Below are 55,834 nucleotides of genomic sequence, written 5' to 3'. Positions count from 1 at the left end.
GGCCTTCGCCGAGCACCCGTGGCTGACCTGGGTGCACACGCACACCGGGTCCCAGGGCTGCCCCCTCGACCTCATGGCCCGCGGGGTGGCCCAGGCGGTGGACTTCGCGGACGAGGTGGAGGCGGCCTTCGGGCCGGGCCGGGTGGAGGGCGTCGACATCGGCGGCGGACTCCCCGTCAACTTCGCCGACGACGAGGTCACGCCCGGCTTCGCCACCTACGTCGAGCAGCTGCGGACGCACGCGCCGGACCTGTTCCGGCGCGGGTACCGGATCGTCACCGAGTTCGGCCGCTCGCTCCTGGCGAAGAACGGCTTCCTGGCCGCGTACGTCGAGTACACCAAGACCGCGGGGGGCCGGCCGATCGCCGTCACCCACGCGGGCGTACAGGTCGCCACCCGGACGGTGTTCGGCCCCGACGCCTGGCCGCTGCGGATCGAGGCGTACGACGGGTACGGCACGGCCAGGCGGGGCCGGCCCGTGCGCCAGGACGTCGCGGGGCCGGCCTGCTTCGCCGGCGACCTGCTGGCCCGCGACCGTGCGCTGCCGCCGCTGCGGACCGGTGACCTGGTCGTCGTCCCGGACACCGGCGCCTACTACTTCTCGACGCCGTTCCACTACAACAGCCTTCCGGAACCGGCGGTGCACGGTGTCCGGGTGGGCGCGGACGGCGAGGTCGAGTTCGCGCTGATCCGGCCCGCGCAGGACCCGTGGCGGCTGTCGGAGCGGGACGGCGTCGGCGTGCCGCCCCTGGAGCCGGTGGGCGCCCCCGTCCCCGGTGTCGGCTGAGGGGTGCGGGGGTGTCCGAGTCCGAGCGTTCGCGGCCCGACCGGGACGGGCCGCTGCTCACCCAGCGCGCCGCCCTGGTCTTTCTGCTGGCCGCCCTGGCCGGGGCCGGCGCCACGGTGCTGGCGGCGCTGGCCGGCAACCCGTGGCCGGTCGCGCTGAGCGTGGGCGGCGGCACGGCCGGCTCCGCCGTCCTGTTCTTCAAGGAGATCATCGGCTAGTCCGAGGGGACGGACGACCATCGGCCGGCCGGGCCACGTGCCACGTGCTACGGACGCAGGGCCCGCAGCAGCAGGTCGGCGAGGTGGTCGGCCACCTCCTGGGGGCTCAGCGGGCCGTCGGGGCGGTACCAGGTCGACAGGTGGTGGACGGAGCCGAAGTGGTAGTCCACGATCAGGTCGGCCGGGGTCGCCGTGGAGAAGACGCCGGCCTTCTGGCCCTCCTCGATCAGCGCGCGGAAGCGCTCGTGGTAGCGCCGGCGCTCGGCGCGGACCTGCTTGTTCTTCTCCGGGCTCAGGTGGTGCATGGACCGGAAGAAGATCATCGCGTCGTCGAGGTTCTCGATCGTCGTGACGACGACGTCCGCCGCCGCGCCTCTGAGCCGCTTCTCCACGGGCTCGTCGGCATTGGCGAAGGTGTCCAGCCGCTCCTGCTGGAGGCGCAGCACGCGCGCGTACACCTCGTGCAGGAGGTCGTCCTTGGAGCCGAAGTAGTGGTACAGCGCCCCCTTGGTGACGCCGGCCGCCTCCACGATCTCCTGCACGGAGGTGCGGTCGTAGCCCTGCTCGGCGAAGAGCCGGGTGGCGGCGGCCAGCAGCCGCTGCGGGACGGGCGTCCCGTCTCCGTCCGTCGTCCTGGGCACTGCCGCCACCTGCCTTTCCGTTGCGCTGACCGGGTCTGCCGCTACTCGCGTCCGGTGCGGGAACGCAGTTCCCGCCGGAGGATCTTCCCACTCGCCGTCTTCGGCAGGTCGGGCAGGATCTCCACCTGCCGCGGGTACTTGTAGGCGGCCAGTCTCTCCTTGCAGTACACCGCGAGTTCGTCCGGGTCCGCCTCGGCCCCGGGACGGAGGCTGATATAGGCCTTGACGGTCTCGCCACGGTACCCGTCCGGCACGCCGACCACGGCCGCTTCGCGCACCGCGGGGTGCGTGTACAGGACGTCCTCGACCTCGCGCGGCCACACCTTGAAGCCGGACGCGTTGATCATGTCCTTCTTGCGGTCGACGACGTACAGCCAGCCCTGCTCGTCCATGAAGCCGATGTCGCCGGTGCGCAGCTCGCCGTCCGGGAAGGTCTCGGCGGTGGCGTCGGGGCGCCGCCAGTAGCCGGGCACCACCTGCGGTCCGCGGACGACGATCTCGCCGTGCTCCCCGAGGGGCACCTCCGCACCCTGCTCGTCCAGGATCCGCACGACCGTGTCGGCGCCGGGCAGGCCCACGGACAGCGTCCCGGAGACCGGGTCCACGGGCGCCTCCAGGTGGGGCGGGACGGAGGCGCAGGGGGCGGTGCACTCGGTGAGGCCGTAGCCGACGCGGATGTACGGTCCCAGGCGCTCCCGGAACTTCTCCACCAGGGCCGGCGGCACGGGTGCGCCGCCGGAGGACAGGTTCACGAAGGAGGCGAAGTGCTCGCGGCCGGCGTCCGGGTGGGCGGCGAGCGCCATGTAGGCGGTGGAGGGGCCGACGGTGTAGTGCGGGCGGTGCTCGGCGAAGGCCTCCAGGACGACACCGGGCTCGAAGCGGTAGGTGAGCACCAGGGTGCCGGCGCTGCTGAGACAGGCGCCGAACTGGCAGACCATGCCGGTGATGTGGAACAGCGGCGCGAGCGCGTAGTAGACGGGCGCCTCGGGCAGGCCGAGCCCGGTGGCCTGCCGCTCGGCGTTGTACATGATGTTGGCGTGCGTGTTGGTGGCGCCCTTGGGGGTGCCGCTGGTGCCCGAGGTGTAGCTGATCAGGGCGATGTCGTCGGGGCGCGGCAGCCGGTCCTCGGGGCCCCGGCCGCCCTGCCGGGCGACGGTCACCAGGTCGTCGGCGTCCGGGGCCTGGGGCAGCCGCTCGAAGGCCAGCACGCGCGGGTCGTCGCGGGTCTGGAAGTCCCGCTCGCACGCGGTGAGCGCGATCCGCACCGGCGAACCGGCGGCCGTCTCCCGCAGGTACGTCTCCCAGGCCCGGTCGGAGCAGATCAGCGCGGCCACCTCGCCGTCCCGCAGGACGTGCGCCACCTCGCCCGACTTGTACATCGGGTTGACCGGGACGACGGTCGCGCCCGCCTTCCAGGCGCCGAGCACGGCCAGCACGAAGTGCGGGGAGTTCTGCAGCAGGACGGCGACCCGGTCGCCGCGCCGCAGGCCGCGCGCCACGAGGTGGGCGGCCACGCCGTCGGTCAGCTCGTCCACCTCGCGGTAGCCGAGCCGGGCGTCGAAGTAGGCGAGGAAGGTGCGGTCGGGGGCCGCGGCGACGGCGTCACGCAGGGCGTGCACGAGCGAGTCGGCAGGGTCGAGCGGGGCGCGCTGGGTCTCGTCGAGCAGCGCGAGCCAGGGGCGGGCGGCGTAGGGGGACGTGGTCACCGGGCGGCCTCCCACTTCTGCTGGATGTGGTTCATGGTGGCGAGCCAGCGGTCGGGCTCACCGGCCCGCACCTGGTAGAAGCCGGCGACCTCGGGATGCGGCAGGATCAGGAAGCGGTCGTCCTCGATGCCCTGGAACAGGGCGTCGGCCACGGCCGCCGGCTCGATCGCGGTGGGCTGGAGCACCAGGTCGCCCGCGCTGCCGGTGGCGGCCAGCATGTCGGTGCGCACGCCCTGCGGGCAGACGGCGTGCACCTTGACGCCCCGGTGGCGGTACGTCAGCGACAGCCACTCGGCGAAGGCGTAGGCGCCGTGCTTGGTCACGCTGTAGGAGGGCGCGCCGATCATCGTCAGCAGTCCGGCGGCGGAGACGGTGGAGACGAACCGTCCGCTGCCCCGCTCCAGCCAGTCGGGCAGCAGCGCGTGGGCCGCGCGGACGTGGGCCATCAGGTTGACGTCCCAGGACGTCGCCCAGGTCTGCTCGTCCAGCGGGCGGTCGAGGTCGCCGTCCTCGAAGGCGACGCCGGCGTTGGCGCAGTAGACGTCCACCGTGCCGCCGAGCGCCTCCCGGGCCTCCGCGACGATCGCGGAGGCGTCGCCGGGTACGGCGGTCCCGCCGATCTCCTCGGCCACCGCCTCTGCCTTCCCGGCGTCCAGGTCGTTCACCACGACCCGGGCTCCCGCGGCGGCGAACCGCCGGGCCAGCGCGGCCCCGATCCCACCGCCCGCCCCGGTGACGACCACTCCCGCATCCTGCACGGCATCCACCATCGGTCTCCTTCGACACGATTTTCGCGCGGCGCGCGTCGGCTCTGGCCGGCTCAGACTAACCAGTCGGTATGTGTAAAGGAAAGGGTGACTGCCCCAACCTCTAGGGGCGCGGGGAACCGCGCGAGCACCACGCACGGTCCGCACGTGTCCACTCACCGGAGGACCCCATGCACCTGTCCCGACGGACCCTTCTCGCATCGGCCACGATGACGGCTGTCCCAGCCACGCCCGGACACCCCGAGCACCTCCGCACCGGCTTCGAAAGACTCGCGGCCACCGGTTACGCGCTCCTGAGCGGCCGGCGCGTCGGCGTCGTCACCAACCCCACGGGCATCACCAGGGACGCCCGGCACATCGTCGACGTCATGCACGCGGACCCGCGCGTCCGGCTGACGGCGGTCTTCGGCCCCGAGCACGGCTTCCGCGGCACCGCGCAGGCCGGCGGTTCCGAGGGCCGCTACGACGATCCCGCCACCGGGCTGCCGGTGTACGACACGTACCTCAAGAGCGGCCGGCCGCTCGCCGACGTCTTCACCGCCTCCGGCGTCGACACGGTCGTCTTCGACATCCAGGACGTCGGCGCCCGCTTCTACACGTACATCTGGACCCTCTACGACTGCATGGAGGCGGCCCAGCTCGCCGGCCTGCGCTTCGTCGTCCTGGACCGCCCCAACCCGGTCACCGGCCGCGAGGCGCAAGGCCCGGTCCTGCACCGGGAGTTCGCCACCTTCGTCGGCCGGCAGCCGATCGCGCAGGCCCACGGGATGACCGTCGCGGAGCTGGCCCGGCTGTTCAACGGGGAGTTCCTGGCCACGCCGGTGGCCCTGGAGACCGTAGGCATGTCGGGCTGGCGACGCGGCTGGTTCCACGACGCCTCCGGTCTGCCCTGGGTGCCGCCGAGCCCGAACATGCCCACCCCGGACACCGCGCTGGTGTACTCCGGTACCTGCATGTTCGAGGGCACCAACCTCTCCGAGGGACGCGGCACGACCCGGCCCTTCGAACTCCTCGGCGCCGAGGGCGTCGACGGCCGCTGGGCCGCCGCCGCCGGCGAACTCGGGCTGCCGGGCGTGCGGTTCCGGGAGGCGTACTTCACGCCCACGTTCTCCAAGTTCCAGGGCAGGACCGTCGGCGGGGTGCAGATCCACGTGACCGACCGGGCCGCCTACGACCCCGTACGCACCGGGATCGCGCTGCTGGTGACCGCCCGGCAGGTGTGGAGCGGCTTCGCCTGGCGGTCCGACGACTGGATCGACAAGCTCACCGGTTCCGCCCGGGTGCGCACGATGATCGACGCGGGCGCCGGCCCGGACGAGGTGACGGGCGCCTGGCAGGAGGAGCTGGCCGCGTTCCGGCGGGTTCGAAAGGAATATCTCCTCTACAAGTGAGCCGCGTCGTATGGCCAACCCCGCGTTCCCGCAGGACGATACGCGCGAAACGCACCGATGCGCACCGTGTCCCGGGGGACGAGGGAGCCTGGTATGGCGGATGCTGGGATGAGCGTGACTCCCTACTGGGAGCTGACCTTCGACGCGGACGGGGACGTGGACGGCCCCGAACGCGACCGGCTGGTGGCGCAGGTCACGGAGCACGGCGTCCGTGACCTGATCGTCTTCTCGCACGGCTGGAACAACGACCGCTCGGGCGCGACCGCCCTGTACCGCCGCTTCTTCGCCCCGGTACCGAAGCTGGCCCCGCGGGCGCGGCTCGGGTACGTCGGCGTGATCTGGCCGTCGATGCGGTTCAGCGACGAGCCGATCCCCGACTTCCCGAGGTCCGTGGCGGCCGTGGAGGCGGAGGCGGCGCCGCGCCCGGCGCTGGACAAGGACTCCCGGCGCGCCCTGCTGGAGGCCTTCCCGGGCCGGGCGCCGGTGCTGGACCAGCTGGCCCGGATGCTGGACGAACGGCCGGACGGCACCCGGGGGCTGGCCGAGTTCGGGGGGCTGGTGCGGCTGCTGCTGGACACGGACGGGGACCCGGGGCCGGCCGACACGGACGAGGAGGGCGAACCGGCCGTGTTCGACGGGGATCCGGTGACGGCGTGCGAGCAGTTCGCCGAGGCCCTGGCCGCGCTCGGACCGGAGGGCGGCGCGCCCGGGTTCAGCCTGCCCGATCCGTGGGACGGCGCGAAGGAGCTGCTGCGGCAGGCGACGTACTACCGGATGAAGCGGCGGGCCGGGACGGTCGGCGAGCGGGGTCTCGGGCCGGTGCTCGGGCAGCTGGCCGGGGCGGCGCCGGGGGTGCGGGTGCACCTGGCCGGCCACAGCTTCGGCGGCCGGCTGGTGGCGTTCGCGCTGCGCGGGCTGCCCGCGGGCGTGACCACGGTGAAGTCGGTGACGCTGCTCCAGGGGGCCTTCTCGCACTACGCCTTCGCGGACCGGCTGCCGCACGCCCCGGACCGGTCCGGGGCGCTCAAGGACGGCCGGCGGCGCGTCGACGGCCCGCTGGTGTGCTGCTACTCGCACTTCGACGCGGCCCTCGGCACGTTCTACCCGCTGGCCTCCCGGCTCGCCGGGGACGACCGCGCGTGCGCGGGCAGTGAGATCGCGGCCGTGCTCGGGCCGCGCTGGGGGGCCATGGGGCACGACGGGGTGCAGGCCGTCCCGGACACCGCCCGCCTGGACCTGGCGGCGGCCCTCGGCGGCTCCCTGCCCGCGTCCGGCTGTGTGAACGTGGACGCGGCGGCCGTCGTCCGGCGCGGGGGCGCGCCGACCGGGGCGCACAGCGACATCGTGCACCCCGAACTGGCGCGGCTGGTGCTGGCGGCGGGCGGGATCGCCTGACGTGCGGCGGGCGGGCGCCGGCCCACGGTCGTGAGCCGGCGCCCGTTTCACCGTGGGTGCCTCACCTGTGTGACGTGTACTCCACGACCTGCTGGAACGTCGGCCGGTTCTGCCAGCTGATCCTGCCGTGCTTGATGCCGCCCAGGGTGCGCTGGACGATCGAGTCGGCGCACCACTGGTCGCCGGCCGAGCACTGGTCGTCGCCCGGGTAGACCTGGGCGGCGGTCAGGCCGGCCGCCTGCTTCAGGGTGCCGATCAGGATGTCCCGGCAGGCGGTGAGGCTGCCGTCGCCGCAGTACTTCCGGCCGAGCGGTCCCTGGACCGGTTCCCCGAGCACCGACCGGATGTCCTTGTCGACATAGCTCCACCAGCCGTACTGGAAGGAGCTGCCGGCGTGCGAGCCGGTCGGGCCGTGGCCGGCGGACGGTGCCTCATCGACCGGCAGGTTGTCCGTGATGGCGGTGTACAGGCCGTCGCCGAGGCCCGGCTGGAACTCCGCCTTGACCAGCAGCGGCCACCAGGCGTCCAGGATGCGGATCGCGTCGGCGTCGGCGTAGGTCTTCGAACCGGCCGACGTCTCGGTGCGCTTGGCACCGGCGGTCACCCAGGACTTGAGCCTGGTCACCGCCGCGGCGGCCGTGGAGTCGCTCACCGGCGCGGAGTCGATCACCTTGAGCAGCTTCGGCAGCACGTCCTCGGCGCGCAGATCGGCGAGCCCCGCGTCCGCCATGGCCTGCACCAGCCGGGCACGGGTCACCCCGCCGGCCGCGACCAGCTTCTTCACCCGGTCCTCCAGCAGGTTCCCGCGGTGCACCGAGCCGTCGCCCCAGGGCGCGGTCGTGTAGTCCTTGGCCTGCTTGTTGTTCCAGGAGACGTAGTAGTCCTGGTCGACGGAGTTGGGGTGCGCGGAGGCCGGGGTGTAGTCGGCGGTGTTGGTGGCCGGGTCCCAGTTCCGCCACTCGTACGCCGGCCGGGCCCACACCGGGAACTCGGTGTCGACCCCGCTCGCCCGGACCGGGTTGTCCCCGCTGTTGTAGTAGGCGGTGTGCTGGGAGTCGGCGTAGAACCAGTTGAAGGTGTAGTTGATGTGCTGCGCCGCGCTCTGGAAGTCCTTCGGACCCTTGACGTAGTCGGGGTCGTTCAGCATCTGGAAGCCGATGATCGAGTCGGCCTCGTGCAGGTAGGAGGAGCGCAGGGTGGTGTAGGCGACCTTCCGGCCGCCGACGGTCGCCCGGTACTCCACCGGCCCGTACGCGGTCCGCCACACGCGCATGGTGTACGAGCCCGCGGCGGTGCCGTCGGCCGTGGTCGGCTTCCAGGCGTTCTTCTGCTCGATCTTCTCCATGGCCGTGCAGGTGCCGTGGTACAGGTAGTGGTAGTCGTCCTGGCACAGCTCGACCGCGTAGGTGTCGATGATGTCCTGGCCGGAGGTGGTGGCGCTCCAGGAGTAGTCCTGTCCGCGGCCGAGTTCGACGTACATGCTCAGGCCCGCGAAGGAGGCTCCGCGGGCGCTGATGCCGGGGCCCTGGATCTCCTGGAGCATCAGCAGCTGCGGGGCGAAGTAGCCGGTCTGCGGTCCGAAGACGGCGATCGGGTGGCCGCTCGCGGTGTACTTGCCGCTCACCACGAGGGCGTTGGACATGCCGCGCCGCGCGGAGCCGAGGGCGGTCTTCGCGGTGGTGGCGGTGGTGCGCTTCGCGGCCGCGGTGCCGGCGCTGCCCGTACGGTCGTAGACGAGCGGTTCCTGGGCGACCGAGCCGGCGTCGGGGAGGGCTCGGCCCTGGGCGTCGGCGGGCTTGGCGCCGTAGGGGAAGCTCTCGCCGTCGTGGACGGTGAGGACGGCCTCGGGGTCGTTGCGCTCGCGGAAGGACTCCCAGATCCTGGTGCCCTCCTCGACCCCGTACTTCGCCTGGGCGGCGAGCAGGGACACGGCGTTGTTCACCTCGCCGCCTCCGCCGGAGCCGAACAGCGAGCCGATCACCGAGGCCAGCGCGACCAGGTCGGTCACCTTGAAGTGCTCTATGGTGCCGGCGTTGGTGATCGAGTCCTTGTGACCGGTCAGGACGTACTCGCCGGGGAAGTAGCGGCCGCTGTCGGAGGCGTCGATGTAGGCGTTGACGCCGGCGAGGTAGGCGTTGACGTCGGCGAGGGCCTGCTGGCCGCGGGCGCCGTTCTTGGCGATCGCGCTGTCGATCTGCGCCTGGAGGTCGGCCTCGGTGTAGGGCGCGTTGCGGTAGAACTGCTGCTCAAGGCCCTGGTTGGCGGGGGCGCCGCCGGCGAAGGAGGTCAGCCGGCCGCGGCCCACGTGCCGGAAGACGTCCATCAGCCACAGCCGGTCCTCGGCCGCCGCGTACCCGGCGCCGAACTCGGTGCCGTACCGGGTGGTGCCTGTGATGTGCGGCACACCGGTCTTCTTGTCGCGGACGATCGTCACGTCGCCGCGGCCGGCCGGCTTCTCGGTGGAGGCGACCTGGTCGGCGGGGACGCCGAACGAGGAGTCGTCGAAGAAGGTGTTGATCGTGGCGTCGGTCAGGCCCTTGTAGCCGCCGGCCAGGTTGGCGTAGGGGCCGAGCTGGTCCTCCGCGTGCGCGGGCTGGGTGCCGAAGGCCTGGTTCAGCAGGATCTGGGCGAGCGTCGCGTTGCCGTTCTCGCCGGGCGGGAGGATGTCGGAACACCGGCCGCCGCAGTAGTCGTCGGCGGCCGTGGTGCCGGCCGCCGCGACCGCGGTCTGGGTGAGCGGGGAGAGAAGACCGGCGACGAGGACGCATACCGACGCGGTCTTCAGGAACCCGGGAAGTCGGCGGAACGTTCTCAGTCTGTCAAGGGTGGTACGTGGGGTTCGCCGTGGCATGGCAGCTCCTAGCGACAGGGGTGACCGGACGTTACCGCCGGTATCCCCCCGTTCAAAGATGAACATGCGTCACTTTCCGGAGTCCGCAAGGAGATCCGGAGAAGAGATGGAGCCGAATCGCCTGTCGATACGTCTATTCGGCGACGTCCGTGCGACGACGCCGAAGTGACCGGGGTACAGGTGCAGATGCAGATGTGACGGAGGTGCAGGGCGATGGCCGGTTTCCGGAGTCTGGCAAGACAGGTACGCGATCCGGACTGTGATCTGGCGCTGCGGCGGTACTCGCTGCGCAAGTGCCTGGAGAAGTTCGCCCCTTACGGGCATCGGGCGACCTGGGACCATCTGTGCTCCCGGGCGGGTTTCGGTCCCGAGGACCGCTCCCCCGATCCGGCGCGGCTCGTGGCCGCGCTGGAGGAGCTGGAGGAGGCCCGTGACGTCTGGCTCGCCTACGAGACCGACTTCACCGAGCGACGCAGGAAGGAGAAGCACGACGGGCTGCGCCGGCCGGGCAGCGTGGACGACTGGCACCGGCTGACCTGGGGCGGCTTCGGGGTCGCCTGGTGCGACGACCCGCGGGTGCATCCAGAGGAGCCGCTGGCGGAGGTGCTGCGCCGGCTGATCGCGGCGCTGGAGCGGGAACCCGGCTCGTCGTGCCCGGTCTGCGGCGGGGAACGACTGGTCTGGAGGTACGGCCTGGACCACGAGCCGTCGTCCGGCCCGGTCTGCACGGACTGCGGGATCCTGGTGCCGCGGCCCGTCCTGAACGCACAGGCCCTCGAATACGCCGGGCGGGGACGCCTGCTGATGTCGGCCTGAGCGGTGCGGAGGTCACCGGGTGCGGCCCGAACGGCGGGCCGGTACCGGTGCCGGGGGTGCGCAGGGGATGCCGCACCCCTTACTGGGCACCATCGACAGCATGGTGCAGGTGTGTCTCAACGGGCGCCGCTCGGCCGCCGACGGCGCGGGCGTCCCGATGTCCCCGGAGGATCTGGCCCGTTCGGCCGCCGCAGCGGTGGCGGCCGGGGCCACCTCGGTGCATGTCCATCCGAAGACGCCGTGCGGGCGGGACAGTCTGTCCCCGCACGTCCTCGCTCCGGCGCTGGAGGCGATACGGGCGCGGGTGCGGGTGCCGGTCGGGGTGACCACCGGCGCCTGGGCGGAGCCCGGACCGGCGGCCCGGCGCGCCCGGGTGCGCGCCTGGTCGGTGCTGCCCGACTTCGCCTCGGTCAACTGGCACGAGCCGGGCGCCGAGGAGGTCGCCGAGGAGCTGCTCGGCAGGGGTGTGGCCGTGGAGGCGGGCATCTGGTCCGGCACCGGGGGCGCGGGGCGCTTCGCGGCCTCGCCGCTCGGGCCGGGGGTACTGCGGGTGCTGGCCGAGGTGACCGACCCCGACCCGGCGACCGCCGAGGCGTCGGCCCGGGCGCTGCTGGCGGAGCTGGGCGCGGCGCACGGCCGGCCGGTGCTGCTGCACGGCGAGGAGGGCGGCACCTGGCCGGTCCTCCGGCTGGCGGCCCGTCTGGGCCTGGCCACCCGGATCGGCCTGGAGGACACCCTGCTCCTCCCGGACGGCCGACGGGCCCTGTCCAACGCGGAGTTGGTGACGGAGGCACTGCGCACGGGGGCCCGGCCGGCCCCGGCGCGCGACACCGGGGGGCAGTGAGGCACCGCCTCCTGCGGCCGGCCGGGAGTGGGGTCGCTCCCGTCACTGCGTGGCCGGATTTCAGCGGCCCTCGGCGATGAGACCTCAACGGCCCTCGGCGAAGAGCCTGGAGCCCGTCAGGCGTTCGCCGAAGACGTCGTCCGGGTTGGACAGGACGCACGTCTCCAGGGAGAGGCACCCGCAGCCGATGCAGTCGGTGAGGTGGTCGCGCAGACGGTTCAGCTGGCTGATCCGCTCCTCCAGCTCCGAGCGCCACCGCCTCGACAGCCGCGCCCAGTCCTCCTTGGTGGGCGTGCGTTCCTCGGGCAGTTCGGACAGGGCGTCCCGGATCGTGGCGAGCGGGATGCCGACCCGCTGGGCCGCGCGGACGAAGGCGACCCGGCGCAGGGTGTCGCGGCTGTACCGGCGCTGGTTGCCGGGGGTGCGCCGACTGGAGATCAGGCCTTTGGACTCGTAGAAGTGCAGGGCGGACACCGCGGCTCCGCTGCGTGCGGACAACTGGCCGACGGTCAGCTCGTGGATCTTCTCGGGAATCTGGGGCACCCCTCAGAGCCTACAGAGACGGCTCGCCGCGCCCGGCCCGCCGCCCGTTGACATCGCCCCGCGACCCGAGCATGCTAAGCAGTCGCTTAGAGATGCGAGCGAGAGGGCCGGGAACATGGCAGAACCGAGGATCTTCAACTCCCCCGACGAGCTGCGGGCAGCCGTGGGCGAGCAGCTGGGCCACACCGACTGGCTGGAGATCGACCAGAAGCGGATCGACCTGTTCGCCGAGGCGACCGGGGACCACCAGTGGATCCACGTCGACCCGGAGAAGGCCGCCGCGGGGCCGTTCAGGACGACCATCGCCCACGGCTACCTCACCCTGTCGCTGCTCCCGCTGTTCGGGCCGCAGCTCATCCGGGTCGAAGGCGTGAAGATGGGCGTGAACTACGGGACGAACAAGGTCCGCTTCCCCTCCCCCGTCCCCGTCGGGTCCCGGGTGCGCGCCACCGCGAAGATCACCGGCGTGGAGGACGTCACCGGCGGTGTGCAGGTGACGGTCGCCTTCACCGTGGAGCGCGAGGGCGGCGACAAGCCGGTGTGCGTGGCGGAGTCGGTGGCCCGGTACTACCTGTAGGTCCGGTCCGGTACTCCCTGCGGGCCCGGTACTACCCGCGGGCCTGCCCGGCCCCGACCATGCGCAGCACGAGGTCGGCGTAGAGCGCGCCGACCTCCTCGGGGGTGCGCGGGCCGTTCACGTTGAACCAGCGGGCCACGTCGATGCACAGCGACAGCACGGCGAGCGTGGTCCCCTGGACGTCGAGCACGTCGAACTCCCCGGAGGCCACGCCGTCCTCGACGATGTGGCGCACCTCTGCGTCCACCTGCTGGCGCAGCGCGACGATCTCCGCGCGGGCCTCGGGGCCGAGGGCGTCGAGTTCGTACTGCACGACCCGCGCCGTGGTGCGCCGTCCGGCGTGCCAGCGGACGAAGGAGCTGACGGCGTCGGCCAGCCTCTCCGTGGCGCTGCCCTCGCGGCGGGCCGCCGTGCGCAGGATGTCCAGGGCCTTGTCGTGGCCGATCCGGCTGATCCGGTGGAGCAGCTCTTCCTTGGTCTTGTAGTGGATGTAGAGCGCGGCCGGGCTCATGCCGGCGCGTCCCGCGATGTCCCGGGTCGTCGTCGCGTGGTAACCACGCTCGGCGAAGGCCTCCACGGCGGCGACGAGCAGCCGCCGGGCCGCGTCAGGGGTGACCTCTTCCCACGGCTCCACTTCGCCGCCGGTCGTCTCCTCCGCCGTACTCATCGCTCGCTCGCCCCTCTCGTGACAGGAGCACCACCATACCGCCGACGGTGAGCGGGCGCTTAGCGTAGCCGCTCAGAGCTTCTCGAAGGGATCGTGGTCGGCGAGCAGCTTCTCCAGGCGGGCCTGGTCGACGCGGCTGACGAGCTGCCCGGCCTCCTGCCGGTCCCGGATGACCTTGGCGAGGGTGAAGGCCGAGGTGACCAGGTACAGGACGGCGATCGCCAGGAAGCCGCGGACCCAGGCGTCGGCGTCGAGCCGGGCGATGCCGATGGCGGTAGCCGCCATGGCGACCGCGAAGGAGGCGACGGCCTGGCCGTGGAAAGCGGCCGTGCTCTGCTGCTTGACCGGTGTGTCACTCATGGACAGAGCATCGGCGGACACGGCCCGCGCCACATCCGCCGGGATACTCAGGAAGGTACTCAGAAGGCCGAGACGCCCGTCAGCGAACGCCCGATGAGCAGCTTCTGGATCTGGCTGGTGCCCTCGTAGAGGGTCATCACGCGGGCGTCGCGCAGGAGCTTGCCGGCGGGGTACTCGTCGATGTAGCCGTAGCCGCCGAAGACCTGGAGGGCGTTGTTGGCGGCGCGGACGGCGGCCTCGGAGGCGAACAGCTTGGCCTTGGAGGACTCGACGGCGAAGGGCTCGCCGCGGTCGATCAGGTCGGCGACCCGCCACGTCAGCAGCCGGGCCGCGTCCACGTCGACGGCGATGTCGCTGATCAGCTCCTGCACCAGCTGGTGGCGGGCGATGGGCCCCCCGAACTGCTCCCGCTCACCGGCGTAGCGGACGGCCGCGTCCAGCGCGGCCTGGGCTATCCCGACACAGCCGGCGGCCACCGACATCCGGCCCTTGGCCAGCGCGGACATGGCGACGGAGAAGCCCTTGCCCTCCGCGCCGAGCATCGCCGAGGCGGGCACACGCACGTCCTCCAGGACGAGTTCGGCGGTGGCCTGGCCGCGCAGGCCGAGCTTGCCGTGGATGGTGCGGCGGGTGAGGCCGGGGGTGTCGGCGGGGATCAGGAAGGCGGACACGCCCTTGTGGCCGGGGGCGTCGGTGGAGCGGGCGAAGAGCAGGACGACGTCCGCCCAGGTGCCGTTGGTGATGAACATCTTGGTGCCGTTCACCACGTAGTCGTCGCCGTCGCGCACCGCGCGGGTGGTGAGGTTGCCCGCGTCGGAGCCGGTGCCGGGCTCGGTGAGTCCGAAGCAGCCGACGTACTCGCCCGCGGTGAGCCCCGGCAGCCAGCGCCGCTTCTGCTCCTCGTTCCCCCAGGCGGCGATCGTCTTGGCGACGAGGCCGAGGGAGACGGAGACGATCCCGCGGACCGAGGAGTCGCCGCGGCCCAGTTCCTCGGTGACCAGGCAGTAGGAGAGGTGGTCGCCGCCGGAGCCGCCGTACTCCTCGCCGACGGTCAGGCCGAGGAAGCCGACCTCGCCGAGCTTCTTCACGATGGCCCGGTCCACCTCCTCGGCGCGGTCCCAGGCGACGACGTGCGGGGCGATCTCGCGCTCCACGAAGTCCCGGGCGAGCCGCCGTACGGCCGTCTGCTCCTCGCTGAGCCCCAGGTTCACCACGAGATCACCCCACACCTTGAAAGCCGTACATTTAAATTAGCACTGCTAGTTTCCAGTCGCAGCCCTACTATGTGCGCCATGGCCCGACCGCGCAAGCCCCTCCTCAGCACCGACCGGATCGTCGAGACGGCCCGGGACCTCGTGGACCGGGAGGGCCTGGCGGCGGTCTCCACCCGCCGGCTCGCCGCGGAGCTGGGAGTGAGCGGCCCCTCGCTCTACAACCACTTCCGCACCAAGGACGAGATCCTGGAGGTGGTCGCGGACTCGGTGAGCGCGCTGGTCGACCTGTCGATGTTCGAGGACGGCCGGGACTGGCGGACCGCGCTGCACGACTGGGCCGTCTCCTACCGGGCCGCCCTGCGCGACCACCCGAACATCGTCCCGGTCCTCGCCCGCGGCCCCGGTCGCCGCCCCGCGGCGCTGCGGCTGGCCGACGCGGTCTACGGCGCGATGGTCGACGCCGGCTGGCCGCCGGCGCAGGCCACCTCCATCGGCGCCCTGATGCGGTACTTCATCATGGGCTCGGCGCTCGGCTCCTTCGCCGGCGGCTTCGTGGACGACGAAAGCGCGTACGACCCCGCCGACTACCCCCACCTCGGCCAGGCCCACCTCCTCGCCGAACAGCAGGAGAAGATCGACGAGCGGGCCTTCGAGACGGGCCTGACCGCGCTGCTGGACGGCCTGGCGCAGCAGTACGAGCAGGTACGGCTGAGCGTGTGAGGACACTTCGGCCGGCGCCGAAGCGCCGCTGCCGCATGCTGGGTGCATGCGCACCAAGGATCCCCGGGCCGCCGGTCTCGCCTCGCTCGCCTCGCTGATCGCCGACGAGACCCGGGCCGCGTGCCTGCTCGCGCTGCTGGACGGACGGGCCTGGAGCGCCGGTGAGCTGGCCCGGCACGCCGGGGTCGCCGCGTCCACGCTGAGCGAGCACCTGGGCAAGCTCGTGGCCGGCGGCCTGCTCGCCGAGGAACGGCAGGGCCGGCACCGGTACGTCCGGCTGGCCGGCGCGCGGGTGGCGCAGCTCGTCGAGGACCTCGCCGCGCAGGTGCCCGCGCCCGCGGTGCAGCGGACCGCGCGCACCCTGCGGCAGTCGAGCGCGGGCGCCGCCATGGCCCGGGGCCGTACCTGCTACGACCACCTGGCCGGACGGCTCGGCATCACCATCACCGACGCGCTGACCGAGCGGGGCCTGCTGCGCCAGGACACCGGGTTCGCGCTGACGGACGCGGGGCTGGCGTGGTTCGGCGCGGCGGGCATTCCCCTCGCACGCGACGGGCGCCGCCCGCTCGCCCGCGCCTGCCTCGACTGGACCGAACGGCGGCCCCACCTCGCCGGGGCGGCCGGTGCCGCACTGTGCCGGCACGTGCTGGACGCCGGGTGGTGCGTGCGGATCGGGTCCGAGCGGGCCGTGCAGGTGACGCCGTCGGGAGAACGGGCCCTGTGCGACCTGCTGGGCATCGAGCCGACGGCGTTGCGCTGAACCCGGCCCGCGCGCAAGGACCTTGCCCGACGGCGGGGCGAGGGCGACGAGGTGGCCGGAGACCGCCGTCGAGGTGCCGTGGACGAGGGGCGGGCGCTAGAACAGGACCAGCGCCCGGCCGCCCTTGCCGGCCAGCATGTTCTCGAAGGCCGCCGGAATGCCCTCCAGCCCGATCCGCTCGGTGACCAGGACCGACAGGTCCAGTCGGCCCTCGCGCACGTGCTCGGCGAGGACCGGCAGGTCGCGCGCCGGGTCGGTGTTGCCGTAGACGCAGCCGGACAGGGTGCGGCCCCAGTGGAAGATCTCCAGGGCGTTGAAGGTGACCTGCTCCTCCTTGCCGCCGATGCCGACGACCGTGGTGCGGCCGCCCCGGCGGGTGGAGTCCCAGGCGGCGCGGATGCTGACCGCGCGGCCCGCGCACTCCACGGCGACGTCGACGCCCTGCTTGCCGGTCAGGGCGCGGATCTCCCGGGGGGTGGTGTCGGAGGCGAGGACGAAGTCCGTGGCGCCGGCCGCGCGGGCCAGTTCCTCCTTCGCGGGCGAGACGTCGACCGCGACGACGCGGGACGCGCCGGCGATCCGGGCCGCCTGGAGGGTGGCGAGGCCGACCCCGCCGGCACCGAACACGGCGACCGTCTCGCCCTCGCGGACCTTCGCCGCGTGGTGGACGGCGCCGTACCCGGTGAGGACGGCGCAGCCCAGCAGGGCGGCGTCGGCGAGCGGCACCCCTTCCGGCAGCGGCAGCACGCAGGACGCGGCGACCACCGTCTCCTCGGCGAACGCGGCCACGTTCAGCCCGGGGTGCAGTGCGGTGCCGTCGGTCGTGCGGGCGTAGACGTCCGCGGCGCCGTTCAGCGCGTTGGCGCACAGCCAGACCTCGCCGAGCGTGCAGGCGTGGCACGTGCCGCAGGACGGGGCCCAGTTGAGGACCACGGGGGCGCCGGGTGAGACGTGGGTGACGCCCTCCCCGACGGCGACGACCGTGCCGGCGCCCTCGTGACCGAGGACGGCCGGTACCGGCACCCGCATGGTGCCGTTGGACAGGGACAGGTCGGAGTGGCAGACGCCGGCGGCGGCGAGGCGGACCCGGACCTGGCCGGGCCCCGGGTCGGGCAGCTCGATGGCGGTGATCTCCAGCGGGGCGCCGATGGCGGGCAGGACGGCGGCTCGTACGGCCATGGGAGTCGGACTTCCTTAGAACTGGAGGGACTTGGTCTGCAGGTACTCGGCGAGTCCGTGCGCGCCGAGTTCGCGGCCGACACCGGACTGCTTGTAACCGCCGAAGGGTGCCAGCGGGTTGAACCGGCCGCCGTTGATGTCGACCTGGCCGGTGTCCATGCGGCGGGCGAAGGCCACCGCGTCGGCCTCGTCGGCGGCCCAGACGGCGCCCGCGAGGCCGTACACCGTGCCGTTGGCGATGCGCAGGGCGTCCTCCTCGTCGTCGTAGCCCAGGATGGACAGGACCGGTCCGAAGATCTCCTCCTGGGCGATGGTCATCTCGGGTGTCACGTCCGCGAAGACCGTGGGGCTGACGAAGTAGCCCCTCTCCCGCGGGGCTTCGGGGCCGCCGGCGACCAGCCGGGCGCCCTCGGCGATGCCCTTCTCGATGTAACCGCGCACCCGGGCCTGCTGCTTGGCGCTGACCAAGGGGCCGATGCGGTCGCCGTACTTCGCGGCGGCGCCGGCTGCCAGCTCGACGGCCTCGGCATACCGCTCGCGGTGGACCAGCATCCGGGTCCAGGCGCTGCACGTCTGGCCGGAGTTGGACATCACGTTGGCGACACCGACGTTGACCGCCTTGGCGAGATCGGCGCCCGGCAGGATGACGTTGGCGGACTTGCCGCCCAGTTCGAGGGCGACCTTCTTCACGGCGGCCCCGGCCACCGCGCCGATCTGCCGCCCGACCGCCGTGGAGCCGGTGAAGGAGACCAGGTCGACGCCCGGGTGCTCGGCGAGGGCCTGTCCGGCGACCGGGCCGAGGCCGGTGACCAGGTTGAACACGCCCGCGGGCAGTCCCGCCTCGTGCACCGCCCCGGCGAAGAGCCGGGCGGTGAGCGGGGTGTCCTCGGCGGGCTTGAGGACGATCGTGCAGCCGGCGGCGAGGGCCGGGGCGACCTTCGCGACGATCTGGTGCAGGGGGTAGTTCCAGGGGGTGATCGCGCCGACCACGCCGATCGGCTCGTGCAGGACGGTGGAGTTGCCGACCTTCTCCTCGAAGGCGTGGGTCGCGGCCAGTTCGGCGTAGGAGCCGGCGACGGCGATCGGCACGGCGGCGTGCACGTTCCGCGAGAACGCGAGGGGCGAGCCCAGTTCCGCGGTGACCGTCTCGGCGATCTCGTCCTTGCGGGCCGCGAGGGCGTCCCGGAGGGCGGTCAGCCGGGCGGCGCGCTCGGCCGGGGGTGTGGCGGCCCAGGCGGGCAGGGCGGCGCGCGCGGCCCGTACGGCGGTGTCGACGTCCAGCGCGCCGCCCGCCGGGACCCGGGCGATGACCTGCTCGTCGGCGGGGTTGACGACGTCGATCACGTCCCTGCTCTCGGCGGGGCGCCAGGCGCCGTCGATGTACAGGCCGTCGTGTGCCTTCATGCTGTGTCCTCCCGGGCGGGTCCGCGTCATCGGACACACAAACTAGCGATGATAGTTTTCCGGCGCCAGACGTTCCTGGACCGCGGACGTTCCGGGACATCATCGCGAACGGACCGGCCGGCGCGGGCACGTGGTCCGCGCCGGCCGGTCCGCCGGTCACCTGGTCGCGGTCAGATGGGCGTAGACCACCACGTTGCTGGTGTAGCCGGTCCGCCGGCTGAAGAGGCCACCGCAGGTGATCACCCGCAGTTCCGGGCGGCCGGTCGGGCCGTAGACCTCCTTGTCGGGGAAGCCGGCCTTGTCGTAGACCTCCACCCGGTCCACGGAGTACACGGCGGTACGGCCGTCCGCCCGGCCGACCTCGATGGGCCTGCCGGGCGGGACCTGGGCGAGCCCGGCGAAGACGGCGGGACCGGTCCTGGTGTCACGGTGCCCGACGGCGATCGCGGTGCCGGCCTCGCCCGGTGTGGGACCGCCCTGGTACCAGCCGACCAGCTTGGGTGTGTCGACGGGCGGTGTCTCCAGCCGGCGGTTCCGGTCGAGGCGGAGGGGGGTGACGGGGGCGTCGATGCCCAGGGAGCGCACACGGAAGGACGTGGGCCGGGACCGGGGCAGCGGGCGGGGCGGCGGCGCCGGGTCGCCCCCGCCGGCCCGGGCGGCGGCCACGGCGTCCGGGCGGTGCCCTGCGGCTCCGCCGCCCGCCCCGCAGCGGGAGACCACCGTCACCAGGACGACCGTGAGCAGGGCCGTCCTGACGAGGCGGTAGGCGCGGGTCCGGTACCAGGGCCTGCGCCGGTACCTACGCGGCGCCATGGGGCCGCCGGCGGACCAGCCGGACGTACACGACACCGCCGACGGCGATCAGGCCCACGGCACCCGCGGCGGCCACCGGGGAGTACGCGGCGGCCGTGTCGATGAGGCCGCCGCCGCCCGCGTGCACCCCGCCCTTCGGGCCGTCGTGGTCGCCGCCCTGGCCCCAGGACCCGTCGTTCTGCTGGTGGTCGGCGATCTGCCCGTTCGGGCCGTTGTCGCCCTTGTCCCCTTCGTGGCGTCCGTCCTTGCAGTTGACGCGGAAGACCTTCTCCTTCAGCGCCACGGGGGTGCCCACGGCCCAGCTGAGCTTGTACTGCCCGTCCGACAGGCCCAGCGGGTCGGTGTGCCCGGCGCCCCCCGCGAGCGCGATGGTGCCGGTGACGGTGGCGGCGGTGGGGAGCGGGGGCTGCGGGGTGATGGTGTAGGCGACGGCGGTGAGCGTGTCGAAATTGACGGCTTCGAGATAGAACCTGCAGACCACCGGATCGTCCTTGGCCGATCCCACGAGCGGCCCACGGAGGTGGCGCTCGTCGTGGATCCGGATGTCGCCGTTCTCCCCCTGGGCCGCCGCCTCCGGCGCCGCCACCCAAGACGCGCCGGCCGCGGCGAGGGCGGTGAGGACGACTGCGGCGCCCGCGCGAGAGCCGGCGGCGCGTGGGAGTGTCAGGGTGGGCATGCGCAATCCTCCAAGTTCAGACGATTTTCATACAAATCGCTCTTTCGCCTGGACTCTGCGTCATGCACCCCGTAGGCCGTCGGCACCGACGCCCGACGCGCCGTCAGAGATCGCTCGTGCGGCGCAATCCGGGCCGCTTCCGCCCCTTCCCGGTCACCCGTCCGGCCGAGCCCGCGGGCCGGCCCGGCGACCGCAGCGCCACTCCCGACGACAGCAGGAGCAACGCCCCCAGCATCACGAACGGCGCAGCGACCCCCGCCAGACCGGCGACGAGACCGGCGCTGGCGGGCGCCGCCACCTGGCCGAGCCGGTTGCCGGTCAGCCGCAGGGCGAGCGCGGTGGAGCGGGCCTCGTCGGGGGCCGCCTGCACCACCGTCGTCATCGACAGCGGCTGGCCCACGCCGAGGCAGAAACCGAGGACCGCGAGCATCGCACCGAGCCCCCACACCGGCACCGGCAGCGCCACCCCCGCGCACAGCAGCGCGGCCGACAGGCAGGTCACCGTGAGCAGCGCGGGCCGGCCGAGCAGCCGCAGCAGCGGGGTGAGCACGAGCCGGCAGGCGATGGTGGCGCCGGCCCGGAGGCTGAGCAGGACGCCGATCACCGACGGCGCGATGCCCCGGTGCTCGCCGACCACCGGGAGGTAGGCGGTGAGGATGTCGGTCGCGGACAGCACCGACAGGCTGATCAGCATGCCCGCGGGCACCCCCCGGGCGCGCAGGATGCCGGCGACCGGCACCCGGGCGCCGCGCCCCGGGCGGGAGCCGGCGGCCGTACGGTCCTCGATGCGCCACAGCGAGGTGAACGCGACGGCCGCGCCCGCGCCCGCCACCACGAGGGCGAGCGCGCTGCCGTGCGCCATGCCGGGGCCGCCGATGAGCGCGCCCGCGGCGGCCGGGCCGATGAGCTGGCCGAGGGAGGCGCCGATGGTGAAGTGGCCGAAGTTGCGGTCCTGTTCGTGCGGCGCGGACCGGCGGGCCACCAGCGACTGGGCGCCGATCACGAAGCACAGGTGGCCGAGGCCCATCACCCCGCTCCACAGGGCCATCGCCCACAGCGAGCCGGCGAGTCCGCTCAGCGCGCAGCCGCCGGCGACGAGGACCACGCCCGCCGGCAGCAGGGGCGCGCAGCGGCCGTGGTCGGTGCGCCGGCCGAGCGGTACGGCGGCGAACAGCGGCAGCAGCGCGTACACACCGGCGATGACACCGACCGCGCGCTCGTCCGCGCCCAGCGCGAGGGCCCGGTAGGAGACGGCGGGCCGGGCCATCGACACCGCCCCCTGCGCGAAGGAGAAGGCGATGACGAGGCGGAGCAGCCAGCCGCGGTTCCCACCGGGCGCCATGGGTACGACCTCCGTCGGGTGATCAGATGATGCCGAACAGGATGCCCGCGCCGAGCACCACCAGTGAGGTGAGCGCGGCCCACTTGACCACGAAGCGGGTGTGGTCGCCGAACTCGACCCTGGCCATGCCGACCAGCACGTACACGGCGGGGACGAGCGGGCTGGACATGTGCAGGGGCTGGCCGACGATCGAGGCGCGGGCGATCTCCACCGCGGGCACGCCGTGCGCCTGCCCGGCCTCGGCGAGCACCGGCAGGATGCCGAAGTAGAAGCCGTCGTTGGACATGAAGTAGGTGAGCGGGATGCTCAGCACGCCGGTGACGAAGGCCATGTGCGGGCCCATGCCGTCGGGGATGTTGCCCACCAGCCACTCGGCCATGTGGTCGACCATCCCGGTGCCCTGGAGGACGCCCGTGAACACGGCGGCGGCGAAGACCATGCCGGAGACGTTGAGGACGTTCTCCGCGTGGGCGGCGACGCGGGCCCGCTGGTCCGGCATGTGCGGGAAGTTGACGGTCAGGGCGAGGGCCGCGCCGAGCAGGAACAGCACCGGGATCGGCAGCCACTCCATGATCATGGCGGTGAGCAGGACGACCGTGAGCAGCGCGTTGAACCAGTAGAGCCCGGGGCGCAGGGTGGGACGGTCCGGGTCGAGGCCCTGGAAGCCCTCGTCGGCGGGCGCGTCGCCGGACGCGCCGGCACCGGAGCCGGAGCCCGCCGCGGCCTCGGCGCCCGGGCCGGAGCCCGCCACGGGCCGGGCCGCCGCGCCGGAGCCGGCGCCCACGAGCACGGTTTCGGGCTCGGTCTCCTCGACCAGCACCTCGTCCAGCGTGAGCACACCGAGCCGCCCCCGCTCGCGGCGGCCGAGGACGTAGGCGAGGCCGAGGACGAAGAGCAGGCCCGTCGCGAGGGCCGGGATCATCGGCACGAAGATGTCGCCGGCGTCGAGCTTGAGCGCGGTGGCCGCGCGGGCGGTCGGGCCGCCCCAGGGCAGGGTGTTCATCACGCCGTTGGCCATCGCGGCGACGCCGGTCATCACGACCAGGGACATCTTCAGGCGCTTGTACAGCGGGTACATCGCCGAGACGGTGATCATGAACGTGGTGGAGCCGTCGCCGTCCAGGGAGACGATCGCGGCGAGGACCGCCGTGCCGACCACGATGCGCAGCGGATCGGCCTTGCAGAATTTCAGGATGCCCCGCACGACCGGGTCGAAGAGGCCGACATCGATCATCACACCGAAGTAGACGATCGCGAACATGAGCATCGCCGCGGTGGGGGCGAGGTTGGTGACGCCGTCGATGACGTAGTCGCCGAGCTTGGCGCCCTTGCCCACGAACACGCAGAACAGCGCGGGGACGAGCACGAGCGCCGCGATCGGCGACATCTTCTTCATCATGATCAGGACCAGGAAGGTCGCGATCATGGCGAAGCCGAGGATGGTCAGCATGAGTGGATACCTAACGTTCGCCCTTGAACATCCCACCTGGGGGTCGGCGGTGCGATGACGTTAGGTCCGTTCAAACGGCGTTAACAAGTGGTTGACGCCCGAGCAATAAGCGCAAAACTCCAGGTCACGGCAGTGCTACGACGGCGGTGAGCTCCACGGGGACGCCGTTGAGCACCGCGTTGCCCGAGAGCGGGTCGAGCAGGCTGCCGTCGAGCAGCTGGTTGACGTTGACGCCGGGGACGGTGGCGGCGTGGCTCAGCCGGGTGCCGGAACGGTCGTGGCCCCAGCCGTGCGGCAGGCTCACCACCCCGGGCCGGATGCCGTCGGTGACCTCGGCGGGGGCCACCACCTCTCCCCCGGCGCCCTTGACCCGTACGTCCGCGCCGTCCCGGACACCGAGGCGGGCGGCGTCCTCGGGATGGATGTGCACGGTGCAGCGGTTGCTGCCGCCGGTGAGGGCGGGCACGTTGTGCATCCAGCTGTTGTTGGAGCGCAGATGGCGGCGGCCGACCAGGACCAGGCCCGCGGGGCGCTCGCGCAGGGCCGCGCGGAGCCGGGGCAGGTCGCCGGCGATCGGCTCGGGCAGCAGCTCCACCTTGCCGCTGCGGGTCTTCAGCGGCTGCGGCAGGCGCGGGCGCAGCGGGCCGAGGTCGATGCCGTGCGGGTGGTCGAGCAGCCTGGCCAGGCTCAGCCCGTCGGGCCGGGCGCCGAAGCCGTCGCCGTACGGGCCGAGGCGCAGCATCAGGTCCAGCCGCCGCTCGGGGCCGTTGTCCCCGGTGAGCCGGGCGGCCAGCTCGCGCGGGTCGCGGCCGGACACCGGCGAGTGCTCGTCCCGTACCGCCTTGGCCAGGGTCTGGTCGATGACCATCGCGTCGACGGCGGCCGGGTCGGTGCCGTGCATGCCGCTCACCGCCAGGACCAGCCGGGCGAGGATCTCGCTCTCCGCCATGCGGCCGGGCTCCAGCGGGACGGCGGGGCGGCTGTAGCGGACCTGGTTGCGCACGGCGAGGGTGTTGAAGGCGAAGTCGTGGTGCGGGCTCTGCGCGGGCGGGGGCGGCGGCAGTACGACGTGGGCGTGGCGGGAGGTCTCGTTCAGGTACGGGTCGACGCTGACCATGAAGTCCAGCGATCGGAGGGCCTTGTCGAGGCGGTCGCCGTCGGGTGCGGAGAGCACGGGATTGGCGGCGATGGCGATCAGGGCGCGCACCGGGGTGCCCTCGGCGGTCGCGGTGTCGATCTCCTCGGCGAGCGCGGAGAGCGGCAACTCGCCCTTGGCTTCGGGGTGCTTGCTCACCCGGGAGTGCCAGCGGCCGAGGGCGAAGCCGCGGCCGGGGCCCGCCGGGCGGGGCGTCCGGTCGGTGGCGGCCTGCGGGAAGAGGGCGCCGCCGGGGCGGTCCAGGTTGCCGGTGAGGACGTTGAGGACGTCGACCAGCCAGCTGGCCAGGGTGCCGTGCGGGACGGTGCAGCTGCCGATGCGGGCGTAGACGGCGGCGGTGGGGGCGGCGGCCAGGTCGCGGGCCAGGGCGCGGATGTCCTCGGCGTCCAGGTCGCAGGCGGGGGCCACGGCATCGGGGGTGAAGTCGCCCAGTGCGTCCCGGAGTTCGGCGAGCCCCTGGACGTGCGGGGCGAGGTGCCCCAGGTCGACGAGGTCCTCGGCGAAGAGGGTGTGGACCATCGCGGCGAGCAGCAGGGCGTCGGTGCCGGGGCGGATCGCGAGGTGCCGGTCGGCGAGCGCGGCGGTGCGGGTGCGGCGCGGGTCCACGACGGTGAGGCGTCCGCCGCGGGCCTTGAGGGCCTTGAGCCGGCCGGGGAAGTCGGGGGCGGTGCACAGACTGCCGTTGGACTCCAGCGGGTTGGCGCCGAGGAGCAGCAGGTGGTCGGTGCGGTCGAGGTCCGGCACCGGTATCGCGTTCGCGTCGCCGAACAGCAGCCCGCTGGAGACGTGCTTGGGCATCTGGTCGACCGTGGAGGCGGTGAACAGGCTCCGGGTGCGCAGGGCGCCGACCAGGACGGGCGGGTAGAGGCCGCCGGCCATGGTGTGCACGTTGGGGTTGCCGAGGACCACGCCGACGGCGTCGGGGCCGTACCGCTCGACGACCGGGCGCAGGCCGGCGGCGACCGCGTCGAAGGCCTCCTCCCAGGTGGCCTCGCGCAGGGTGCCGTTCTCCCGGACGAGCGGGGTGCGCAGCCGGTCGGGGTCGCCGTCGACGGCGCCGAAGGCGGCGCCCTTGGGGCAGATGAACCCCTTGCTGAAGACGTCGTCCCGGTCACCGCGGGCGCCGGTGACGCGGGTGCCCTCGACGGTGAGGGTCAGCCCGCAGGTGGCCTCGCACAGGGGGCAGATTCGCAGGGCGGTGCGGGACACGGGTCCTCCCGGTGGGGTCGGCGGCGGGTCGCCCGGGCCGCACGGGCGGGCAGGCTCGGGGTGAGCATACCGACCGGTATGCACGGAGGGGAGACCCTCGCCGGATTCCCCTCGGCCGGCCCCGCCTAGTCGAGCACCCGCCCCAGATACGCCCGCAGCAGCTCCCGGGTCTCCCGGATGATCGCCTCGTCGCCCTCGGGATCGACCCGGAAGGCCAGTTGGACCAGGGTGTCCGCGGTCTCCACGGCGACCAGGAAGACGCGGCCCAGCTCCTCGTCCGGGGTGCGGCCCAGGTAGCCGGAGAGCAGCTGGATGAGCCGGTCGGCGACCCGGGTGTTGGGCTCGGCCTGCCGGACGCCGACCGGTATCTGGTTGCCGAAGTCGACCAGGGAGAAGCCGGGTGCGGTGCGCTTCATGGCGAGGTACTCGTCGAGGACGGCGTCCATGGCGGCCCGCCAGTCCCCCTGGCCGGCCTCCTTCAGCCGCTCGGTGACGCGCTCGACGTACCGCTCCAGGTTGCGCTGGGCGAGGGCGTCGGCCATCTGCCGCTTGTTGCCGAAGAAGCGGTAGACCGAGCCGATGGGGACTTGGGCGCGCTCGGCGACCGCGCGCGTGCTCAGGGCGTCGTAGCCGACCTCGTCGAGGAGTTCGGCGCAGGCGTCCAGGATCCTGGTCAGGCGTTCGGCGCTGCGCCGCTGGACGGGCGCGCGGCGGAGCGATGTCGCGTGGGGCACGGGCTTCATGATGCCTTTCCGCCGCGGTCCGGTGAACCTCTCCCCCCAGTACGGGGCCGGACGGCCGGCGCACTCACTCACGGGAACGGGTGGCGGGCGGCCTCACCCGCCGGCGGTGCTCACCCTCCGGCGGTGGTCATCCGTCCGCCGCGGGGGACGCGGTCGCGGCCGGCGGATCCGGTGCGTGCGCCTCCGCGTCGGAGACCGTGATGTCGGCGGTGCTCTCGACCGGCTTGCCGCGGACGGCCCAGACCGTGCCGTCGTCGGCGTACAGGCGCGCGGTGACCTCGTGGGTGCCGTGCGGGACGACGCCGGCGGCCACGTGGTACGCGGGGCCGTGCAGCCGGGCGATGCCGTGGCCGTCCACGAACAGACGGGCGAAGCCGTGGCCGGTGGCCGCCGCCGGCCGCGCGCCCGGCGCTGAGCACCGGAAGTGCCGGAAGGCCAGCCGGACGTCCCAGCCGCCGGCCGGGTCGGGGGTGACCTCCATGCCGACCTGGGGGGCGTTCTTCGGGGGCACCTCCCGCAGGTTCCGGCCGGTGTCGTCCGTCTCGTCCAGCACCTGCCCCACGGGTGAGGGGGACACCGTCCGCCCGTGCGCCCCGCCGGCGGTGCAGGCCGCCGCTCCGAACGGCAGCAGGACGCACACCGCGAGCGCGGCGAGCGGTCCACGCTTCCACTTCGTCCACGACATGAGCGGGAGCGTAGAACAGCGGCCGGGCACCCCGGATCCCCCTCAGGTCTGGTTCCGCCCCTACCTACGGGGGAGGACCCGGAACCCTCTTGCGCGGACCCCCGCTGATTCCTACGGTGTTGCATAGGAATCGGGAACGCGAGGGAGCGAGCATGAGCGGGGACGCGCGGAAGACCGCCGAGGGGCTGACGTACCTGACCGGGTTCGGCAACGAACACGCCTCGGAGGCGGTGCCGGGCGCCCTGCCCGAGGGCCGCAACTCGCCGCAGCGCGCGCCGCTCGGCCTGTACGCCGAGCAGCTGAGCGGTACGGCGTTCACCGAGCCGCGGGCGCACAACCGCCGCTCCTGGCTGTACCGCGTCCGCCCGTCGGCCGCGCACCCGGCGTTCACCCGCACCGCCAACGGCGCGCTGCGTACGGCCCCCTTCACCGAGACCGTGCCCGACCCCAACCGGCTGCGCTGGAACCCGCTGCCCGAGCCCCCGGCCGGCACCGACTTCCTGGGCGGTCTGTGGACCCTGGGCGGCAACGGCGACGCGACCCAGCGCGCCGGCATGGCCGTGCACCTGTACCACGCCAACGCCTCGATGGAGCGGGTGTTCTCCGACGCCGACGGGGAGCTGCTCATCGTGCCGGAGCGGGGCGGACTGCTGCTGCACACCGAGTTCGGCCGGCTCCATGTGGAACCGGCCCAGGTCGCGCTGATCCCGCGCGGGGTGCGCTTCCGTGTGGAGCTGCTGGACACTGCGTCCGACGGCGGGCAGAGCCCGACCGCCCGGGGTTACGTCTGCGAGAACTACGGGGCGCCGTTCCGGCTGCCCGACCTCGGCCCGATCGGCGCCAACGGGCTCGCGAATCCCCGGGACTTCCGGGCGCCGGTCGCGGCGTACGAGGACGTCGAGGGTCCGGTTGAGGTGGTGAACAAGTTCTGCGGCAACCTCTGGACGGCCACCTACGACCACAGCCCCCTGGATGTGGTCGCCTGGCACGGCAACTATGTGCCGTACGTCTACGACCTGCGCCGGTTCAATGTGATCGGCACCATCTCCTACGACCACCCCGACCCGTCCATCTTCACCGTGCTGACCTCCCCGTCGGACACCCCCGGTCTGGCCGGCGTCGACTTCGTGGTGTTCGCACCGCGCTGGCTGGTGGGCGAGGACACCTTCCGGCCGCCGTACTTCCACCGGAACGTGATGAGCGAGTACATGGGCCTGATCGAGGGCGCGTACGACGCGAAGGCGGAGGGCTTCGTGCCCGGCGGCGGCTCGCTGCACAACATGATGTCGGCGCACGGCCCGGACCGGGAGACCTTCGACCGGGCGAGCGCGGCCGAGCTGCGGCCGCAGAAGATCGGTGACGGGCTGGCCTTCATGTTCGAGACCCGCTGGCCGGTGACCCTCACCCCGCACGCGGCCGGCGCCGAGCACCTCCAGCAGCGCTACGACGACGTGTGGCAGGGGCTGGAACGCCACTTCCGGGCGTGACCGCCACCGTTGCGCCGAACGTTCTCCGCCAGGTACGGATAGCCGCGTGACCTCCTTCGCTCCGGATTCGATCGTCCTGAACCGCAAGCTGCCGCTGTGGTACCAGGTGTCGCAGTCGCTGCGCGCCTCGATACTGGGCCGCTCGCCCCGGGACCCGCTGCGCCTGCCCACCGAGGAACAACTGGCCGAGCACTACGGGGTGAGCGTGCTGACCATGCGGCAGGCCCTGAAGGAGCTGGAGGACGAGGGCCTGATCAGCCGGCACCGGCGGCGCGGCACGTTCATCGAACCCGACGTCCGGCGCGGCGCCCCGGTCCGGCTGCTCGGCTCGGTGGACGCGATCGTGGCCCAGCAGTCCGGGATGACGACCGAACTGCTCGGCCACGGCCGGGTGCCGGTGCCGGCCGGGCTCGCCGAGCACTTCCCGGACCTCGCGGAGGTGGCGGCGTACCACCGCCTGCGCAGCGACGAGAAGACCGGCGAGCCGACCAACCACGCCGTCAACCACATCCGTCCCGAACTGGCCGAGCACATCGACCCGGAGGACCTGGTCCGCTGGCCGATGACCAAGGTACTGCGGGACCTGGTGAAGGCGGACATCAGCCGGATCACGGACACCGTGGAGGCCCGGCTCGCCGACCCGGAGACGGCCCGGCTGCTCGAAGTCCCGTTGCTCAGCCCGATCCTGCACTACACGGGCGTGACGTACGACACCGATGGACGGGTGCTGGACGTGGCGGTCATCCACTACCGGGGGGACCGCTTCTCGTTCACGGTCACCCTGGACGCGTGAGCGCTCCGCCGGTCCGGCCGGGCGGGGCCGGCGGCCTGCCGCGGGACCCGTCGCGGCCGGTCGCGCGGTTCCCCGCGGCCCTTCGGGGCGCTGCCGTACCATGCCCGACGTGACGCACGACGACGCTCCGCCGCTGGCGGACCTCATGCCGTGGTCCGTTGCACCGTTGCGGCCGGGCCGCGCCTGGCCGCTGGCACCCGACGCGGCCTCGCTCAGGGCCCGCTGGGACGCCCTGCTGAGGGCCGAGGGACCGGACCGGGAGCGCCTGTTCGAGGCGACCCGCGCCCGTACGCTCCGGTCGGCGGTGGCGCAGCTGCCCGGGCAGTCCACCGGTACGGAGCGGCTCTCGCGTGCCGAGGGGCCCTGTGCGGAGCCGGTGCGGGTCCTGGCCGCCGCCTTCGACGAGCAGTGGCTGATCCCGGACCACCGGCTGCTGGACGCGGCCCGTCCGGAGCTGTGGCGGGTGGCGGACGCCCGGCAGGTGTTCACCGTGGAGACGGGCGACGCCGACAACCCGCTGCTGGCGACCTCGCACCCGCCGGTGCTGCGCTCCGGCCGCGTCCGCCCGCTGTACCGCCGCCCCGGCGGCACGGAGCCCAACCTGGCCCCCGGCCTGCTGGACCATCTGTCGGCGCGGCTGGGCGCCCGCCCCTCGGCGTCCGACGTGCTGGCCTGGATCCTGGCGGCGGTCCGCCCCGACCTCACCGTCCCGCTCACCGAGGACCCTGTCCTGTGGGCGGCCGGCGTGGACGAGGGCCGCCGGACGCTGTGGCTGATGCTCCGCGACGGCGAGCGCCCCAAGCTGCCCGGCGGCCGGCGCCCGTACGTCCGCGCGCCCCTGCCGAGCCGGCCCGTCGGCCTGCGCTACGACCGGGACGAGGAGTCCCTGTACCTGGACGAGGGCCGTGTCTCGCCCGTCCCGCCCGAGGCCTGGGACTACGAGGTGGCCGGGGCCCGGGTCCTGGAGAGCTGGTTCGCGGCCCGCACCGCACCGGCCGAGCCGGGCACCCTGGCCGCGATCCGCCCGGCGGCCTGGCCGCAGGCGTGGACCTCGGAGCTGCTGGAGCTGATCACGGTCCTCGCCCTGCTGGCGGACGCGCGGGCGCCGCGGGCCGGGTCGGAGGTGACGGCACCGGTCACGGCGGCCGACCTGCGGCGGGCGGGCGTCCTGCCGGTGCCGGAGCCGTCCCGCCGCCCCGCCTCGGTCCTCGACCACCTCGAGGAGGGTCCGGACGGGCAGTTCGCGCTGCTCTAGCCCGCCGTCCCCCGGCGCAGCGCGGCCTCCAGCCGGGCGATGTCCTCGGCGTCCTTGGCCCGGCGGGGCCGGGAGGGGTCCCAGACCGGCATCATGCGCTTGATCTCGATCTGGACGCGCGGATCGACGATGGGCGCCTCCAGCGCGCCGATGCGGCCCGGCTCCGTGCCGAGCAGCCCGTCCGGCCAGGGCGTGCCCGCCCAGGGGCCGCCGGCGACGGTCACCCGGCCCGCCGCGTCCGTGTCGACGAGGGTGAAGCTGCTCTCCAGGCCGTCCTTCACGAAGTCCAGCTGGAGGCCGGCGGGCGGCCCGGGCACCGGGGTGTGGCCCAGCCGGACCAGGATGCCCGCGAGCGGTGCCGCGTCCTTCGCCCAGGCGAACCAGTCGATGTCCCCGTGCTCCCGGGTGACCTCGCCCAGGAAGAAGTCCATGGCCCAGCCGCCGCGCAGCCAGAGCGGGACGCCGGCGGCCCGGGCGGCCTCCAGAACCCCTGCGATCATGTCGAGTTGGCGCCGAACGCGCTCGTGGTCCACCGGCTCCGCCACTCCTTGTCGGTGAGGGAAAGGCCGCTCTCGCGGGTGCCCGGTCAGCGCGGCGCGAACGCGTCGATGACCCGCCCCACCGCCCGTTCGAAGACCGCCTCCAGATCGATCGGCCCCGGGTCCTCGGCGAACGCCGCCGCCATGCGCGGGTAGGCGCCGGAGGCGATCCGGCGGCCCAGGTAGGCGATGCGGACCGCGTTCTCCTCGTCCTGCGACCACGGCAGGGCACGGGCCCGCTCAGCGGTGTCGAGTTCGTTGCGGACGTACGTCGTCACGACGCCGTTGAGCATCGCGAGCAGCTCCAGCTTGGTGCCGTAGGCCTCGTCCAGCGGGTCCAGGCAGGCCAGGCAGTGCTCCAGGTAGCGCAGGGCGTTCGGGCTGAAGCCGTACACGGGGGACATCAGGCGCGGCAGCCAGGGATGCCGGTGCATCAGCTCACGCGTCTGCCCGGCCACGCGGCGCATGTCGGCCCGCCAGTCCCCGCTCGGCTCCCACGCGGCGTGCTCCGCGCTGACCGCGTCCACCATCAGCTCGTACAGGTCCTCCTTGCGGGGGACGTAGTTGTACAGCGACATGGTGCCGCAGCCCAGTTCGGCCGCGACGTGCCGCATCGACACCGCGTCGAGCCCCTGCGCGTCGGCGATCCGGACCGCGGCGGCGGCGATGTCGTCCCGCGTGTACGCCGGTCGCGGGCCCCGGCCGGTGCGCTCGGGGCGCGCCCAGATCACTTCGGGGACGGCCCCTCGGACTGCCATCGACATCACCTCGACCACCATCCTAGTTACGTACAGCGTACGTAGTGCGGTATGGTCCCGGCATGACTACTACGTACGCTGTACTTAGTGAGGGTCTGGAGAAACGCTTCGGCGCTGTGCCCGCCCTGCGCGGGCTGGATCTGGCCGTCGCCGAGGGCACGGTCTGCGGGCTGCTGGGGCCGAACGGGGCGGGGAAGACGACCGCGGTGCGGCTGCTGACCACGCTGCTGCGCCCGGACGGCGGCTCGGCGCGGATCGCCGGGCACGACCTCGTGCGGGAGGCCGCGGCCGTGCGCCGCCGGATCGGCGTCACCGGGCAGTACGCCTCGGTCGACGGGGACCTCACCGGCCGGGAGAACCTGCGGCTGTTCGCCCGGCTGCACCGGGTGCGCGGGCCGGCCGCCCGGGCCGACGAGCTGCTGGAGCGCTTCGGCCTGACCGAGGCGGCGGACCGGAGGGCGTCGGCGTACTCCGGCGGGATGCGGCGCAGGCTGGACCTGGCCGCGAGCCTGGTCCGCCGTCCCGACGTGCTCTTCCTGGACGAGCCGACCACCGGACTCGACCCGGCCAGCCGCGCCCGCATCTGGCAGGCCGTGCGCGAGCTGACGGCGGACGGCACGACGGTGCTGCTGACCACGCAGTACCTGGAGGAGGCCGACCAGCTCGCCGACGACATCGCCCTGGTGGACCGGGGCCGGGTCGCCCACACCGGCTCGCCCGCCACGCTCAAGGCGCTCGTCGGCTCGCAGGTGGAGGCGGTGGTCGCGGACGCCGGCGCGCTGGCGCGGGCGGCGGCCGTGCTCGACCGGCTCACCGGCCGGGAGCCGGTGTGCGACCGCGAGCGGAACGCGGTCGGCGCGGTCACCACCGACCCGACGCTCACCCTGCCCCGCCTGGTGCGCGAACTGGACGCGGCCGGCGTGCCGTTGCTGGACGCGGGCATCCGGCCGCCCACCCTCGACGACGTCTTCCTGCGGCTCACCGGTGAGTCCGCCGACACAGAGGAGCTTGCCGCATGAGCGCGTTCGCGTACGACGGACTGGCGATGACGGGCCGGCAGCTGCGCCGGGTCCGCAACAACCCGGGACTGGCGGTCCTGACCCAGCTGATGCCGGTCAACATGCTGCTCTTCTTCGGCTACGTCTTCGGCAGCGCGCTGGCGATGCCCGGCCGCGAGTACCGCTCCTTCCTGGTGCCCGGGCTGCTCGCCGCGACGGCCGCCGGCGGGCTGATGACCGGCATGTTCCAGGCCGCCCAGGACACCCACCGGGGCGTCATGGACCGGTTCCGCACGATGCCGGTGAGCCGGTCCGCCGTTCCCCTCGGGCAGGCCGTCGCGGACCTCGTCGTCACGGCCGCCGGGACGGTGCCGCTGCTGCTGACCGCGCTCGCGGTGGGCTGGCGGATCGAGGGGTCGCTCGCCGGGGCCGTCGGGGCGGTGGGGCTGCTGCTGCTCTTCCGGTTCGCCTGCACCTGCGCCGGGATCCTCCTGGGCCTGCTGTCCCGCAGCGAGGACGCCGCCGGACAGCTCGGCGCCTCCTCCTTCGTGCTGCCGCTGCTGTCGAACGCGTACATCCCGACGGACGGCCTGCCGGGCTGGCTGCGCGCGCTCGCCGAGTGGAACCCGATCAGCGCGGTGACCACCGCCCTGCGCGACCTCTTCGGCAACGCGCCCGTCCCGGAGGGCGCCGCCTGGCCGGTGGCCCACCCGGTCGCCGGGTCGCTGCTGTGGAGCCTGGCCCTGATCGCCCTGTTCCTGCCGCTCGCGGTGGGCAGGTACGCACGGGCCGAGTGAACCCGCACTGCTGACAAAGCCGCCGGTCAGGGGAGATCATCCACCCCATGGATCACCTCCCGCTGCCCCTGGAGGGCATCACCGTCGTCGCCGTCGAGCAGGCCGTGTCCGCGCCCTTCGCGACCCGGCAGCTCGCCGATCTGGGCGCCCGCGTCATCAAGGTGGAGCGGGTCGACGGCGGTGACTTCGCACGCGGCTACGACACGGCGGCCCGCGGTCTGGCCTCGCACTTCGTGTGGTGCAACCGGGGCAAGGAGTCCCTCGCGCTGGACCTGAAGGACCCGCGTGGCCTGGAGGCCGTACGGCGGCTGGTGGCGGACGCGGACGTGTTCGTGCAGAACCTGGCGCACGGCGCCGCGGCCCGGCTCGGCCTGGACGCGGCCACCCTGTGCGCCCGGCACCCCCGGCTGATCGCCGTGGACATCTCGGGCTACGGCGGCTCGGGGCCGTACTCGGACAAGCGGGCGTACGACATGCTCGTGCAGTGCGAGGCGGGGCTGGTGTCGGTGACCGGGACGCCGGAGCAGCCGGTGAAGGCGGGCATCCCGGCGGCGGACATCGCGGCGGCCATGTACGCGTTCTCCGGTGTGCTGGCCGCGCTCGTGCGGCGCGGCACGACCGGGCGGGGCGGGCCGGTGGAGGTGTCCATGCTGGAGGCGCTCGCCGAGTGGATGGGCCATCCGCTGCACCACGCGCTGCACGGCGGCGAACCGCCGGCCCGCACCGGCCTGGCGCACGCGGTGATCGCGCCGTACGACGCCTATCCGACCGCGGACGGCGGGCGGGTGCTGCTGTCGGTGCAGAACGACCGCGAGTGGCGGCGGCTGGCCGAGCAGGTCATGGGCCGCCCGGAACTGGGCACGGACCCGGCGTACGCGACGAATGCCGCGCGGGTGGCGCACCGGGAGCGGACGGACGCCCTGGTCGCCGGGGCGCTGGCGGTGCTGACGGCCGACGAGGCGCTGGCCCGGCTGGAGAAGGCGGGCATCGCCTGTGCGCGGCTGCGGGATCTGCACGAGCTGGCGGAGCATCCGCAGCTGGCGGCCCGGGACCGGTGGCGTCAGGTGGGTTCACCGGTGGGGCCGCTGAAGGCGCTGCTGCCTCCCCTCACGCTGCCGGGCGGGGACGAGGCGCGGATGGGCGATGTGCCCGCACTCGGGCAGCACACCGGAGCGCTGCTGCGTGCCGTGGGGATGACGGACGACGAGATCGCAGCACTGCGCCGGGACGGTGTGGTGGCCTGAGCGCGGGCGCCCCTGCTCGGGGGTCAGGGGCCCTGCGGTGCGGTCAGTGACCGCCGAACAGCGAACGGCGCAGTCGGCGCAGGGGCGCGAAGAGCGAGACGCGGCCGATCCGCGTGCCCCGGTCGCTGCGCTGGTGCACGGAGTCACGCGCCGTCAGTTCACGCATCAGCGACGTCGCCTCGACCGTCTCCCGCTGCGGTATGGCCGGACCGGCCAGTACCGACAGATGGCGGTCGAGCCGCGAACTGGTCGCGGTGCTCCCGCAGGTGATCGCAGGGACCCTCGCCCTGCTGCGCACTGTTATCTGTTCCATGTCACTCCCCACCCGTACGAGTCCACCCGGCCCGGGCAGGGTAACCCTATCGCCCCACCGGGGCACGCGTGTATCCCGGCCACAGGATTCACCTTCCCTGTAAGGGGGTTGACCATCCCTCTTTGACTACTCTCCGAATCCGACCGATTTCAGGGTGAGTTGGACAATGGGCTGGCCGGTGGGCTGTGCTGATCCTCCGTCAGGCTCGACGGTTACGGCGAGTGACGTCGAGGAGGTGTCGACTCCCCTGGCGACCAGGGGCGTGTCGCCCGCGAGGAGGCCCAGGGAGCGCGGTTGTGCCCGGGGACGCATGAGCCAGAGCTGGTGTACCCGTCCACCGGACGGGGTGCCGTATCCGCTGAGGGTGACGACGGCCTCCCGCTCGGAGGCGGAAGCGATCACTCCGATACTGCGGCCCCGGGTGTCCTCGCTGCTCGCCGCGCGGGCGTCGGGAGCGGCCAGAACGTGGGCGATCTCACGTGCCCGGGTCCGTTCGGCCGCGAGCCGGTCCTCGGTGCGGTGCGCCTGGACCGCGAAGAGGGAGGCCACGACGAGGGCCGCGGCGGCGGTGACCGTGGCGAACGGGGCGAACAGGGGCCGCCTGCGGGAGGTGCGGGCGCGTCCCGGCGGCGGCTGGGTGCCCCAGACGTGCGGCGGCAGCAGCGGTGCGCGCTCCCGGCCGGGCGCCTGCGCCCGCGCGGCCGCCCGGCCGCGGGCCGGTGCCGGCTCCTGCGGGGTGCTGCGGACGGCGGACAGGACCCGGTCGCGCAGCGCGGCGGGCGCGGGCGCCGCCGTGGACCAGGCGAGCCGGACCGCGTCCTCGGCCAGGTCCCGCACCTCGGCGGCGCAGCGGTCGCAGCCCGCCAGGTGCTTCTCGAAGCGGCGCCGCTCGCCCGGTTCGAGGGCGTCGAGCGCGTAGGGCGCGGCCAGGGAGTGCAGGTCCTCGCGGCGCGGCAGTCTGCCGAGGATGCTCATACGGCGCCTCCCAGGCACTGGCGCAGCCGGGTGAGCCCGTCGCGCATCCGCGTCTTGACCGTGCCCAGCGGCAGCGACAGCCGCTCGGCCACCTCACGGTAGGTGTACCCGTCGTAGTAGGCGAGGGTCACGGACTGGCGTTGCAGGGCCGTGAGCCGGTTCAGGCAGCGGCGCACCCACTCGCGTTCCAGGCCGGCCTCGACCTCCTCGGCGACCTGGTCGAACGCGGGTCCGCCGGCCCGCAGGGCCTCGCGCTGCTCGCGTTCCCCGGCCGCGCGGGCGCTGCGCACCCGGTCGACGGCGCGGCGGTGGGCGAGGGTGAGGATCCAGGACAGGGCGCTGCCCCGGCCGGGGTCGAACCGGGCGGCGGAGCGCCACAGTTCGAGCAGCACCTCCTGGGCGACCTCCTCGGACTGGGCGGGGTCCCGCACCACCCGGCGCACCAGCCCGTACACCGGGCCGGACACCAAGGCGTACAGCTCCTCGAAGGCCCGCTGGTCGCCGCCCGCCACGAGCACCAGCAACTCGTCCGCCTGCATCCGGGCCCCCTCACCGTGGCCGCAGCCGGCTCTTCCTCGCGCACCGCGCATCCGCACCGAGACACACCTCCCCGAGGGGTTACGGATCGGCGGGCCGAAAACGCGGGTCCCGGACCGGGAAAAAGTTTTTCGCCGCCGACCAAACCGATACGCGGGTCTGCTCCGTATACCCGTCCGTCACAAGCAAGTCGGCACTGAGGACGGACGGCATGACACCTCTCTTCTCCAGGGGCGCCCTCTCCGGGAGGGCGTCCTCCGGGCGCGGCACGGGACGCACCGGACTGGTCACGCTCATCTGCGGCGCGCTGGCCGCCGGCGGGCTCGCGGCCGCCGGCGCCGCCGCCCTGGCACCCGGGGCGGCCTTCGCGTCCTCCCACCGCGAGGCCCCGCTGATCTCGGGCACCCCGCAGTACGACAACACCGACCTGTACGCCTTCGTCAGCCCGGACAAGCCCGACACGACGACGATCGTGGCGAACTGGATCCCGTTCGAGGAACCGGCCGGCGGACCGAACTTCTACACGTTCGCCGACGACGCCCAGTACGACCTGCACATCGACAGCAACGGTGACGCGCAGGGCGAGTTGGTGTTCCGCTACACCTTCAAGACCCACACGAAGAACGGCAACACGTTCCTCTACAACACCGGTCCGGTCACCAGCCTGGACGATCCCGACCTCAACCTCACCCAGACGTACGACATCGACCTCATCAAGCTCAGGCACGGGCACGAGATGTCGAAGACCAAGCTGGCCGACGACGTGCCGGTGGCGCCGTCGAACGTCGGCAAGGCGTCCATGCCGGACTACGGCAAGCTGCGCGCGCAGGCGGTGTACAAGACGGCGGGCGGTGCCGCGACCTTCGCCGGCCAGGCGGACGACCCGTTCTTCGCGGACCTGCGCGTCTTCGACCTGCTGTACGGCGGGAACCTCACCGAGGTCGGCCGGGACACCCTCAAGGGCTACAACGTCAACACGATCGCCCTGCAGGTGCCGAACGACCTGATCCGCGAGTCGTCCCACCAGCCGGTCGTCGGCATCTGGTCGACCGCGCAGCGCCGCAACGCGCAGGGTTACTACAGCCAGGTCTCACGGCTGGGCAACCCGCTGGTCAACGAGGTCGTCAACCCGCAGAAGGACAAGGACAGGTTCAACGCCTCGCAGCCCGCGTACGACGCGCAGTTCCTGAAGAACGTCACCAACCCCGAGCTGCCCAAGCTGATCGAGTCCATCTACAAGATCAAGGCACCGGCGGAGCCGCGCAACGACCTGGTCGACGTCTTCCTCAAGGGCGTCAAGGGGCTCAACCAGCCGCCGCACGTGACGCCTTCGGAGGAGCTGCGGCTCAACACCTCGATCAAGCCGAGCATGCACCCGAAGCGACTGGGCGTGCTGGACGGCGACAACGCGGGCTTCCCGAACGGCCGGCGGCTGGGCGACGACGTGATCGACGCGTCGCTGCAGGTCGTCGAGGGCGAACTGGTCGGCTCCAAGAACGACCTGGGTGACGCGGTCGACAAGAACGACAAGAAGTTCGAGAGCTACTTCCCTTACGTCGCCCAGCCCACGGCCGGTTCGCGCGGCCGGCTCGCCAAGGGCACGACGGCGGGGGCGGACGTGCGCAGCCAGCTCGGGGACGCCCTCCAGCCGGCCGGGTCCGCCTCCGGCGGCTCCGGGAACACCACGCTGATCGCCGCCTCGGCGGCCTCCGGCGCGGCCGGGATCCTGCTGCTCGGCACCGCCTTCGCGTGGTGGCGCCGGCGCATGCAGCGCCCGTACTAGATCCCGCACCCACCCCAGACCGGCGCGGCCCGTGATTCCCCCCTCCCCCACGGCGGGCCGCGCCTTCCACACGACCGACGGAGGAGCAGGCATGGGCCCGCGCGGGCAGGACGACGAGCAGGACGCGCAGCAGCAGGTGAGCACGGGCGGCGGGCCCCGGCCGGAGCCGACCGCACCGGCACCCGCGGCCTCCGGCCCCGACGAGCGGGGCGGCACCGGGGGCGGTACCGGGGGCGGCCCGGCCGTCGGGCAGGAGGCCGGGGGCGACGAGCGGGTCGCGGCCGTACGGCGGGCCGGTTCGGTCCGGCGGCTGTGGCGGGGCGGCGCCCAGCTCGTCGTGGCCGCCTCGCTGCTGGCGGTCGCCCTGACCGGCGGTGCGATCGCGCTCGGCGCGGACCGGGGGCAGACGTCCGTGCCGGTCGCGGCCGGCGCCGTGGATCCCGGGGTGCTGAGCGGCGGGAACCTGGACGCGAGCATCACCGCGCTCCAGACGCACCTGCGGGCCCAGCCGAAGGACCACGGCGGCTGGGCCACCCTCGGCCTGGCCTACGTCGAGCAGGCGCGGACCAAGGGCGACCCGTCCCGGTACCCGCAGGCGGAGCAGGCGCTGCGGCGCTCCCTCGCGCTGGCGCCCGGCAACGACCAGGCCCTGGCCGGCCGCGCCGCCCTCGCCGCCGCCCGGCACGACTTCCACGGCGCCCTGTCCTTCGCGGACGCGGCCCTGCGGCACAACCCGTACAGCGAGCGCGCGCTGTCCTCCCGGATCGACGCCCTGGTCGAACTCGGCCGGTACGCCGACGCGGCGAAGGCGGCGCGGACCGCCGACGCGCGCAAGCCGGGCGTACCGGTCTTCACCCGGTACGCCTACGTGCAGGAGCTGCGCGGGGACGTGCGCACGGCGCGCCGCGTCCTGGAGCAGGCGCTGACCGCGGCCGCCTCGCCGGGCGACACCGCGTACGTGGCCACCCAGCTCGGCCAGCTCGCCTGGAACCAGGGCGACCAGCGCACGGCGCTCACCTACTACGCCCGCGCCCTGGCCGCCGACGACGGCTACCTCCCGGCGCTGGAGGGCCGGGCCCGCGCGCGGGCGGCGAGCGGTGACCGGACCGCGGCCGTCAAGGACATGGAGACGGTGGTGGCCCGCGCTCCGCTGCCCGGCCCGCTGGTCGCCCTGGGCGAGCTGTACGAGGCGCGGGGCGCGGCCGGCGACCGGGCGCGGGCCCGCCAGCAGTACGCGCTGGTCGACGCCTGGATCGCGCTGGCCCGTGCCAACGGCGTCAATGCCGACCTGGACACCGCGCTGGCCGCCGCCGACCACGGCGACAAGCGGGCCGCCCTGCGCGCGGCCCGCGCCGAGTGGGCCCGCCGGCACACCGTGCACACCGCCGACGCCCTCGCCTGGGCGCTGCACGTCAACGGCCGTGACGCCGAAGCCCTGCCCTACGCCCGCCGGGCCGCCGCCACCGGCTACCGCAGCGCGGTCTTCCGCTACCACCGCGGCATGATCGAGCTGGCCACCGGCCACCGGGCGGCCGGCCGTGCCTCGCTCACCGCGGCCCTGAAGCTGAACCCCGGCTTCTCCCCGCTGGGCGCCTCGCGGGCCCGCGAGGCGCTGGAGGGAACCCGGTGAAGCCCCGTCTGCTGTACGCGCTGCTCGCCGGGTGCGCCCTGGCGCTCCTCCCGGCCGGCCCCGCCGGCGCGCACCCCCTCGGCAACTTCACCGTCAACCGCTACGACGGCCTGGTCGCCGCTCCCGGACAGCTCCGCGTCGACCATGTGGAGGACCTGGCCGAGATCCCGGCCACCCAGGCCAAGCCCGGCATCGAACGGCTGGGGCTGGACGCGTGGGCCCGGCAGCGCTGCGCGCGGGCCGCCGCCGACAGCGCCCTCACCGTCGACGGGCGTACGGCCACCCTCACGGCCGCCCGTGGCAGCGCGCGCCTGCGCCCGGGCCAGGCCGGTCTCGACACCCTGCGCGTGGAGTGCCGGCTGACCGCCGCGCTGCCCCGCACGGGCACCATGACCCTCGGCTTCCACAGTGCGGGTGCCACCGGCGGACCCGGCTGGCGTGAGATCACGGCGCGCGGCGACCGGATGACGCTCACCGCGACGGACGTGCCGAAGGAGTCGGTCTCGCGGGAACTGACCTCCTATCCCAAGGACTTGCTGTCCTCCCCCGCCGACACCGGCACGGCCTCGGTGCGGGTGCGGCCCGGCGGCCCGGCGCTGGCGGCGGACGCGCAGCGGCAGGCGGCCCCGGGCGCCGGCGTGCTGCCCCGGGGGGCCGACCGCTGGACCCGGGCCCTGGACGACCTCGTGGCCCGGCAGGACCTCACGGCCGGGTTCGCCGCCGTGGCGCTGCTCATCGCGGTCGCCCTGGGTGCGATGCACGCCCTGGCCCCGGGCCACGGCAAGACCCTGATGGCCGCGACGGCGGCGGCGCGCGGGGGCCGGGCCCGGCCGCGGGACGTGCTGCCGCTGGCCGCCTCGGTCACCGTGACCCACACCCTGGGCGTGGTCGCCCTGGGCCTGCTCGTCACGGCCGGCTCCGCCGCCGCACCGGCGGTGATCTCCTGGCTGGGCATCGCCAGCGGCGTCCTGGTGCTGGCGGCGGGTGTCACCCTGGTGCGCCGGGCCTGGCACAACCGCGTACGGCCGGCCGTCGCGGTCCACGGCCATGCCGAACGGCGGGAGTTGGCGGCCGTGGGGGCCGGCCACGGCACCGACCACCACCATCATCACCATGGGGAGGACACCCGTGGCGAGCACCCCCATGGTGAGCACGCCCACACGCACACGGACGACCATGGAGAGCACGCCGGTGGAGAGCACACCCATGGTGAGCACACCCATGGGGGCCACACCCACAGCCACGGGGGTCACACCCACACGCATGGCGGGCACACCCACACGCACTCCGTCGCGCCCACCGTCCGCGGCACGATCCTGCTGGGGTTCGCCGGCGGGCTGGTGCCCAGCCCGTCCGCCGTGGTCGTACTGGTCGGCGCCGCCGCGCTCGGCAAGGCGTGGTTCGGACTGCTGCTCGTCGTGGCGTACGGGGCGGGGCTCGCGCTGACCCTCACCGCCGCCGGGTTCGCCGTCGTACGGCTGGGCGCGGGGGCGGCCCGGGTCATGGAACGGCGTCCGGGCTGGAGCGCGCACCCCCTGGCCGCCCTGGTGCGCCGGACCCTGCCGCTGGTGTCGGCGCTGGTCGTGCTGGCGCTGGGCACGGGACTGGTGCTCAAGGGGGCGGCATCCGCGCTGGGCTGAGCTACTTTTGTGGAGAATTCGCGCGAGATGCCTTGGGGGCGCCCGTGTCCGAGGAGCCGGTCCCGCAACGTGTGATCGCGGGTCGCTACCGCCTGCTGGCCCCGCTGGGCGCGGGCGGCATGGGCACCGTGTGGCGTGCCCGGGACGAGGTGCTGCACCGCGAGGTGGCGGTCAAGGAGGTGCGGGCGCCGGCGGGGCTGCCCGGCCCCGAGGTGGAGCGGCTGTACGCGCGCCTGGAGCGGGAGGCGTGGGCGGCGGCCCGGGTCGCGAACCGCAACGTGGTGACGGTGTACGACGTGGCGGTGGAGGGCGGTCGGCCGTGGATCGTGCTGGAGCTGGTGCGCGGGCTGTCGCTCGCCGACCAGTTGGAGGCGGAGGGTCCGCTGCCGCCGCGGCGGGCCGCGCACATCGGCGCCGAGGTGCTGTCCGCGCTGCGCGCCGCGCACGCCGCCGGGGTGCTGCACCGGGACGTGAAGCCGGCCAACGTGCTGCTCGCGAACGACGGCCGGGTGGTGCTGACCGACTTCGGGATCGCCACGGTGGAGGGCAGCGCGGCGCTGACCATGACGGGCGAGGTGGTCGGTTCGCCCGAGTTCCTGGCGCCGGAGCGGGCGTTGGGGCGGACACCGGGCCCGGAGTCGGACCTGTGGTCGCTGGGCGTGCTGCTGTACGCGGCCGTCGAGGGCGTGTCGCCGTTCCGGCAGGACACCCCGCTCAGCACGCTGCGGGCCGTGGTGGACGAGGAGTTGCCGCCGCCGCGGTGGGCCGGGCCGCTCGCGCCCGTGATCCGCGGGCTGCTGCAGAAGGACCCGGCCGAGCGGCCGGCGGCCGGGCAGGCGGAGCGCGAGCTGCGGCTGATCGCGGCGGGCGGCGCGGCGCGTACGGGGACCGCGGGCGCGGGGTCGTCGTACGCGCCGTCGGTGCCGGCGCGTTCGCCGGAGCCGTCCCGCACCCCGCCGGCGCCGCTGCCCACCGGGTATCCGGGCCCGGGCACCACGGCCGCCGCGCCGGACGGGCGGCCCGAACGCGGCCGCCGGTCCGCCGCCGTGCTGGTCGCGGGTGTCCTCGCGGTCGTCCTGGCGCTGGCCGGACTGACGTACGTACTGCTGCACCGCGACGACGGGAGCAGGCGGGGCAGCGGCGTCCCGGGCGCCGGCCGGGTGAGCCGCGGCGCGCATTCCCCCACGCCGGGCGGCAGCACGGGCACGGACACCAAAGCCGCCTCGCCGACGCGCGGCAGTCCTTCGGCGAGCAGCGCGCCGGCGCAGTCGGTGCACGTGACGGTGACCGGCGCGCACACGGCGTACGCGGGGGCGTGTCCGCCGCCGGCCGCCGAGGCGCCCGCGTTCACGGCCGCGTTCACGGTGGGGCGGCTGCCGGCGCAGGTGGAGTACCGGTGGGTGCCGGCGCACGGATCGGTGCCGGACCCCGGGTGGAGGACGCTGCCGTTCCCGGCGGGCGGCCCGCGCACCCGGCAGCAGCAGGTGACCGTGAGCACCCGTGCGGAGAGCGGGACGGTCGGGAACGAGATCGGTGTGGAGGTGCGCGCCCCGGTGCGGGCGACGTCGGACTCGGTGCCGTTCTCCTTCACGTGTACGACGGAGGCGGAGACCCCGTCGCCCGGGGCCTCCGCCTCTTCGTCCGGCTCGCCCTGAGGGAGTCCACCGGGAACCGGCCCGGAGTATTCAGCCGCAGGCGAGCCCGCACGGGTCAGGCCGCGTTGGTGAACACCGGCAGGTAGCCGCCGGAGTGGCCGGACGCGGTCGGGTGGTACGACTCGCCGATGTCGAGCCAGTTGACGCTGTGCAGCCAGGAACTGCTGGAGCAGATCTCGTGGCCGCTGAACGTGGTGCGGACGTCGCCGAAGACGAAGTTGTGGGCGGTGGCGCGGGCCTTGATGGCGGCGTCGATGTAGTCGGCGGCGTCGTTGATCGCGGACCGCTTGGTCTCCGAGAGTCCGAGGCACGACTGGCCGAGCAGGTAGAAGCGGGGATAGCCGATGACGACGACGCGGGCGGACGGGGCTTTGGCGCTGATCGCGTTGTAGACGGTGTCCAGCTTGCCGGGGAGCGTGTTGGCGACGTACGCCTTCGCGGTGTTGATGCGGGACAGGCACGTGCTGTCGGAGCTGGTCACGCAGGTGGTCATGACGTCGGCGAAGCCGGCGTCGTTGCCGCCCACGGTGAGGGACACCAGCGAGGTGGCGGAGTTCAGCGAGCCCAGCTGGCTCGCGAGCACGTCGTCCGTCGTGGCGCCGGAACAGGCGTTGAAGGCGAACGAGGAGGGGCTGTGGGCGGCGTTCCACAGGTACGGGTACGCCTTGGTGCTGCGGTCGCAGCTGCCGCTGGTGCTGATGTAGCTGCCGGCGCCCACCCCGGAGGAGTAGGAGTCGCCGAGTGCCACGTAGCCACCGGCCGCGGCCGTCGAGGAGGCGTGCGCCGAAGCGGCCCCGGTGAGACCGAGGCCGGCGGCGAGGAGGAGCGAGGTCACGAATCCGGTAAGTCGGGAACGTCTCATGGAACCTCCCTTTAGCAGGATCTCTGCCTCAACTTTGGTAGCAGCTACGCGTGTTGACAGGAAGTGTTCATGCCAAGACTTTTGACATCTCAACAGAATCGGCCCGGAACGTTCACCGCTCATGTATTGCGTGTGCATGTCATATCTGTTGACGCCTCGCCAACTCCCTTGTGACGGACGGCGGCGGAAGAACCGCGCTCCGGCGGTGGAAATGCCATGCGCGGAGCGCATCCGTGCCGGATCATGGCGGCATGTCTGCGAACCCACACGACGCTCTGCCGATCCGGCTCCACGTCGACGACTCCGACTCGCCGTCCGACGTCGTCGACGCGCTGTTCCTCGGCCGCTTCGCGACGGGCGAGCAGCCGTACTCGCACGCGGCGAACATCGACCGGGTGCGCTCGGGCGTGACCCTGCTGCCGGAGGGCGCCCGGGTGCTGCGGGTCGCCCGCGACGACGACCGCAGCGCGACCCTCGCCGAGGGCGACGGCTGGACCCTGCTGGTCTCCCGCTGGAACCGGGGCGCGGACGTCACGGTCACCGCGACCAGCGCCGAACTGGCCCAGCAGATCCTCGACCGGGCCACGGACGGCGCGGCCGACGAGCCGGAACCGCAGCCGGAGAACGTGACGATGGGGTTCTGGTACGTCTCCCCCAGGCGCGGCCCGCACCGCACCACCCGGCAGATCTCCGCCGGCACCTGGGAGGAGGTCCGGCCCAACTACACGGCGCCGGTGGCGGAGGCCATGGACCGTCTGATGAAGACGACCCCGCAGGACATCGCCGGCCGGCTGCTGCTGCTCCACGGGCCGCCGGGCACCGGCAAGACCTCCGCCCTGCGCACCCTGGCCCGGTCCTGGCGGGACTGGTGCCAGGTCGACTGCGTCCTGGACCCGGAGCGGCTCTTCTCCGACGTCGGCTATCTGATGGACATCGCGATCGGCGAGGACGACGGCGCCGGCAAGGGCCGCTGGCGTCTGCTGCTGCTGGAGGACTGCGACGAGCTGATCCGCGGCGAGGCCCGGCACACCGCGGGCCAGGCCCTGTCCCGGCTGCTGAACCTGACCGACGGCCTGCTCGGCCAGGGCCGCAACGTGCTGGTCGGCGTCACCACCAACGAGGACCTGGAGCGGCTGCACCCGGCCGTGGTCCGCCCCGGCCGCTGCCTGGCCCGCATCGAGGTGGGCCCGCTGACCCGCCCCGAGGCGGTGAACTGGCTGGGCACCGAGCAGGGCGTGGGCCGGGACGGCGCGACCCTGGCCGAGCTGTACGCGCTGCGCCGGGGCACCACGCCGACCTCGGTGCCGGGCGCGCGGGAAGGCGCGGACGCGGGCCTGTACCTGTAGGTGCTTTCATGAGGGTATGACGCTGTTCGTCGGCACGTCGGGGTGGCAGTACAAGGACTGGCGGGAGCTCGTCTACCCGGCCGGGGTGCCGACGCGGCTGTGGCTGGAGGAGTACACCCGGCTGTTCGCGACCGTGGAGATCAACAACGCGTTCTACCGGCTGCCGTCGTACGACACCTTCGCCGCCTGGCGCGGGCGCGTCCCGCCGGAGTTCGTGGTCGCGGTCAAGGCCAGCCGGTACCTCACCCACATCAAGCGGCTGAAGGACCCCGAGGAGCCGGTGCACCGCCTGATGACGCACGCGGCGGGCCTCGGCGACCGCCTGGGCCCGGTCCTCCTCCAGCTGCCGCCGACCCTGCGCGCCGACCCGTCGCTGCTGGACGCCTGCCTGGCCTGTTTCCCGCCCGGAACGCGGGTCGCGGTGGAGCCCCGGCACGAGTCCTGGTGGACGGGTGAGGTGCGCGAGGTGCTGTCGTCCCGTGGCGCGGCCCTGTGCTGGGCGGACGTCCTGGCCCGCCCGGTCACCCCGCTGTGGCGCACCGCCGACTGGGGCTACGTCCGCTTCCACCAGGGCCGCGCCCAGCCCTGGCCGCGCTACGGCCGCCGCTCTCTGGACACCTGGGTGGACCGCATCGCGACGACCTGGTCCGCCGGGGAGGACGTCCACGCGTACTTCAACAACGACCCCGGGGGCGCGGCGGTCCAGGACGCGGTCGCCTTCGCCCGCTCGGCCCACCGGGCGGGCCTGCGGGTGACCCGGACACCGGAGCCGGCGAAACGGGGCTGATCCCGCCCCGGTCCGAACGACAGGCCCTAGTCCCGGTAGGCCGCCCGCAGGGCGTCCCGCACCGCGTCCAGGGCCGCCGCCTCGTCCAGCCCCAGCCGCCGCACCCGGTCGGCGTACGCCTGTGCGGCCAGGGAGGCCTCACGCACGGCGGCCGAACCGGCGGCGGCCACGAACGTGCCGTTGCGCCCCCGCGTCTCGATCACCCCGTCGCCCTCCAGCGCCCGGTACGCCTTGGCCACCGTGTTCACCGCGAGCCCCAGGGACTCGGCCAGCCCCCGTACGGTCGGCAGCCGGTACCCCACCGGGAGCACCCCGGACCGTGCCTGCTCGGAAATCTGCGCCCGCACCTGCTCGTACGGGGGCGCGCTGTCATCGATGCGGATCTTCAGGCTCACGGGGCCGATTGTCCCGCACCGGGCGGAAAATAAGAGGCAGCCCGGCCTCGCCACCCGTACGGTGCCTCATCATGACAGTGCTCGTCCGCGCCCTGCGCCCCGACCTCCCCGCCGACACCGAAGGCTTCGCGCGCGTCCGCCGACTCGCTCTCCCGTACATCCTGTTCACCCCGGACTCCGTCCGGCACACGGCGGCCCGCATCCACCCCGACGCCCGTTTCCGGCCGCTCGTCGCGGAGGAGGACGGCGAGATCATCGGCACGGCTCAGGTCCACCTGATCCACGACAGCCGCGAACCGGGCCAGGGCGCCCTGAACATCTACGTCCGCCCGGACCGGACGCACCGCGGGGCCGGCCGGCTGCTGGCCGAGGCCGCCGAGGAGTACCTGGCGGACCTGGGCGCGACCCGGCTGTTCGCCTGGGCGCTGGACGAGCCGGCGAACCGGGCCTTCGCCGAGCGGCGCGGCTACCGGCGGGGCCGTACCGCGCACTTCCTCCGGCTCGACCTGGCGCACGGCACCCTGCCCCCGCTCCCGGAGATCCCGCCGGGTGTGGAACTGCGGACGGCCGCGGCCTTCGCGGACGACCCCCGGCCGCTGTTCGAGCTGGACGCGGAGACGACACGGGACGAACCGAGTGATGTGGACTACGCGTTCACGGACTACGACGCCTGGGTCGCGGAGACCTGGAGCCACCCGCTGCTGGACCGGGAACTGACCACGGCCGCCTGTGTCGACGGCCGGCCGGTCGCCTTCACCGTGGCCTACACGGACGGCGACGGCCGCTACTCCACGGCCATGACCGGCACCGCCCGCGCCCACCGCGGTCGCGGCCTGGCCAGACTCGCCAAGATCCATTCCCTGCACCGGGCCCGCGCGGCCGGTGTCACCGAGGCCTTCACGGGCAACGACACCGGCAACGACCCCATGATCGCGATCAACAAGTGGCTCGGGTACCAGGTCTGCGCGCAGGAGGTGCGTTATGTCCGCGAACTCGGCTGAGCCGGCGGCCCGGTTGGAGGTCGTCCTGGTCAAGGCGGGCCGGACGAAGATCCGTTACCCGGCGGAGCTGCTCCGGGACGACGGCGACCGGATCGCCGTGCGCGCCGCCTGGGCGGGGGCGGGCGTCCGTGACTTCGGGTTCGTGCGCTTCGAGCCGGGTGATGTGTTCACCGAGTACTACTGGCGCAGCCGGTGGTACTCGGTGAAGGAGGTGCGCGCGGCGGACGGCCCGGTCAAGGGCTGGTACTGCGACATCACGCGCCCCGCGGTGCGGTCCGGGCCGGAGCTGGTCGTGGAGGACCTCGACCTGGACCTGTGGCGCTCCGCGGACGGGCGGGACGTACGGCGGCTGGACGAGGACGAGTTCGCCGAGAGCGGGCTCGCCCGGCGGGACCCGCAGGCCGCGGCCGCCGCGGTGGCCGCGCTCGACGCGCTGGAGGCGCTGGCCCGCGCCGGCGGCTTCGCGGAGCTGCTGGCCTGACGGGCCCGGCCGCCCCGGCGCGGTCACACGGTGGCCACCACCGCGTACCGCTCGTCGGCCACGTCCTTGCCCCACAGCGGGGAGTCCTCGGACAGCCGCTCCACGCGTACGTCCCGGGTGAGGGGTGCGAGGTGGGCGGTGAGCCGGGCGGCCGGTATGCCGACCGGGGCGAGGGTCCCCCACACACCCTCGACCAGGACGAACCGGCCGCCGGGGCGCAGCAGGTCCCGCCAGTGCCGCAGCACCCCGGCGGGGTCCGGCAGCGCCCACAGGACATGCCGGACGAGGACCACGTCGAAGGACCGCGGTGCCACGGGCGGGGCGGTGGCGTCCCCGCACAGGATCCGCGCGCTGCGCCCGGCGAGCTTGGTGCGGGCCCGCTCCGCCATCGCGGGGGACCGGTCGACTCCCGTCACCCGGTGCCCCTGTTCGGCGGCGAGGAGTGACAGGCTGCCGGTTCCGCAGCCGAGGTCGAGGACGTCGGCGGCGGGCTCCGGGAGCCAGGCGCGGAGCCGGTCCGACCAGGCCGCGCGGACCTCCGGAGCACGCAGGCCGTGGTCCGGTTCGTCGTCGAAGGCGGCGGCCTGCGCATCCCAGTCCACTTCCGGGGCAACCGCAACCGTGTACCTGCTCTTGCTCGTCATTCCCGAAGAGTGACAGACGCCACTGACAACCCGGCACCGATGAGGAAGTCTCGCCGAAAGGGTCTGCCCCCGTGACACCGCGGAACCCGGTGGGCTCGAAGGAGGCAGCCATGCGCCGTGTGACCGTGCACAAGCCCCTGAAGAGGACGGACACCCGCCGGATCCGCGAAGAGGCGGAAGAGCGCCCGGTGGGACGCCCCGAGGTGCGCAAGGACATCGCCCGCACCTGGTGGCCCGACGGCTGACGCCCGGGACGCCTCAGCGCAGTCGCTTGCGGTAGTGGATCCGGTCGTACGGGCCGCCCAGGGCACGCGCGTGTGCGTCGGCGAAGCGCAGCAGCCGCCGTCCGACGCCCGTGCCGTGCGCATCGGGACGGACGGCGATGCCGTCCGGGAAGAGGTGGCCGGCGAATCCTCGGTGCGGGCCGGCCGGAGCGGTTCCGTGGCGGTGCTGTCCGTGCCGGTCGTCGTGGAACGCTATCCACGGTGCCGTCCGCCTGAGCGGAGTCTGAGGGCACCCTTAAGCGGAGCATAAGGATCTTCTCCGACCGCCCCCGGCAGCGGACTTCCCGGCTTCTCCGGGCTAGCTTCGGATCGCCCCCACGGGTTCCGGGGCCCGTCCGGCGGCTCAGGCCGGACAGGCCCCGGCGGAGGCTCAGCTGAAGGCCGAGGCGCAGGTGGTGGCGGTGGCGTGGGCCGGGTCGAGGGCGTTGGCCACCTCGTGGAAGGCGATCCGGTCGAACAGGGCGATCGCGAGGTGCTCGGAGAGGTCGAGCGGGCACAGGTCCTGGAGCAGGACGTTGCGTACGTCGGAGCCGCCCAGGTACTGGGTGCGCCAGGGGGTGGCGACCTCGTCGTACTTGGTGGAGATGACGGTGTAGCGCACTCCGGGGACGGTGTCGCCGCCGGTGTTCAGCTTGGTGAGGAAGGCGGAGCCGGTGATCTGGTCGGCGAGGCCGGGGGTGGTGGCCTTGAGCAGGTCCTCGGCACCGGGGAAGTAGGGCAGCAGGTGGGTGAGGCTGTCCAGGTCGGTGCCGTGGTTGTCGGGGGCGAGGCCGACGAGGGCGCCGATCCTGGCCGCTCCGCCGAGGAACCTGAGGTAGTAGCGGGGCATCATGCCGCCCTGGGAGTGTCCGACCAGGTCGGCCTTCGCGGCTCCGGTCGCGGCGAGCACCTTGTCGACGAAGGCCGACAGCTGCTCGGCCGACTTGTCGATGGGGCCCAGGCCGTGGAAGAGGGGGACACCGGGGAGCTGGCCGTAGTCGAGGGAGTAGACGCAGTATCCGCGGCTCGTCAGGTAGGGCGCGAGGCCGAGCCAGTTGTCGACCGAGTTGCCGAGGGTGCCGTGGACGAGGACGACGGGGCGGGGGTGGGCGGCGGAGGGCTTGCAGGAGTAGTCGTTCCAGCCGGAGGTGGGGGCGGCGGAGTCGGAGGCGCTGGCCGCGGCGGCCGGTACGACGGCGACGGCGGCGGTGAGGAGGAGTGCGGCGACGGGTCTGAGCACTCGCTTCCAGGGCAGCATCGTGTGATCTCCTTGCGGCTCAAGGGAGGTGGGGGCCTAACCCTGTGATCCGGATCACGAGGATGCTGTTCACTTGTCAAGTTACGGGCGGGTAGCCGGACTGAGAAGTTACGCGTCAGTAAAAACTTCCAGTGTTAACCAGTGGGGCGTCACGCCGCTCTGAGCCCGTCGGCCGACGGGGAGCCGCCGCCCCGGCCCAGCGCGCCCGGCATCACCGCGCGCGGCCCGAACTTCGCCCGGGCGCGGTCCGCGACCTCCTCCAGGCGGCGGGCCTTCTCGTCCACGGGGTCGAAGGTGAGCTGGTAGGAGGCCTGGTCGGCGGGGGCCAGGCCCTCGGCGCGCAGGGCGATCGCGCGGACCCGGGCGCGCTGCAGGCCGAGTGCCTCGTACATGCCGTAGGCCGCGCGGGTCAGGGCCGCCGAGTGCGCGGTCGGCTCCTTCAGGGTGCGGCTTCGGGTGGTGGCGGACCGGTCGGCGTAGCGCACGGTGAGGGTGAGGGTGCGGCAGACCTTCTCCACCGCGCGCAGCCGGGCGCCGGTCTCCTCGGCGGCCGACAGCAGCGCCCCGCGGTGCCGGCCGGGGTCCAGCTCGTCGATGCCGAAGGACCGTTCCGTCGTCAGCGAGCGCGCGACGGCGTTCGGGACGACCCGGCCGCGGTCGATGCCGCTCGCCTTCTCGCGCAGTTCCCGGCCCGCCTTCGCGCCGATCAGCCGCTGGAGCGTGGACAGCGGCGCGGCGGCGACCAGGCCCAGGGTGTCCAGGCCGTACTCGCCCAGGGTGCGGGCGGTCGCCGGGCCGATGCCGGGCAGCGCGGCGACGGGCTTGCCGGCGAGGAAGGCGGCGACGGCGTCCTCGGGCACCGCGCAGGTCACCCCGGGCCGGGCGTCGCGCAGCGCCACGCGGGCCAGCATCGGCCCCGGGCCGGCGCCGATCGCGCAGTCGACGCCGTACCGCGCGAGGGCGCGCACCCGGATCACCGAGGCCAGCTCCACGGCGCTGCGCCCGAAGTACCGCTCGGCGCCCCGGAGATCGGCCAGCGCCCCGTCCGGCGGCAGCGCCTCGACCACCGGGGTGAACTCCTCCAGCAGCCCGAGCAGCCCCGGCAGGGCCGGCTCGTACATCGGCGGCAGCTGGAAACGTACGCAGAGGATGGTCATCCCGCACTCCCCGGACTCTGGTGCCACAACTTCCGTATCGCCGCGGGCCCCTGCCCGGCGTCCTGGCCGGCGGGCCGCAGGTCGGCCCAGGGGTGCATCTCGTACCCCGTGGGCATGCGGATCGTCCGGTCGGCCATCGGGTCCCGGGCCGCGGAGCCGGCCGGCGCGGGCAGCCCCTCGGAACCGGCGAGCCGGGCCCGCAGCGGACCGCCGGCGTCCCCGGCCGGGGAGCCGTCCGCGCCGGACGGTCCGGCCAGCCGGGCCGCGACCCCGTCGAGCCCCTCTTCCTGCCGCACCTCCACCAGTTCGGCGAGGTTCCAGGCGGCGGAGCCGACCACGCTCAGGCTGCGCCGGCCGCGCCGCTGCACCACTCCGCGCACCAGCAGGAGCCAGGAGTGGAAGACGGTGTGGGCGCAGGCGTCGTGCGAGTCGTCGAAGAACGCGAGGTCGACCAGGCCGGTGCCGTCGTCCAGGGTGGAGAAGACGACCCGCTTGCCGGAGCGGATCGGCGGGGTCTGGGTGGCCGCCTTGGCGCCCGCGACCAGCACGGTCTCCCCGTGCCGGGCCTCGCGCAGCCGGCGCGCGGAGACCACGCCCAGCTCGTCGAGGAAGGTGCGGTGGTCGTCCATCAGATTGCGCGAGGCGTCCATGGACAGCACCCCCAGCTCGGCGCTGAGCCGCTCCGCGGAGGACAGGTCGGGCAGCCCGGCCGGGGCGGTCTTCCGGCCGCCCGCCAGCGGGAGCTGGCCGCCGCCGGCGCCCCGGGCGCCGCGGTGCAGCTCGGTCAGGTGCAGTTGCAGGTCGCGCCGGTTGGCGCCGAAGGCGTCCAGCGCGCCCACCTGGGCGAGCCGTCCGGCCAGCGGCCTGCTGGGCCGGGCCCGTTCCCAGAAGTCCAGCAGGGAGGCGTAGGGCTGCCCGTCCGCGATCCGCTCCGCCTCGGCCGCGCTGATGCCGTGGACGTCGGAGAGGGCGAGCCGCAGCCCCCACGCCTCCGGTGATTCAGACACCAGTTCGATCCTGTGTGCGACTCCGGAGAGGTTCACGTCCAGCGGCAGGATCGGCACCCCGCGCCGCCGGGCGTCCGCCAGCAGCAGCCGCTTGGGGTACATCCCGGGGTCGTGCGTGAGCAGCCCGGCGTAGAAGGCGGCCGGGTGGTGCGCCTTCAGCCACGCCGACTGGTAGGTGGGTACGGCGAAGGCGACGGCGTGCGCCTTGCAGAAGCCGTACGACCCGAAGGCCTCCACGATCTCCCAGGTCCGCCGGATCGTCTCCGCGTCGTATCCCCTGGCCGCCGCCTGCTGGGCGAACCACACCCTGATCCGTTCCTGCGTCCGAGGCTCGGACAGCCCGCGCCGCACCCGGTCGGCCTCGCCGCGGCCGCAGCCGGTCATGAGGGCGACGATGTCGATGACCTGCTCGTGGAAGACGACGACCCCGTACGTCCCCTTCAGCGGCTCCTCCAGGTCCGGGTGCGGATAGCGCACCGGCGCCCGCCCGTGCCGCGCCTCGATGAACGGGCGCACCATGTCGGCGGCGACGGGACCGGGCCGGAACAGCGAGATGTCGACCACCAGGTCGTGGAAGGTGCTCGGCTGCAGCCGCCCCACCAGGTCCCGCTGCCCCGGCGACTCGATCTGGAAGCAGCCCAGCGTCTCGGTGGACCGGATCAGCCGGTACGTCTCCGGGTCGCCCGGCGGCACCCCGTCCAGGTCGATCCGCTCCCCGGTCACCCGCTCCACCTCGGCGACCGCGTGCGCCATCGCCGACTGCATCCGCACGCCCAGCACATCCAGCTTGAGCAGGCCCAGGTCCTCCACGTCCTCCTTGTCGAACTGCGCCATGGGCAGCCCCTCGCCGCTGGTCGGCACCACCGGCGTACGGGCGAGGAGCGAGGCGTCGGACAGCAGCACCCCGCACGGGTGCATGGCGACCCCGCGCGGCAGGGCGTCGAGCGCCTCCACCAGCTCCCACAGCCTGTCGTACTTCGCGCCCTCCCGCCGGTGCTCCCCCGCCAGCTGCTTCAGCTCGGGCAGCTCGGCGAGCGCGGCACGGGCGTCGCGCGCCCGGATGTGCGGGAAGGACTTGGCGATCCGGTCGATCTCGGCCGGGTCCATGGACAGCGCGGCGCCCACGTCCCGGATCGCGTGCCGCACCCGGTAGGTCTCCGGCATGGACACGGTCGCCACCCGCTCCGCGCCGAACCGGCCGATGATCGCCCGGTAGACCTCCAGCCGCCGCGCGGACTCCACGTCGATGTCGATGTCGGGCAGCACGACACGCTCCTTGGAGAGGAAGCGCTCCATCAGCAGCCCGTGCTCGACCGGATCGGCGTGCGCGATCCCCAGCAGGTGGTTGACCAGCGACCCGGCCCCGGACCCCCGGGCGGCCACCCGGATGCCCATCCCGCGCACGTCGTCGACGACCTGGGCGACCGTCAGGAAGTAGGAGGCGAAACCGTGGTGGGCGATGATGTCCAGCTCGTGGTGCATCCGCTCCCAGTAGGCGCGCCGCCCGTCGTACCCGAGCCGCAGCATGCCCGCCGCCGCCCGCGAGGCGAGCGCCCGCTGGGCGGTGCGCCGGCCGGCGCCGACGAGGTGCGCCTCGGGGAAGTGCACGCTCCCCATCCCCAGGTCGCCCTCGGGATCGACCCGGCACTCGGCGGCCGTGGCCCGGGTCTGTTCCAGCAGCCGCAGGGCGGTGTCCCGCCGGTACCCGGCGGCCTCCACGACCCGCTCGGCCACGTGCAGCATGGCCTGCCCGTCCTTCAGCCAGGCCTCGCCGGAGTCCAGCTCCCCCCGGGGGTCGACCGGCACCAGGCGCCGCGCGGCATCCAGCACGTCGGCGACCGGTCCCTGCCCGGGATCGGCGTACCGGACGGCGTTGCTGAGCACCGGCCGCACCCTCTGTTCGGCGGCGAACCCGACGGTACGGGCCGCCAGCCGCAGGGAACCGGTCCCCGTACCCGTGCGCCCGTGCCAGACGGCCTCCAGCCGCAGCGCGTCGCCGTAGACCTCGCGCCACGGCACGAGCAGCTCCGCCGCCCGGTCGGGCCGCCCGGCGGCGAGCGCCCGGCCCACGTCCGACCCCGGTCCGAGCAGTACCACCAGGCCGTCGCCCCGGTTGCCGGCCCACGGGAGCAGCGGGGGCCCTTCCCCCGCGTGCGCCGCCGTGACCAGCCGGCACAGGCCGGCCCAGCCCCGGGCGCCGTCCCGGGCGAGGAAGGTCACCCGGGGGGCCGACTCGTCCACGAAGGCACCGCCGCGCACCGGCGTACGCCGCCGCTCACGCCGTACGGCCTCCCGCGCCTCCACCGCCAGGTCCACCCCGAACAGCGGACGCACGCCGGCCCCGGCGCACGCCTTGGCGAAGCGCACGGTGCCGGCGAGGGTGTCGCGGTCGGTCAGGGCGAGGGCGTCCATCCCCCGCTCCGAGGCGCGCTCGGCCAGCCGCTCCGGATGGGACGCCCCGTACCTCAGGGAGAACCCGGAGACGGTGTGCAGATGCGCGAAGCCCGGCACACACACCTCCCGCACTCGTGAGCCTCGAACGACTCTCGAACATCAGTTCCAACTTCCCCACCTCCACCATACCCCCATTCTCGAACGTGTGTACGACAGCCCGGGTGTGGCCTCTCACCTGCGCAAACAGGTCTCCGGGGCGGCACCCGGCGGGGCGTCCGCGCACGGCGAGGCCCCCGCACGCCCGAGGCGTGCGGGGGCCGGCTGCCGGCACAGGAGCTGTGCTGCGCCAGCGGGTGATCAGTAGACGTGCACCCCGTAGGCGCTCAGCGCCTCGGTCACCGGCTGGAAGAACGTCGTACCGCCGGAGGTGCAGTCACCGCTGCCGCCCGAGGTCAGACCGTAGGCCGTGGTGCCGCCGTACAGCGGGCCGCCGGAGTCGCCGGGCTCGGCGCAGACGGTGGTCTGGATCAGGCCGGAGACGACGTCGCCGCCGCCGTAGTTGACCGTGGCGTTCAGCGCGGTGACCCGGCCGCTGTGCGTACCGGTCGTGGACCCGCGCCGGTAGACGGTCGTGCCCACGGAGGGCGTGGCCGCGCTGGTGATGTCCTGGCTGCCCACGGCACCCGACTTGGTCACCGAGCTGTTGGTGTAGCGCACGATGCCGTAGTCGTTGCCCGGGAAGCTGGAGCCGGCCGTGGTGCCGAGCGTGGTGCTGTGGGAGGAGTTCGACCACCAGGTGCCCGCGCCGTCGGTGCAGTGCCCGGCGGTCAGGAAGTAGTAGTTGCCGCTGGAGTCCTGGACGTTGAAGCCCAGCGAGCAGCGCCAGCTGCTCGCGTAGATGGCGTCGCCGCCGGAGATGAG

General features: G+C 73.7%; 53 protein-coding genes and 1 pseudogene (2 of these 54 only partly in view). 24 read left to right on the top strand and 30 right to left on the bottom strand.

All coding sequences use genetic code 11. The annotated features are described in order from the left end of the window. Window positions 1-787, top strand: the 3' portion of a protein-coding gene (locus IG05_RS0131485) for a diaminopimelate decarboxylase (RefSeq protein WP_030347450.1). The gene continues 605 nt to the left of window position 1, outside the view; only the last 787 of its 1,392 coding nucleotides appear in the window; its start codon lies beyond the left edge, outside the window; it ends in the stop codon at window positions 785-787. A gap of 11 nt (window positions 788-798) precedes the next feature. Further along, window positions 799-1,005: a hypothetical protein gene (locus IG05_RS48025; protein WP_030347449.1), complete on the top strand. Its 207-nt coding sequence runs from the start codon at window positions 799-801 to the stop codon at window positions 1,003-1,005. 47 nt (window positions 1,006-1,052) lie between these two features. Here the strand turns inward: IG05_RS48025 and IG05_RS0131475 are convergent, their stop codons facing one another. The 3 genes from IG05_RS0131475 to IG05_RS0131465 are packed head-to-tail and all read right to left on the bottom strand — an operon-like array spanning window position 1,053 to window position 4,122. Further along, window positions 1,053-1,646 (bottom strand): TetR/AcrR family transcriptional regulator, encoded by a 594-nt coding sequence (locus IG05_RS0131475; RefSeq protein ID WP_030347448.1) that lies wholly within the window; start codon window positions 1,644-1,646, stop codon window positions 1,053-1,055. Between the two features lie 41 nt (window positions 1,647-1,687). After that, window positions 1,688-3,352, bottom strand: coding sequence for a class I adenylate-forming enzyme family protein (locus tag IG05_RS0131470; RefSeq protein WP_030347447.1), 1,665 nt, complete (start codon window positions 3,350-3,352; stop codon window positions 1,688-1,690). Then, entirely contained in the window at window positions 3,349-4,122 is a 774-nt protein-coding gene (locus tag IG05_RS0131465) for an SDR family oxidoreductase (RefSeq protein ID WP_030347446.1), read from the bottom strand. Before IG05_RS0131465 ends, IG05_RS0131470 begins: the two co-directional genes overlap by 4 nt. 167 nt (window positions 4,123-4,289) lie before the next feature. Here IG05_RS0131465 and IG05_RS0131460 point away from each other — a divergent pair, with 167 nt between their 5' ends. Together IG05_RS0131460 and IG05_RS0131455 are read left to right on the top strand one after the other, a co-directional pair. Further along, complete coding sequence (locus tag IG05_RS0131460) at window positions 4,290-5,510, top strand: exo-beta-N-acetylmuramidase NamZ domain-containing protein (protein ID WP_030347445.1); 1,221 nt, start codon at window positions 4,290-4,292, stop codon at window positions 5,508-5,510. A gap of 93 nt (window positions 5,511-5,603) precedes the next feature. Continuing rightward, window positions 5,604-6,905: a hypothetical protein gene (locus tag IG05_RS0131455; protein ID WP_030347444.1), complete on the top strand. Its 1,302-nt coding sequence runs from the start codon at window positions 5,604-5,606 to the stop codon at window positions 6,903-6,905. A 61-nt stretch (window positions 6,906-6,966) separates the two neighbouring features. Here the strand turns inward: IG05_RS0131455 and IG05_RS0131450 are convergent, their stop codons facing one another. Then, entirely contained in the window at window positions 6,967-9,756 is a 2,790-nt protein-coding gene (locus tag IG05_RS0131450; RefSeq protein WP_030347443.1) for a penicillin acylase family protein, read from the bottom strand. A 213-nt stretch (window positions 9,757-9,969) separates the two neighbouring features. On the opposite strand from IG05_RS0131450, the gene IG05_RS0131445 reads away from it, so the two are divergent. Further along, a complete protein-coding gene (locus IG05_RS0131445; RefSeq protein WP_030347442.1) occupies window positions 9,970-10,572 on the top strand; it encodes a hypothetical protein in 603 nt (200 codons plus the stop codon). A 100-nt stretch (window positions 10,573-10,672) separates the two neighbouring features. After that, a complete protein-coding gene (locus IG05_RS0131440) occupies window positions 10,673-11,416 on the top strand; it encodes a 3-keto-5-aminohexanoate cleavage protein (protein WP_030347441.1) in 744 nt (247 codons plus the stop codon). A gap of 84 nt (window positions 11,417-11,500) precedes the next feature. Here IG05_RS0131440 and soxR read toward each other — a convergent pair whose 3' ends face one another. Continuing rightward, window positions 11,501-11,959, bottom strand: coding sequence for a redox-sensitive transcriptional activator SoxR (gene soxR / locus IG05_RS0131435; protein WP_030347440.1), 459 nt, complete (start codon window positions 11,957-11,959; stop codon window positions 11,501-11,503). Window positions 11,960-12,074: 115 nt separating this feature from the next. Between soxR and IG05_RS0131430 the strand changes: the two genes are divergently transcribed. Further along, the gene (locus IG05_RS0131430; RefSeq protein ID WP_030347439.1) at window positions 12,075-12,536 is read left to right on the top strand and encodes a MaoC family dehydratase; all 462 of its coding nucleotides are present in this window, start codon (window positions 12,075-12,077) and stop codon (window positions 12,534-12,536) included. A gap of 31 nt (window positions 12,537-12,567) precedes the next feature. On the opposite strand, the gene IG05_RS0131425 is transcribed toward IG05_RS0131430, so the two are convergent. The 3 genes from IG05_RS0131425 to IG05_RS0131415 all read right to left on the bottom strand — a co-directional run bounded on the left by IG05_RS0131425 (window position 12,568) and on the right by IG05_RS0131415 (window position 14,774). Then, window positions 12,568-13,203, bottom strand: a complete 636-nt coding sequence (locus IG05_RS0131425) for a TetR/AcrR family transcriptional regulator (RefSeq protein WP_030347438.1) — start codon at window positions 13,201-13,203, stop codon at window positions 12,568-12,570. Between the two features lie 72 nt (window positions 13,204-13,275). Continuing rightward, window positions 13,276-13,563, bottom strand: a complete 288-nt coding sequence (locus tag IG05_RS0131420; RefSeq protein WP_030347437.1) for a YiaA/YiaB family inner membrane protein — start codon at window positions 13,561-13,563, stop codon at window positions 13,276-13,278. Between the two features lie 59 nt (window positions 13,564-13,622). Beyond that, entirely contained in the window at window positions 13,623-14,774 is a 1,152-nt protein-coding gene (locus IG05_RS0131415; RefSeq protein ID WP_030347436.1) for an acyl-CoA dehydrogenase family protein, read from the bottom strand. A gap of 81 nt (window positions 14,775-14,855) precedes the next feature. On the opposite strand from IG05_RS0131415, the gene IG05_RS0131410 reads away from it, so the two are divergent. Both IG05_RS0131410 and IG05_RS0131405 read left to right on the top strand, forming a co-directional pair. Next, complete coding sequence (locus IG05_RS0131410; protein WP_030347435.1) at window positions 14,856-15,497, top strand: TetR/AcrR family transcriptional regulator; 642 nt, start codon at window positions 14,856-14,858, stop codon at window positions 15,495-15,497. Window positions 15,498-15,543: 46 nt separating this feature from the next. Continuing rightward, a complete protein-coding gene (locus IG05_RS0131405; protein WP_030347434.1) occupies window positions 15,544-16,257 on the top strand; it encodes an ArsR/SmtB family transcription factor in 714 nt (237 codons plus the stop codon). Window positions 16,258-16,353: 96 nt separating this feature from the next. On the opposite strand, the gene IG05_RS0131400 is transcribed toward IG05_RS0131405, so the two are convergent. From IG05_RS0131400 to IG05_RS0131360, 9 genes are all read right to left on the bottom strand, one after another. Further along, window positions 16,354-17,436, bottom strand: a complete 1,083-nt coding sequence (locus IG05_RS0131400; RefSeq protein WP_030347433.1) for a Zn-dependent alcohol dehydrogenase — start codon at window positions 17,434-17,436, stop codon at window positions 16,354-16,356. Between the two features lie 15 nt (window positions 17,437-17,451). Further along, window positions 17,452-18,840, bottom strand: a complete 1,389-nt coding sequence (locus tag IG05_RS0131395) for an aldehyde dehydrogenase family protein (RefSeq protein ID WP_030347432.1) — start codon at window positions 18,838-18,840, stop codon at window positions 17,452-17,454. Window positions 18,841-18,996: 156 nt separating this feature from the next. After that, entirely contained in the window at window positions 18,997-19,653 is a 657-nt protein-coding gene (locus IG05_RS0131390; RefSeq protein WP_030347431.1) for a class F sortase, read from the bottom strand. Continuing rightward, window positions 19,640-20,329, bottom strand: a complete 690-nt coding sequence (locus IG05_RS0131385; protein ID WP_030347430.1) for a hypothetical protein — start codon at window positions 20,327-20,329, stop codon at window positions 19,640-19,642. Before IG05_RS0131385 ends, IG05_RS0131390 begins: the two co-directional genes overlap by 14 nt. Before the next feature lie 103 nt (window positions 20,330-20,432). After that, a complete protein-coding gene (locus IG05_RS0131380; protein WP_030347429.1) occupies window positions 20,433-21,671 on the bottom strand; it encodes an MFS transporter in 1,239 nt (412 codons plus the stop codon). Between the two features lie 22 nt (window positions 21,672-21,693). Then, window positions 21,694-23,121 (bottom strand): CitMHS family transporter, encoded by a 1,428-nt coding sequence (locus IG05_RS0131375; protein WP_030347428.1) that lies wholly within the window; start codon window positions 23,119-23,121, stop codon window positions 21,694-21,696. A 124-nt stretch (window positions 23,122-23,245) separates the two neighbouring features. After that, complete coding sequence (locus tag IG05_RS0131370) at window positions 23,246-25,486, bottom strand: molybdopterin oxidoreductase family protein (protein ID WP_030347427.1); 2,241 nt, start codon at window positions 25,484-25,486, stop codon at window positions 23,246-23,248. Between the two features lie 125 nt (window positions 25,487-25,611). Then, entirely contained in the window at window positions 25,612-26,229 is a 618-nt protein-coding gene (locus IG05_RS0131365) for a TetR/AcrR family transcriptional regulator (protein ID WP_030347426.1), read from the bottom strand. A gap of 127 nt (window positions 26,230-26,356) precedes the next feature. Then, a complete protein-coding gene (locus tag IG05_RS0131360) occupies window positions 26,357-26,914 on the bottom strand; it encodes a hypothetical protein (protein ID WP_037815034.1) in 558 nt (185 codons plus the stop codon). Between the two features lie 152 nt (window positions 26,915-27,066). On the opposite strand from IG05_RS0131360, the gene hmgA reads away from it, so the two are divergent. From hmgA to IG05_RS0131345, 3 genes are all read left to right on the top strand, one after another. Then, window positions 27,067-28,401 (top strand): homogentisate 1,2-dioxygenase, encoded by a 1,335-nt coding sequence (gene hmgA, locus IG05_RS0131355; RefSeq protein WP_030347424.1) that lies wholly within the window; start codon window positions 27,067-27,069, stop codon window positions 28,399-28,401. 46 nt (window positions 28,402-28,447) lie between these two features. Further along, window positions 28,448-29,194: a GntR family transcriptional regulator gene (locus tag IG05_RS0131350; protein ID WP_030347423.1), complete on the top strand. Its 747-nt coding sequence runs from the start codon at window positions 28,448-28,450 to the stop codon at window positions 29,192-29,194. Window positions 29,195-29,294: 100 nt separating this feature from the next. After that, on the top strand, window positions 29,295-30,449 hold the full coding sequence (locus IG05_RS0131345; RefSeq protein WP_030347422.1) for a type ISP restriction/modification enzyme: 1,155 nt from the start codon (window positions 29,295-29,297) through the stop codon (window positions 30,447-30,449). Here IG05_RS0131345 and IG05_RS0131340 read toward each other — a convergent pair. After that, entirely contained in the window at window positions 30,446-30,982 is a 537-nt protein-coding gene (locus tag IG05_RS0131340; RefSeq protein WP_234336092.1) for a nucleotidyltransferase domain-containing protein, read from the bottom strand. The genes IG05_RS0131345 and IG05_RS0131340 overlap by 4 nt on opposite strands. Before the next feature lie 53 nt (window positions 30,983-31,035). Then, window positions 31,036-31,746: a TetR/AcrR family transcriptional regulator gene (locus tag IG05_RS0131335; protein WP_030347420.1), complete on the bottom strand. Its 711-nt coding sequence runs from the start codon at window positions 31,744-31,746 to the stop codon at window positions 31,036-31,038. Between the two features lie 62 nt (window positions 31,747-31,808). On the opposite strand from IG05_RS0131335, the gene IG05_RS0131330 reads away from it, so the two are divergent. From IG05_RS0131330 to IG05_RS0131320, 3 genes are read left to right on the top strand one after another with little or no spacing between them, the layout of a single operon-like run. Further along, entirely contained in the window at window positions 31,809-32,765 is a 957-nt protein-coding gene (locus IG05_RS0131330) for an ATP-binding cassette domain-containing protein (RefSeq protein ID WP_030347419.1), read from the top strand. Next, window positions 32,762-33,541, top strand: coding sequence for an ABC transporter permease (locus tag IG05_RS0131325; protein WP_030347418.1), 780 nt, complete (start codon window positions 32,762-32,764; stop codon window positions 33,539-33,541). The genes IG05_RS0131330 and IG05_RS0131325 overlap by 4 nt, the downstream gene beginning before the upstream one ends. A 47-nt stretch (window positions 33,542-33,588) precedes the next feature. Next, window positions 33,589-34,785 (top strand): CaiB/BaiF CoA transferase family protein, encoded by a 1,197-nt coding sequence (locus IG05_RS0131320; RefSeq protein WP_030347417.1) that lies wholly within the window; start codon window positions 33,589-33,591, stop codon window positions 34,783-34,785. A 43-nt stretch (window positions 34,786-34,828) separates the two neighbouring features. Here IG05_RS0131320 and IG05_RS0131315 read toward each other — a convergent pair whose 3' ends face one another. From IG05_RS0131315 to IG05_RS0131305, 3 genes are all read right to left on the bottom strand, one after another. Next, on the bottom strand, window positions 34,829-35,098 hold the full coding sequence (locus IG05_RS0131315) for a hypothetical protein (protein ID WP_030347416.1): 270 nt from the start codon (window positions 35,096-35,098) through the stop codon (window positions 34,829-34,831). Between the two features lie 126 nt (window positions 35,099-35,224). Then, complete coding sequence (locus IG05_RS0131310) at window positions 35,225-36,073, bottom strand: anti-sigma factor (RefSeq protein ID WP_030347415.1); 849 nt, start codon at window positions 36,071-36,073, stop codon at window positions 35,225-35,227. After that, window positions 36,070-36,612, bottom strand: coding sequence for a sigma-70 family RNA polymerase sigma factor (locus IG05_RS0131305; protein WP_030347414.1), 543 nt, complete (start codon window positions 36,610-36,612; stop codon window positions 36,070-36,072). The genes IG05_RS0131310 and IG05_RS0131305 overlap by 4 nt, the downstream gene beginning before the upstream one ends. Before the next feature lie 209 nt (window positions 36,613-36,821). On the opposite strand from IG05_RS0131305, the gene IG05_RS0131300 reads away from it, so the two are divergent. From IG05_RS0131300 to IG05_RS0131285, 4 genes are all read left to right on the top strand, one after another. After that, window positions 36,822-38,393 carry a DUF4331 domain-containing protein gene (locus IG05_RS0131300; RefSeq protein ID WP_030347413.1) on the top strand — a complete coding sequence of 524 codons (1,572 nt, stop codon included), beginning with the start codon at window positions 36,822-36,824 and terminating at the stop codon, window positions 38,391-38,393. Window positions 38,394-38,484: 91 nt separating this feature from the next. After that, window positions 38,485-40,023 carry a tetratricopeptide repeat protein gene (locus tag IG05_RS0131295; protein WP_234336091.1) on the top strand — a complete coding sequence of 513 codons (1,539 nt, stop codon included), beginning with the start codon at window positions 38,485-38,487 and terminating at the stop codon, window positions 40,021-40,023. Further along, window positions 40,020-41,663 carry a nickel transporter gene (locus IG05_RS0131290; RefSeq protein ID WP_030347411.1) on the top strand — a complete coding sequence of 548 codons (1,644 nt, stop codon included), beginning with the start codon at window positions 40,020-40,022 and terminating at the stop codon, window positions 41,661-41,663. Before IG05_RS0131295 ends, IG05_RS0131290 begins: the two co-directional genes overlap by 4 nt. A gap of 44 nt (window positions 41,664-41,707) precedes the next feature. Next, window positions 41,708-43,318, top strand: a complete 1,611-nt coding sequence (locus IG05_RS0131285) for a serine/threonine-protein kinase (protein ID WP_078894619.1) — start codon at window positions 41,708-41,710, stop codon at window positions 43,316-43,318. 55 nt (window positions 43,319-43,373) lie between these two features. Here the strand turns inward: IG05_RS0131285 and IG05_RS0131280 are convergent, their stop codons facing one another. Further along, window positions 43,374-44,180 carry an SGNH/GDSL hydrolase family protein gene (locus IG05_RS0131280; RefSeq protein ID WP_030347409.1) on the bottom strand — a complete coding sequence of 269 codons (807 nt, stop codon included), beginning with the start codon at window positions 44,178-44,180 and terminating at the stop codon, window positions 43,374-43,376. A gap of 251 nt (window positions 44,181-44,431) precedes the next feature. On the opposite strand from IG05_RS0131280, the gene IG05_RS0131275 reads away from it, so the two are divergent. Together IG05_RS0131275 and IG05_RS0131270 are read left to right on the top strand one after the other, a co-directional pair. Further along, window positions 44,432-45,526 carry a DUF5925 domain-containing protein gene (locus IG05_RS0131275; protein WP_030347408.1) on the top strand — a complete coding sequence of 365 codons (1,095 nt, stop codon included), beginning with the start codon at window positions 44,432-44,434 and terminating at the stop codon, window positions 45,524-45,526. 16 nt (window positions 45,527-45,542) lie between these two features. Further along, window positions 45,543-46,313, top strand: coding sequence for a DUF72 domain-containing protein (locus IG05_RS0131270; RefSeq protein ID WP_030347407.1), 771 nt, complete (start codon window positions 45,543-45,545; stop codon window positions 46,311-46,313). A gap of 26 nt (window positions 46,314-46,339) precedes the next feature. Here the strand turns inward: IG05_RS0131270 and IG05_RS0131265 are convergent, their stop codons facing one another. Next, window positions 46,340-46,708: a GntR family transcriptional regulator gene (locus tag IG05_RS0131265; protein ID WP_030347406.1), complete on the bottom strand. Its 369-nt coding sequence runs from the start codon at window positions 46,706-46,708 to the stop codon at window positions 46,340-46,342. 71 nt (window positions 46,709-46,779) lie between these two features. On the opposite strand from IG05_RS0131265, the gene IG05_RS0131260 reads away from it, so the two are divergent. Both IG05_RS0131260 and IG05_RS0131255 read left to right on the top strand, forming a co-directional pair. After that, window positions 46,780-47,709: a GNAT family N-acetyltransferase gene (locus IG05_RS0131260; RefSeq protein WP_030347405.1), complete on the top strand. Its 930-nt coding sequence runs from the start codon at window positions 46,780-46,782 to the stop codon at window positions 47,707-47,709. After that, window positions 47,690-48,190, top strand: coding sequence for a DUF402 domain-containing protein (locus tag IG05_RS0131255; RefSeq protein WP_030347404.1), 501 nt, complete (start codon window positions 47,690-47,692; stop codon window positions 48,188-48,190). Before IG05_RS0131260 ends, IG05_RS0131255 begins: the two co-directional genes overlap by 20 nt. A gap of 23 nt (window positions 48,191-48,213) precedes the next feature. Here the strand turns inward: IG05_RS0131255 and IG05_RS0131250 are convergent, their stop codons facing one another. Further along, window positions 48,214-48,834, bottom strand: a complete 621-nt coding sequence (locus IG05_RS0131250; protein ID WP_030347403.1) for a class I SAM-dependent methyltransferase — start codon at window positions 48,832-48,834, stop codon at window positions 48,214-48,216. 110 nt (window positions 48,835-48,944) lie between these two features. Here IG05_RS0131250 and IG05_RS50075 point away from each other — a divergent pair, with 110 nt between their 5' ends. Further along, window positions 48,945-49,079, top strand: coding sequence for a hypothetical protein (locus IG05_RS50075; protein ID WP_107051456.1), 135 nt, complete (start codon window positions 48,945-48,947; stop codon window positions 49,077-49,079). A 13-nt stretch (window positions 49,080-49,092) separates the two neighbouring features. Here IG05_RS50075 and IG05_RS50325 read toward each other — a convergent pair. The 5 genes and pseudogenes from IG05_RS50325 to IG05_RS0131225 form a co-directional block, all read right to left on the bottom strand. Then, a pseudogene (locus IG05_RS50325) lies at window positions 49,093-49,275 on the bottom strand (GNAT family N-acetyltransferase); the annotation flags it as partial. A 213-nt stretch (window positions 49,276-49,488) separates the two neighbouring features. After that, entirely contained in the window at window positions 49,489-50,355 is an 867-nt protein-coding gene (locus IG05_RS0131240; protein ID WP_030347402.1) for an esterase/lipase family protein, read from the bottom strand. A 149-nt stretch (window positions 50,356-50,504) separates the two neighbouring features. Beyond that, complete coding sequence (locus IG05_RS0131235) at window positions 50,505-51,512, bottom strand: DNA polymerase Y family protein (RefSeq protein WP_030347401.1); 1,008 nt, start codon at window positions 51,510-51,512, stop codon at window positions 50,505-50,507. Then, window positions 51,509-55,030, bottom strand: coding sequence for a DNA polymerase III subunit alpha (locus IG05_RS0131230; RefSeq protein WP_030347400.1), 3,522 nt, complete (start codon window positions 55,028-55,030; stop codon window positions 51,509-51,511). The genes IG05_RS0131235 and IG05_RS0131230 overlap by 4 nt, the downstream gene beginning before the upstream one ends. A 240-nt stretch (window positions 55,031-55,270) precedes the next feature. After that, window positions 55,271-55,834 carry the 3' portion of a S1 family peptidase gene (locus IG05_RS0131225; protein ID WP_030347399.1) on the bottom strand. Its footprint extends 339 nt past the window's final position, so 564 of the gene's 903 nt are visible here — the last part of the coding sequence; its start codon lies beyond the right edge, outside the window; its stop codon occupies window positions 55,271-55,273.

The sequence above is a fragment of the Streptomyces sp. NRRL S-1022 genome, from assembly GCF_000720135.1.
Classification (GTDB): Bacteria; Actinomycetota; Actinomycetes; order Streptomycetales; family Streptomycetaceae; genus Streptomyces.
Note: the sequence above shows the minus strand (reverse complement) of the source record. Positions and strands in the feature narration are given on the sequence as shown.

Bases quoted from the DNA above. Each gene is read 5' to 3' on its own strand.
- IG05_RS0131335 (WP_030347420.1), bottom strand. From the start codon at position 31,746: ATGGCAGTCCGAGGGGCCGTCCCCGAAGTGATCTGGGCGCGCCCCGAG.
- IG05_RS0131315 (WP_030347416.1), bottom strand. From the start codon at position 35,098: ATGGAACAGATAACAGTGCGCAGCAGGGCGAGGGTCCCTGCGATCACC.
- IG05_RS50075 (WP_107051456.1), top strand. From the start codon at position 48,945: ATGCGCCGTGTGACCGTGCACAAGCCCCTGAAGAGGACGGACACCCGC.
- IG05_RS0131260 (WP_030347405.1), top strand. From the start codon at position 46,780: ATGACAGTGCTCGTCCGCGCCCTGCGCCCCGACCTCCCCGCCGACACC.
- IG05_RS0131295 (WP_234336091.1), top strand. From the start codon at position 38,485: ATGGGCCCGCGCGGGCAGGACGACGAGCAGGACGCGCAGCAGCAGGTG.
- IG05_RS0131400 (WP_030347433.1), bottom strand. From the start codon at position 17,436: ATGGCCGTACGAGCCGCCGTCCTGCCCGCCATCGGCGCCCCGCTGGAG.
- IG05_RS0131395 (WP_030347432.1), bottom strand. From the start codon at position 18,840: ATGAAGGCACACGACGGCCTGTACATCGACGGCGCCTGGCGCCCCGCC.
- IG05_RS0131235 (WP_030347401.1), bottom strand. From the start codon at position 51,512: ATGACCATCCTCTGCGTACGTTTCCAGCTGCCGCCGATGTACGAGCCG.
- IG05_RS0131240 (WP_030347402.1), bottom strand. From the start codon at position 50,355: ATGCTGCCCTGGAAGCGAGTGCTCAGACCCGTCGCCGCACTCCTCCTC.
- IG05_RS0131425 (WP_030347438.1), bottom strand. From the start codon at position 13,203: ATGAGTACGGCGGAGGAGACGACCGGCGGCGAAGTGGAGCCGTGGGAA.
- IG05_RS0131390 (WP_030347431.1), bottom strand. From the start codon at position 19,653: ATGGCGCCGCGTAGGTACCGGCGCAGGCCCTGGTACCGGACCCGCGCC.
- IG05_RS0131305 (WP_030347414.1), bottom strand. From the start codon at position 36,612: ATGCAGGCGGACGAGTTGCTGGTGCTCGTGGCGGGCGGCGACCAGCGG.
- IG05_RS0131310 (WP_030347415.1), bottom strand. From the start codon at position 36,073: ATGAGCATCCTCGGCAGACTGCCGCGCCGCGAGGACCTGCACTCCCTG.
- IG05_RS0131455 (WP_030347444.1), top strand. From the start codon at position 5,604: ATGGCGGATGCTGGGATGAGCGTGACTCCCTACTGGGAGCTGACCTTC.
- IG05_RS0131300 (WP_030347413.1), top strand. From the start codon at position 36,822: ATGACACCTCTCTTCTCCAGGGGCGCCCTCTCCGGGAGGGCGTCCTCC.
- IG05_RS0131270 (WP_030347407.1), top strand. From the start codon at position 45,543: ATGACGCTGTTCGTCGGCACGTCGGGGTGGCAGTACAAGGACTGGCGG.
- IG05_RS0131275 (WP_030347408.1), top strand. From the start codon at position 44,432: ATGTCTGCGAACCCACACGACGCTCTGCCGATCCGGCTCCACGTCGAC.
- IG05_RS0131410 (WP_030347435.1), top strand. From the start codon at position 14,856: ATGGCCCGACCGCGCAAGCCCCTCCTCAGCACCGACCGGATCGTCGAG.
- IG05_RS0131460 (WP_030347445.1), top strand. From the start codon at position 4,290: ATGCACCTGTCCCGACGGACCCTTCTCGCATCGGCCACGATGACGGCT.
- IG05_RS0131330 (WP_030347419.1), top strand. From the start codon at position 31,809: ATGACTACTACGTACGCTGTACTTAGTGAGGGTCTGGAGAAACGCTTC.
- hmgA (WP_030347424.1), top strand. From the start codon at position 27,067: ATGAGCGGGGACGCGCGGAAGACCGCCGAGGGGCTGACGTACCTGACC.
- IG05_RS0131250 (WP_030347403.1), bottom strand. From the start codon at position 48,834: ATGACGAGCAAGAGCAGGTACACGGTTGCGGTTGCCCCGGAAGTGGAC.
- IG05_RS0131280 (WP_030347409.1), bottom strand. From the start codon at position 44,180: ATGAGACGTTCCCGACTTACCGGATTCGTGACCTCGCTCCTCCTCGCC.
- IG05_RS0131320 (WP_030347417.1), top strand. From the start codon at position 33,589: ATGGATCACCTCCCGCTGCCCCTGGAGGGCATCACCGTCGTCGCCGTC.
- IG05_RS0131375 (WP_030347428.1), bottom strand. From the start codon at position 23,121: ATGCTGACCATCCTCGGCTTCGCCATGATCGCGACCTTCCTGGTCCTG.
- IG05_RS0131255 (WP_030347404.1), top strand. From the start codon at position 47,690: ATGTCCGCGAACTCGGCTGAGCCGGCGGCCCGGTTGGAGGTCGTCCTG.
- IG05_RS0131450 (WP_030347443.1), bottom strand. From the start codon at position 9,756: ATGCCACGGCGAACCCCACGTACCACCCTTGACAGACTGAGAACGTTC.
- IG05_RS0131365 (WP_030347426.1), bottom strand. From the start codon at position 26,229: ATGAAGCCCGTGCCCCACGCGACATCGCTCCGCCGCGCGCCCGTCCAG.
- IG05_RS0131325 (WP_030347418.1), top strand. From the start codon at position 32,762: ATGAGCGCGTTCGCGTACGACGGACTGGCGATGACGGGCCGGCAGCTG.
- IG05_RS0131465 (WP_030347446.1), bottom strand. From the start codon at position 4,122: ATGGTGGATGCCGTGCAGGATGCGGGAGTGGTCGTCACCGGGGCGGGC.
- IG05_RS0131440 (WP_030347441.1), top strand. From the start codon at position 10,673: ATGGTGCAGGTGTGTCTCAACGGGCGCCGCTCGGCCGCCGACGGCGCG.
- IG05_RS0131345 (WP_030347422.1), top strand. From the start codon at position 29,295: ATGCCCGACGTGACGCACGACGACGCTCCGCCGCTGGCGGACCTCATG.
- IG05_RS0131360 (WP_037815034.1), bottom strand. From the start codon at position 26,914: ATGTCGTGGACGAAGTGGAAGCGTGGACCGCTCGCCGCGCTCGCGGTG.
- IG05_RS0131420 (WP_030347437.1), bottom strand. From the start codon at position 13,563: ATGAGTGACACACCGGTCAAGCAGCAGAGCACGGCCGCTTTCCACGGC.
- IG05_RS0131445 (WP_030347442.1), top strand. From the start codon at position 9,970: ATGGCCGGTTTCCGGAGTCTGGCAAGACAGGTACGCGATCCGGACTGT.
- IG05_RS0131430 (WP_030347439.1), top strand. From the start codon at position 12,075: ATGGCAGAACCGAGGATCTTCAACTCCCCCGACGAGCTGCGGGCAGCC.
- IG05_RS0131385 (WP_030347430.1), bottom strand. From the start codon at position 20,329: ATGCCCACCCTGACACTCCCACGCGCCGCCGGCTCTCGCGCGGGCGCC.
- IG05_RS0131380 (WP_030347429.1), bottom strand. From the start codon at position 21,671: ATGGCGCCCGGTGGGAACCGCGGCTGGCTGCTCCGCCTCGTCATCGCC.
- IG05_RS0131405 (WP_030347434.1), top strand. From the start codon at position 15,544: ATGCGCACCAAGGATCCCCGGGCCGCCGGTCTCGCCTCGCTCGCCTCG.